The 55188-nt window shown below is 72.8% G+C and carries 50 protein-coding genes and 1 pseudogene (1 of these 51 cut by a window edge); 31 read left to right on the top strand and 20 right to left on the bottom strand.

Going from position 1 to position 55188, the window contains the following annotated elements:
* From AB0G11_RS38650 to AB0G11_RS38630, 5 genes and pseudogenes are all read left to right on the top strand, one after another.
* Window positions 1–384, top strand: a pseudogene (locus AB0G11_RS38650) (hypothetical protein); the annotation flags it as partial.
* 198 nt (window positions 385–582) lie between these two features.
* The gene (locus tag AB0G11_RS38645; protein WP_219517177.1) at window positions 583–1026 is read left to right on the top strand and encodes a helix-turn-helix domain-containing protein; all 444 of its coding nucleotides are present in this window, start codon (window positions 583–585) and stop codon (window positions 1024–1026) included.
* 217 nt (window positions 1027–1243) lie between these two features.
* The gene (locus AB0G11_RS38640) at window positions 1244–1720 is read left to right on the top strand and encodes a hypothetical protein (RefSeq protein ID WP_357591606.1); all 477 of its coding nucleotides are present in this window, start codon (window positions 1244–1246) and stop codon (window positions 1718–1720) included.
* A 2-nt stretch (window positions 1721–1722) separates the two neighbouring features.
* The gene (locus tag AB0G11_RS38635) at window positions 1723–1986 is read left to right on the top strand and encodes a hypothetical protein (protein WP_357591604.1); all 264 of its coding nucleotides are present in this window, start codon (window positions 1723–1725) and stop codon (window positions 1984–1986) included.
* A gap of 1 nt (window position 1987) precedes the next feature.
* Window positions 1988–2650 carry an HD domain-containing protein gene (locus AB0G11_RS38630; protein WP_308126157.1) on the top strand — a complete coding sequence of 221 codons (663 nt, stop codon included), beginning with the start codon at window positions 1988–1990 and terminating at the stop codon, window positions 2648–2650.
* 2 nt (window positions 2651–2652) lie between these two features.
* On the opposite strand, the gene AB0G11_RS38625 is transcribed toward AB0G11_RS38630, so the two are convergent.
* Window positions 2653–3267, bottom strand: a complete 615-nt coding sequence (locus AB0G11_RS38625) for a TetR/AcrR family transcriptional regulator (protein ID WP_357591602.1) — start codon at window positions 3265–3267, stop codon at window positions 2653–2655.
* A 55-nt stretch (window positions 3268–3322) separates the two neighbouring features.
* On the opposite strand from AB0G11_RS38625, the gene AB0G11_RS38620 reads away from it, so the two are divergent.
* Both AB0G11_RS38620 and AB0G11_RS38615 read left to right on the top strand, forming a co-directional pair.
* The gene (locus AB0G11_RS38620; RefSeq protein WP_357591600.1) at window positions 3323–3940 is read left to right on the top strand and encodes a maleylpyruvate isomerase family mycothiol-dependent enzyme; all 618 of its coding nucleotides are present in this window, start codon (window positions 3323–3325) and stop codon (window positions 3938–3940) included.
* 79 nt (window positions 3941–4019) lie between these two features.
* On the top strand, window positions 4020–4682 hold the full coding sequence (locus AB0G11_RS38615) for a hypothetical protein (RefSeq protein ID WP_357591598.1): 663 nt from the start codon (window positions 4020–4022) through the stop codon (window positions 4680–4682).
* A 10-nt stretch (window positions 4683–4692) separates the two neighbouring features.
* Here AB0G11_RS38615 and AB0G11_RS38610 read toward each other — a convergent pair whose 3' ends face one another.
* The 3 genes from AB0G11_RS38610 to AB0G11_RS38600 form a co-directional block, all read right to left on the bottom strand.
* Entirely contained in the window at window positions 4693–6870 is a 2178-nt protein-coding gene (locus AB0G11_RS38610; protein ID WP_357591596.1) for a bifunctional SulP family inorganic anion transporter/carbonic anhydrase, read from the bottom strand.
* A gap of 292 nt (window positions 6871–7162) precedes the next feature.
* Window positions 7163–8674 (bottom strand): hypothetical protein, encoded by a 1512-nt coding sequence (locus AB0G11_RS38605; protein WP_357591594.1) that lies wholly within the window; start codon window positions 8672–8674, stop codon window positions 7163–7165.
* A 198-nt stretch (window positions 8675–8872) separates the two neighbouring features.
* Window positions 8873–9442 carry a YbhB/YbcL family Raf kinase inhibitor-like protein gene (locus AB0G11_RS38600; RefSeq protein ID WP_357591592.1) on the bottom strand — a complete coding sequence of 190 codons (570 nt, stop codon included), beginning with the start codon at window positions 9440–9442 and terminating at the stop codon, window positions 8873–8875.
* Between the two features lie 93 nt (window positions 9443–9535).
* On the opposite strand from AB0G11_RS38600, the gene AB0G11_RS38595 reads away from it, so the two are divergent.
* Window positions 9536–13024: a BTAD domain-containing putative transcriptional regulator gene (locus AB0G11_RS38595; protein WP_357591590.1), complete on the top strand. Its 3489-nt coding sequence runs from the start codon at window positions 9536–9538 to the stop codon at window positions 13022–13024.
* A 35-nt stretch (window positions 13025–13059) separates the two neighbouring features.
* On the opposite strand, the gene AB0G11_RS38590 is transcribed toward AB0G11_RS38595, so the two are convergent.
* Both AB0G11_RS38590 and AB0G11_RS38585 read right to left on the bottom strand, forming a co-directional pair.
* Complete coding sequence (locus AB0G11_RS38590) at window positions 13060–13866, bottom strand: ABC transporter permease (RefSeq protein ID WP_219507727.1); 807 nt, start codon at window positions 13864–13866, stop codon at window positions 13060–13062.
* Complete coding sequence (locus AB0G11_RS38585) at window positions 13863–14828, bottom strand: ATP-binding cassette domain-containing protein (RefSeq protein ID WP_219507728.1); 966 nt, start codon at window positions 14826–14828, stop codon at window positions 13863–13865. The genes AB0G11_RS38590 and AB0G11_RS38585 overlap by 4 nt, the downstream gene beginning before the upstream one ends.
* 96 nt (window positions 14829–14924) lie before the next feature.
* Between AB0G11_RS38585 and AB0G11_RS38580 the strand changes: the two genes are divergently transcribed.
* Together AB0G11_RS38580 and AB0G11_RS38575 are read left to right on the top strand one after the other, a co-directional pair.
* Complete coding sequence (locus AB0G11_RS38580; protein WP_357591588.1) at window positions 14925–15446, top strand: PH domain-containing protein; 522 nt, start codon at window positions 14925–14927, stop codon at window positions 15444–15446.
* 95 nt (window positions 15447–15541) lie between these two features.
* Window positions 15542–17200, top strand: a complete 1659-nt coding sequence (locus AB0G11_RS38575; RefSeq protein WP_357591586.1) for a PH domain-containing protein — start codon at window positions 15542–15544, stop codon at window positions 17198–17200.
* A 7-nt stretch (window positions 17201–17207) separates the two neighbouring features.
* Here AB0G11_RS38575 and AB0G11_RS38570 read toward each other — a convergent pair whose 3' ends face one another.
* Window positions 17208–17900 carry a TetR/AcrR family transcriptional regulator gene (locus AB0G11_RS38570; protein ID WP_357591584.1) on the bottom strand — a complete coding sequence of 231 codons (693 nt, stop codon included), beginning with the start codon at window positions 17898–17900 and terminating at the stop codon, window positions 17208–17210.
* Window positions 17901–17953: 53 nt separating this feature from the next.
* On the opposite strand from AB0G11_RS38570, the gene AB0G11_RS38565 reads away from it, so the two are divergent.
* Window positions 17954–19078 carry an NAD(P)/FAD-dependent oxidoreductase gene (locus tag AB0G11_RS38565; RefSeq protein WP_357591582.1) on the top strand — a complete coding sequence of 375 codons (1125 nt, stop codon included), beginning with the start codon at window positions 17954–17956 and terminating at the stop codon, window positions 19076–19078.
* A gap of 115 nt (window positions 19079–19193) precedes the next feature.
* On the opposite strand, the gene sepH is transcribed toward AB0G11_RS38565, so the two are convergent.
* From sepH to AB0G11_RS38540, 5 genes are all read right to left on the bottom strand, one after another.
* Complete coding sequence (sepH, locus tag AB0G11_RS38560; RefSeq protein ID WP_357591580.1) at window positions 19194–21785, bottom strand: septation protein SepH; 2592 nt, start codon at window positions 21783–21785, stop codon at window positions 19194–19196.
* Between the two features lie 161 nt (window positions 21786–21946).
* Window positions 21947–22888, bottom strand: a complete 942-nt coding sequence (locus tag AB0G11_RS38555) for a protease inhibitor I9 family protein (protein WP_357591578.1) — start codon at window positions 22886–22888, stop codon at window positions 21947–21949.
* An 87-nt stretch (window positions 22889–22975) separates the two neighbouring features.
* The gene (locus AB0G11_RS38550; protein ID WP_357591576.1) at window positions 22976–24253 is read right to left on the bottom strand and encodes a D-arabinono-1,4-lactone oxidase; all 1278 of its coding nucleotides are present in this window, start codon (window positions 24251–24253) and stop codon (window positions 22976–22978) included.
* 38 nt (window positions 24254–24291) lie between these two features.
* A complete protein-coding gene (locus AB0G11_RS38545; protein WP_246645342.1) occupies window positions 24292–24987 on the bottom strand; it encodes a polysaccharide deacetylase family protein in 696 nt (231 codons plus the stop codon).
* Window positions 24988–25065: 78 nt separating this feature from the next.
* Entirely contained in the window at window positions 25066–26271 is a 1206-nt protein-coding gene (locus tag AB0G11_RS38540) for an MFS transporter (protein ID WP_357591574.1), read from the bottom strand.
* A 90-nt stretch (window positions 26272–26361) separates the two neighbouring features.
* On the opposite strand from AB0G11_RS38540, the gene AB0G11_RS38535 reads away from it, so the two are divergent.
* Entirely contained in the window at window positions 26362–27519 is a 1158-nt protein-coding gene (locus AB0G11_RS38535) for a lytic transglycosylase domain-containing protein (RefSeq protein ID WP_357591572.1), read from the top strand.
* Here AB0G11_RS38535 and AB0G11_RS38530 read toward each other — a convergent pair.
* Window positions 27510–28457: a ferrochelatase gene (locus AB0G11_RS38530; protein ID WP_219507737.1), complete on the bottom strand. Its 948-nt coding sequence runs from the start codon at window positions 28455–28457 to the stop codon at window positions 27510–27512. The two genes, AB0G11_RS38535 and AB0G11_RS38530, sit on opposite strands and share 10 nt — an antisense overlap.
* 56 nt (window positions 28458–28513) lie before the next feature.
* On the opposite strand from AB0G11_RS38530, the gene AB0G11_RS38525 reads away from it, so the two are divergent.
* Both AB0G11_RS38525 and AB0G11_RS38520 read left to right on the top strand, forming a co-directional pair.
* Window positions 28514–30517: a prolyl oligopeptidase family serine peptidase gene (locus AB0G11_RS38525; protein ID WP_357591570.1), complete on the top strand. Its 2004-nt coding sequence runs from the start codon at window positions 28514–28516 to the stop codon at window positions 30515–30517.
* Window positions 30517–31314 carry an inositol monophosphatase family protein gene (locus tag AB0G11_RS38520; RefSeq protein WP_219507739.1) on the top strand — a complete coding sequence of 266 codons (798 nt, stop codon included), beginning with the start codon at window positions 30517–30519 and terminating at the stop codon, window positions 31312–31314. Before AB0G11_RS38525 ends, AB0G11_RS38520 begins: the two co-directional genes overlap by 1 nt.
* Before the next feature lie 81 nt (window positions 31315–31395).
* Here AB0G11_RS38520 and AB0G11_RS38515 read toward each other — a convergent pair whose 3' ends face one another.
* Window positions 31396–31560 (bottom strand): hypothetical protein, encoded by a 165-nt coding sequence (locus AB0G11_RS38515; RefSeq protein ID WP_219507740.1) that lies wholly within the window; start codon window positions 31558–31560, stop codon window positions 31396–31398.
* A 199-nt stretch (window positions 31561–31759) separates the two neighbouring features.
* Here AB0G11_RS38515 and AB0G11_RS38510 point away from each other — a divergent pair, with 199 nt between their 5' ends.
* The 4 genes from AB0G11_RS38510 (at window position 31760) to AB0G11_RS38495 (ending at window position 35118) form a co-directional block, all read left to right on the top strand.
* A complete protein-coding gene (locus AB0G11_RS38510; RefSeq protein WP_219507742.1) occupies window positions 31760–32413 on the top strand; it encodes a response regulator transcription factor in 654 nt (217 codons plus the stop codon).
* 155 nt (window positions 32414–32568) lie between these two features.
* Window positions 32569–33720 carry a HAMP domain-containing sensor histidine kinase gene (locus AB0G11_RS38505; protein ID WP_246645344.1) on the top strand — a complete coding sequence of 384 codons (1152 nt, stop codon included), beginning with the start codon at window positions 32569–32571 and terminating at the stop codon, window positions 33718–33720.
* 282 nt (window positions 33721–34002) lie between these two features.
* Entirely contained in the window at window positions 34003–34302 is a 300-nt protein-coding gene (locus tag AB0G11_RS38500; protein ID WP_049570503.1) for a DUF4193 domain-containing protein, read from the top strand.
* Between the two features lie 15 nt (window positions 34303–34317).
* Window positions 34318–35118 (top strand): hypothetical protein, encoded by an 801-nt coding sequence (locus AB0G11_RS38495; protein WP_308125866.1) that lies wholly within the window; start codon window positions 34318–34320, stop codon window positions 35116–35118.
* Here the strand turns inward: AB0G11_RS38495 and AB0G11_RS38490 are convergent.
* Complete coding sequence (locus AB0G11_RS38490) at window positions 35107–35688, bottom strand: TetR/AcrR family transcriptional regulator (protein WP_357591568.1); 582 nt, start codon at window positions 35686–35688, stop codon at window positions 35107–35109. The two genes, AB0G11_RS38495 and AB0G11_RS38490, sit on opposite strands and share 12 nt — an antisense overlap.
* Window positions 35689–35769: 81 nt before the next feature.
* On the opposite strand from AB0G11_RS38490, the gene paaN reads away from it, so the two are divergent.
* From paaN to AB0G11_RS38465, 5 genes are read left to right on the top strand one after another with little or no spacing between them, the layout of a single operon-like run.
* Entirely contained in the window at window positions 35770–37413 is a 1644-nt protein-coding gene (gene paaN, locus AB0G11_RS38485) for a phenylacetic acid degradation protein PaaN (protein WP_219507743.1), read from the top strand.
* A complete protein-coding gene (locus tag AB0G11_RS38480; RefSeq protein ID WP_219507744.1) occupies window positions 37410–38219 on the top strand; it encodes a 3-hydroxyacyl-CoA dehydrogenase family protein in 810 nt (269 codons plus the stop codon). The genes paaN and AB0G11_RS38480 overlap by 4 nt, the downstream gene beginning before the upstream one ends.
* Window positions 38216–39175 (top strand): MBL fold metallo-hydrolase, encoded by a 960-nt coding sequence (locus AB0G11_RS38475; RefSeq protein WP_357591612.1) that lies wholly within the window; start codon window positions 38216–38218, stop codon window positions 39173–39175. The genes AB0G11_RS38480 and AB0G11_RS38475 overlap by 4 nt, the downstream gene beginning before the upstream one ends.
* Before the next feature lie 13 nt (window positions 39176–39188).
* On the top strand, window positions 39189–40721 hold the full coding sequence (locus tag AB0G11_RS38470) for an FAD-dependent monooxygenase (protein WP_357591566.1): 1533 nt from the start codon (window positions 39189–39191) through the stop codon (window positions 40719–40721).
* Between the two features lie 21 nt (window positions 40722–40742).
* Window positions 40743–42176 (top strand): trehalose-6-phosphate synthase, encoded by a 1434-nt coding sequence (locus AB0G11_RS38465; RefSeq protein WP_219507746.1) that lies wholly within the window; start codon window positions 40743–40745, stop codon window positions 42174–42176.
* On the opposite strand, the gene AB0G11_RS38460 is transcribed toward AB0G11_RS38465, so the two are convergent.
* On the bottom strand, window positions 42109–42393 hold the full coding sequence (locus tag AB0G11_RS38460; protein ID WP_219507747.1) for a DUF4235 domain-containing protein: 285 nt from the start codon (window positions 42391–42393) through the stop codon (window positions 42109–42111). The genes AB0G11_RS38465 and AB0G11_RS38460 overlap by 68 nt on opposite strands.
* A gap of 109 nt (window positions 42394–42502) precedes the next feature.
* Between AB0G11_RS38460 and valS the strand changes: the two genes are divergently transcribed.
* Window positions 42503–45004, top strand: a complete 2502-nt coding sequence (gene valS / locus AB0G11_RS38455; protein ID WP_219507748.1) for a valine--tRNA ligase — start codon at window positions 42503–42505, stop codon at window positions 45002–45004.
* Window positions 45005–45011: 7 nt separating this feature from the next.
* On the opposite strand, the gene AB0G11_RS38450 is transcribed toward valS, so the two are convergent.
* Window positions 45012–47225: a DUF6351 family protein gene (locus tag AB0G11_RS38450; RefSeq protein WP_357591564.1), complete on the bottom strand. Its 2214-nt coding sequence runs from the start codon at window positions 47223–47225 to the stop codon at window positions 45012–45014.
* A 90-nt stretch (window positions 47226–47315) separates the two neighbouring features.
* Here AB0G11_RS38450 and AB0G11_RS38445 point away from each other — a divergent pair, with 90 nt between their 5' ends.
* From AB0G11_RS38445 to AB0G11_RS38420, 6 genes are read left to right on the top strand one after another with little or no spacing between them, the layout of a single operon-like run.
* A complete protein-coding gene (locus AB0G11_RS38445) occupies window positions 47316–48518 on the top strand; it encodes an AI-2E family transporter (protein ID WP_357591563.1) in 1203 nt (400 codons plus the stop codon).
* An 11-nt stretch (window positions 48519–48529) separates the two neighbouring features.
* Window positions 48530–49084: a PaaI family thioesterase gene (locus AB0G11_RS38440; RefSeq protein ID WP_357591561.1), complete on the top strand. Its 555-nt coding sequence runs from the start codon at window positions 48530–48532 to the stop codon at window positions 49082–49084.
* Window positions 49081–49521, top strand: a complete 441-nt coding sequence (gene dut, locus AB0G11_RS38435) for a dUTP diphosphatase (protein ID WP_357591559.1) — start codon at window positions 49081–49083, stop codon at window positions 49519–49521. The genes AB0G11_RS38440 and dut overlap by 4 nt, the downstream gene beginning before the upstream one ends.
* Window positions 49522–49555: 34 nt before the next feature.
* The gene (locus AB0G11_RS38430; protein ID WP_308125868.1) at window positions 49556–50194 is read left to right on the top strand and encodes a DUF3710 domain-containing protein; all 639 of its coding nucleotides are present in this window, start codon (window positions 49556–49558) and stop codon (window positions 50192–50194) included.
* A gap of 29 nt (window positions 50195–50223) precedes the next feature.
* Window positions 50224–50610, top strand: a complete 387-nt coding sequence (locus AB0G11_RS38425) for an OB-fold nucleic acid binding domain-containing protein (protein WP_049570465.1) — start codon at window positions 50224–50226, stop codon at window positions 50608–50610.
* 4 nt (window positions 50611–50614) lie between these two features.
* A complete protein-coding gene (locus tag AB0G11_RS38420) occupies window positions 50615–51283 on the top strand; it encodes a DUF3159 domain-containing protein (protein WP_308125869.1) in 669 nt (222 codons plus the stop codon).
* A 287-nt stretch (window positions 51284–51570) separates the two neighbouring features.
* Here AB0G11_RS38420 and AB0G11_RS38415 read toward each other — a convergent pair whose 3' ends face one another.
* Complete coding sequence (locus AB0G11_RS38415; protein ID WP_219507758.1) at window positions 51571–52230, bottom strand: TrkA family potassium uptake protein; 660 nt, start codon at window positions 52228–52230, stop codon at window positions 51571–51573.
* Window positions 52230–52895 (bottom strand): TrkA family potassium uptake protein, encoded by a 666-nt coding sequence (locus AB0G11_RS38410; protein WP_219507760.1) that lies wholly within the window; start codon window positions 52893–52895, stop codon window positions 52230–52232. Before AB0G11_RS38410 ends, AB0G11_RS38415 begins: the two co-directional genes overlap by 1 nt.
* 103 nt (window positions 52896–52998) lie before the next feature.
* Between AB0G11_RS38410 and AB0G11_RS38405 the strand changes: the two genes are divergently transcribed.
* Entirely contained in the window at window positions 52999–55026 is a 2028-nt protein-coding gene (locus AB0G11_RS38405; RefSeq protein ID WP_219507762.1) for an APC family permease, read from the top strand.
* Here AB0G11_RS38405 and AB0G11_RS38400 read toward each other — a convergent pair.
* Window positions 55013–55188, bottom strand: the end of a protein-coding gene (locus tag AB0G11_RS38400) for an alpha/beta-hydrolase family protein (protein WP_357591557.1). The gene runs 1444 nt beyond the window's last position; the window shows 176 of its 1620 coding nt (coding positions 1445–1620); the start codon falls outside the window, past its right edge; it ends in the stop codon at window positions 55013–55015. The genes AB0G11_RS38405 and AB0G11_RS38400 overlap by 14 nt on opposite strands.

The following is a 55188-nucleotide window of genomic DNA, read 5'->3' as shown; positions in this document are numbered from 1 at the left end:
GTGGTGGTGAAGTCGGCAAACTCCACTACGCCCGGAGGTCTTCTATGTGATCAATCACCCGCGACCGCGTGTCACCAAGATCTTGGCCAAGTACACCTAGAGCTTCAGTTCCACCAGGCGATGGTGGAGATCTACCACACGGCGAAGCGAGACATCGGATACAACGCGACCCGCTTCATCCAGATGGTTTCTGACCGCGGCGGCCTCGTAACCGCCAAGCTGCTCCTGTGGAGTGATCAGGTGTCTGACGGGTTCGAGACCCTCCGCAGCCATGGCCGCCTGGATCTATCGGTAGAGGCGCACGTGCTGAAGGAGGAGTTCGCGGGGCTCTTCACCGACGAGGAACGGCAACGAGCGCGGGAACGACTCGATCTTCTGCGCTGACCGGAGAGGGCACAACCGGGGCACACCGCATCGATAGAGCTCGGCAAGTACCGTCAAGCGATGGCAGCATTCCCGCGGCTCTCGTCTTGATTTCTGCTCTTCTGGCAGGTCGCGGGCACGCCGAATTAGAACCCGGCCTACAGGCCGGCTCGTCTCCCGCCGTCCGGTGTCGCGGGCGGGGTGCGGGAGACTGGACGGGTGAGCACCGAGAACGACTCCCGCCCCGCGACTCCCGTGACCAGCACCTCCATCGTGGTGCTCACCCTGGCGCGGCGGATCGAGACCGAGCTCAACGCCGCCCTCGCGCCGCTCGACCTCACCGTCAGCAGGCTCGGGCTGCTCGGCCACATCTCCGCCATGCCCGGGGTGTCGTTCAGCGACCTGGCCCGGATGTCCGGCATCACCGTCCAGAGCGTCCACGGGGCGGTCAAGGCGCTGGCCGGGGCCGGGCTGGTGCGCGACACGACGGCCCGCGCCGGGTCCGCCTCCGCCATCGAGCTCACCGCCGACGGCGCCCGCCTGCTGCGGGCGGCGCGGGCGGCGGTGCAGGAGGTCGACGAGCGGATGTTCGGGCCCGCGGCCGACCCGATCCAGCGGCAGGTGGGCGACGCCGTACGCGCCGCGTTCTCCGGCCTGGCCTGACCTCCGGCGCCTCCGCCGGCAGCACGGTCCCTTCCGCCACTCCGGCCCCTCCTTCAGGGCCTCCCCTCCATCACTCCGGGCCCTCCTTCAGGACCTCTCCTCCATCACTCCGGGCCCTCCTTCAGGACCTCTCCTCCATCACTCCGGGCCCTCCTTCAGGGACCCTGAAGGTTGTCTGCTAAGTTTCAGGCAACCTGAAGGTCCCTGAGGAGAACTCATGGAAGATTTCCTGCTGTCCGTGCACGTGCTGGCCGCCATCGTGTTCATCGGCGGCTCGGCGGTCGCCACCAGCCTGTTCCCCCGCTACGTGCCGGTCGCCGTGCCCGTGGCGGTGGGCGCGGGCTCGCCGGCGCCGCCGCCGGAGGATCGCAGCCGTGCCGTGGCCGTCGCGCTGCACCGCATCACCCGCGGCTACAGCCTCCTGGGCCTCGTGGTGCCCGCCGCCGGGCTGGTGCTCGCCTTCGCCCAGGGGCGCAGCGGCGAGATCTGGATCACGCTCTCGATGATCCTCACCGCCGCCGCGGGCATCCTGCTGGCCCTGCAGATCTACCCTCGCCAGCGCGACGCCCTCGCCACTCCCGGTGACCGCGACCGGCTGCGCCCGCTGTCCATGCTCGCCGGCGTCTACAACCTCCTGTGGGCCGCCGTCGTCGTCATGATGATCGTGCGCCCCGGCGCAGGCGGAGGTGCGTGACCGTGCTGCTCGCGCTCCGGATCGCCGCCGCCGTCGAGGCCGCCAGCCTGGTGGTCCTCCTCACCAACGTCTTCACCGTGCACCACGACGCGATCACGTCGCTCGGCGGCCCGCTGCACGGCTCGGCCTACCTCACCGTCCTGGTGACCACCATCCTGTCGCCCGCCGTGGCCTCGACCGCCACCCGCTGGCGCGCCGCGGTCCCCGGCATCGGCGGCCTGCTCGTGCTCCGGCACATCCGGCGCACCGACCCCCAAGGAGGCTGACGTGCTCGACACGTACGGGAACCTGACCTTCCCCTGGACCGGGCTGACGCTGAACGCCGTCCGCTTCGCCCGCGACCTGGTGGCGCGCCCGATCTTCAACCACTGCATGCGCGCCTACCTCTACGGGCGCTTCCTCGGCGAGCAGCAGGGGCTGCGGCCCGGCCAGGACTACGACGACGAGCTGCTGCTGCTCGGCTGCGTGCTGCACGACGCCGGGCTGAGCGAGCGCGGCGACGGCGACCAGCGCTTCGACCTCGACGGCGCCGACCTGGCCGCCGGGTTCCTCGCCGAGCAGGGCGTCGCGCCGGAGCGGGTCGAGGTCGTCTGGGACGCGATCGCCCTGCACCTGCACCCGCAGCTCGCCGCGCGCAAGCGGCCGGAGATCGCGCTGGTCTCTGCCGGGTCCGGGTACGATCTCGGGCCCGACGGGCCGGCCCTGCCGCCGGGCTACGCCGACCGGATCCACGCCGTGCTGCCCCGGCTGCACGCCGCCGCCGTGCTCCACGACGCGATCGTGGGCCAGGCGGCCGCCAAGCCGCAGAAGGCGCCGCCGTACACCATGCCCGGCGAGCTCGTCCGCCAGGCGACCGGGCAGCGCTGGCCCACCTGGCGGGAGCTGATGGAGGCCGGCGGCTGGGGCGACTACGACGGCTACGAGGGCTGAGCTCACGGCGGGCCCAGGACCTCCGGGGTGAGCAGGGCGCGGGCGGCGGCGGCGAAGTACGGCTCCGGGGCCGTGTCGGCCAGGCCGAGCACGACGCCCTGGCTCAGACCCGTCAGCAGCCCCCTCAGCGCCGTCTTCAGACGCCGCGCCTGCCGCTCGGTGATCCGGGCGCCGTCGTGCGTCCTGCCGGCCAGCAGCGCCACCAGGCGCTCCTCCTGGAGGCGTACGGCCTCGGCGAGCTTGGGGCGCAGGGTGGGCTCGCGCAGCCCGAGATCCTGGAGGCTGAGCTCGAACGAGAGCCGCTGCCGCGCCTCGGGGTCGTCGCACAGGCGGCGGTGGTGGCGGGCGAAGGCGTCGACCGTCCCGGCGAGATCCAGGTCGGGCGGGAAGGCGCGGGCCAGGTCCTCGTACTCGGGGTCGAGGTAGTCGGTGGCCAGCGCGACCAGCAGGCCGTTCTTGCTGCCGAACAGCGAGTAGACGGCCCCGGTGGTGAGCCCGGCCTGCTCGGCGATCTCCTCCAGCTTGGCGCGGTGGCCGTCCCTGGCGACGATCCGGCGCGCGGCGTCGAGCAGGGCGCGCCGGTTGCGCTCCTTCGTCTCCGCCCTTGTCATTCTCATAATCCAATTATTACAGTAATCTCGTTAGGAGTCGACAATCAGGGGGAACGGACCTATGGACATCAGGGCGGCCATCGCGGCCGAACGCCGGGAGCTGGCGGACATGCTGGACGGCCTCTCGCCCGGACAGTGGGACGAGCCCACGCTGTGCGCCGGATGGCGGGTGCGCGAGGTCGCGGCCCACATGTCGCTCGGCTTCCGCTACCCGCTGTCCAGGATGGCGCTGGAGCTCGTCAAGGCCGGAGGCAACCTGAACCGGATGACCGACCGGTGCGCCCGCAAGGACGCCGCCGCCCTGTCCACCGCACAGCTCGCGGCGGCGCTCAGGGACAACGCGCACCACCCGTGGAAGCCGCCCGTCGGCGGCGTGGCCGCGGCGCTCGGGCACGACGTGGTCCACGGCCTCGACATCACCGTCGCCCTCGGCCTGGAACGCGCCGTCCCCGAGGAGCGCCTGCGCGTGCTCCTCGGCCAGGTCACCCCCAGGACCACCAGGTTCTTCGGCGCTGACCTGGCCGGCGTCGAGCTGCGCGCCACCGACCTCGACTGGTCCTTCGGCGCCGGCACCCCGCTCAGCGGCGCCGCCCAGGACCTCCTGCTGCTCGCCTACGGCCGCAGGCTCCCGCCGGGCCACCTCCAGGGCCAGGCCCGCGACCGCTACACCGCCGTGTGAACGCTCCGCCGCCCGGGTGAGGGGCGATCCGCCCGCAGGCTGACGACCGTCCGTGCCCGCGCTGCCTATCGTTCGCGGCATGCTCAACGACCAAGTGACCTTCAGGCGCGTCTCGGCGGGCCTGCTGCTGATCGTCGCGCCGCTGCTCCAGGCCGTGGCCGTCGTCGTCGACCCCGGCACGTGGGGCGACGACCGCGAGGCGGTCAGCTTCGGCGACAACCCGGCCCTCGCCCAGACCCAGTCCGTGCTCTACCACTGGAGCTGGATGCTCATGGCCGTGGCCGCGTTCGGGCTGGTCCACCTCACCCGGCGCAAGGCCGTCACGCTCGGCCACGTCGCGGGCGCGAGCACGGTGATCGGCTACCTGTCGCTGTCCGGGCTGCTGCTCAGCGACCCGGTGGAATGGTGGCTGGGCCAGCGCCACCCGCCGGAGGAGGCGCAGCGCATCCTCGACGAGATGCTCGGCCTGCCGGGCGTCACGTTCGGCTTCCAGCTGCCGTGGATGTTCCTCGGCTTCCTCGGGCTGCCCGTGCTCGTCGCCGCGGTCTGGCGGGCGGGGTTCGTCGGCTGGTGGGCGCCGGCGCTGGTCGCCGCCGGCTACGTGGGCTCCTTCACGGTCTCGTACGGGGCCCTCACCGTGATCTTCTGGACCGTGCCGGTCGTCGCACTCGGCTGGATCGGCGTGCGCATGCTGCGCATGGGCGACGAGGCGTGGGCCGCCTACTACCCGGCCCGCGCGTGAATGACGTGATTCAGCTCTTGACCGTGAGCGATGACGGCGCCGGCGGCAGGATGTGCACCCGCGCCGAGCCGATGTCGAAGTAGAGGCCCACCAGCTTCAGCCGCCCCGCCCTGACCTGCTCGTCCACCTTGCGGTAGGTGCGCAGGTTCTCCAGCTGCTGCTGGACGTTCACCCGGCACAGCACGTCCAGCGCGCCGCCGTCGAGCCGGTCGCCCTCCGTCTCGATGAACCTGGCCAGACTGTGGTTGCCGTGCCGCAGCCAGCGCCGCATCCCCGGCAGGCTGCCCGCCTTCACCCCGCCGCTCAGCAGCCCGGCCATCGCCCCGCAGCCCGAATGCCCGCACACGGTGATGGTGTGCACGCCCAGCACCTGCGTCGCGTACTCGATCGCCGCGCTCACCGAGTCGTCGTTCGGCTCGGCGCCCCGGCGCGGCACCAGGTTGCCGATGTTGCGCACGGTGAACAGGTCGCCGGGGCCGCTCGACGTGATCAGGCTCGGCATGATCCGCGAGTCGGCGCACGTGATGAACAGGTGCGTCGGCTGCTGCTGCTTGCCGGCCAGCTCGGTGAGGATCGGCCGCACCAGCGGCGCCGTACGCCGGTGATACTCCCGCGCCCCCACCGTGAGCTGGCAGTCGGCCGGGTGCAGCGGCAGCATCCGGTGCGGCTTGCGGCGGCCCCGGTGCGACCACGGCAGCCACGACCGGTCCGGCGGGCGCGCCGGCGTCTTGGCCGGGTACATGCGGGCGCCGCTGGCCGCCAGGGTGTACCACTCGTCGTGCAGCTCGTCGATGTCGACGGTGCCGCCCGACCTCTCGTGGTCCAGCCGCCAGGAGTGGATCGCCTCGAACGCCGCGTTGTCCATGAAGTCGATGTTGAGGTCGAGGTCCACCGACGCCCCCGCGGGGATGGCGCGCAGCTCCTGGGTGAGCCTCGGCACCCCGAGGAACGTCAGCGAGCCCGAGATCGTCGCGTGGTGCCGCCCGCCGGCCTCCTGCCGCGTTCTGACCGTCACCCACGTCAGCCGCCGCAGCGCCAGCAGCGCCGCCAGCGCCAGCCCGAACAGCACCCCCTCGGCCAGCCCCAGCACCACCACACCGGCCATCGTCACCATGTAGACCGGGACCTCGCCGTGGCCGTGCACCTTGCGCACGTGCCCCAGGTTGACCATCTGCACGCCGATGAACACCAGCAGCGCCGCCAGCGCCTCCATCGGGATCAGCTGGATCGCCCAGCCGAAGCCCAGCGCGAACAGCAGCACCCACACGCCGTGCAGGATCGTCGACATCCGGCTGCGCGCGCCCGCCTTCACGTTCGTGGTGCTGCGCACGATCACGCCCGCGAGCGGCAGGCCGCCCAGCGCGCCCGCCACCATGTTGGCCACGCCCTGACCGGTCAGCTCCTGGTCCAGGTCGCCGCGCGGGCCCTTGTGCATGCTGTCGACCGCCACCGAGCACAGCAGCGACTCCACCCCGGCCAGCAGCGCCAGAAGCAGCACGGCCGCCACGATCACGTGCCAGTCGCCCTGCGGCAGCACCGGGAACGACCACTCGGTGAACGTGCCGGACAGGTCGATGCGCGTGACGTCCCAGCCGAACGCCCACGCGCTCAGCGAGGCGATCACCAGCGCGGCCAGCGGCGCCGGCACCGCCTTGACCGGCTTCGGCAGCCTGCTCCACACCGCCAGCACGGTGATCATGAGCAGGCCGACCGCGATCTTGTGGCCGTGCAGCTCCGCGAGCTGGCCGGGCAGCTCCACCAGGTTCGCCATCGCCGAATACTGGGGGCTGCCGCCCAGCACGACGTGGAGCTGCGCGAGCGCGATGACCACGCCGACGCCCGCGAGCATGCCGTGGATCACCGCGGGCGACACCGCCAGCGCCGCCCGCGCCGCCCGGAACACCCCCAGCACGAGCTGCACCGCCCCCGCCAGCAAGGTGATCATGCAGGTGGCCCGCCAGCCGTAGGTGTGGACCAGGTCCGCCACCACCAGCGACAGGCCCGCCGCCGGGCCGCTCACCTGCACGGCCGAGCCGCCGAGCGCCCCGGCCACGATCCCCCCGACCACGGCCGCGATCAGCCCGGCGGCGAACGGGGCGCCCGAGGCCATCGCGATCCCCAGCGAAAGGGGCACGGCGACCAGGAACACCACGAGCGAGGCAGGCACGTCGTATCGGAGCGTGGCCATGACGCTACTCTTCGTGACGCGGAACATGCGAAAACCCTAATGCCGCTGGGGCCGCGCGTGAGACGTGCACCCCGGGTTTTACCGAAGGGCCACGAACCCTCGGCCTTCGAGCCCGGGAGGAACCGCTCCCTGACGGGACAGTCCGCCGCTCCCCGACGGACGGTCCTGCCGTTCCTGGCGGACGGTTCGGCCGTCCCCGACGTACGGTCCGGCCGTCCCTGGCGGGACAGTCCGGCCGGACGCGCGAGATCCCCGCCCTGGGAACCAGGACGGGGATCTCGGCCGCCGGACGTCAGCGGTAGTAGTCGGGGAACTCCTGCTCGGGAGTCGGCCGCGGGCGCGGGGCGGGCCTGCCGCCCGGCTCGGGCGCGCCGTAGCCCGGCCACCCGGCGGCCGGCGCCGGCGGCTCCGGCCACGCGGCCTGACCCGGCTGGGTCATCGCGGGGCTGGTGAAGTCGCCCGTCTCGTACGCGTAGGACTGCCCGGGGACCTGCGCCGGGGGCGGCGCAGACAGCACGTCGTCGTAGGCCGACACCGCGCGGGCGGGCGCCGTCGGGGTGCCGGTGACGGGCGACGGGCCGGTCAGCGCGTCGGAGTCGTCGGCCACCGCCCACCCGGCGCGCACCTCGTAGGAGGCGGGGTAGGCCGGCTGCTGCGGCTCGAAGGCCGGCCAGGAGCCGCTCGGGGTGGAGGCGGGACCCGGGTCGTCGAGGATGTCGGGAGAGGCCGCCCAAGAGCCGGACGTGGTGCCCGGGGAGGAGATGCCGGAGGAGGCGCCGGGAGGGGCGGGCCACGGGGAGTCGAGCGGGCCGGTGGAGCCCTGGGCGGAGCCGCCGTTGTAGGCCGGGAACGGGTCGCTGGTCGGGGCGCCGTGGATGGGGGAGGCGGGCACGGCGGTGAAGGCGCCCGTGGAGGCGGCGCTCGTGGCGGGGAACGAACCGCTTGACGGCGAGGCCGCGGCCGGGAAGGAACCGCTCGACGGGGAGCCCGCCGCGGGGAAGGAGCCGCTGCCCGGGTAGGAGCCGGTCGGCTCGGGGCGGGCGGGCGGCACCGGCTGGGCGCCGGCGCCGAGGATGGACAGCACGTCGGCCGTCGGCGCCGCGAACGTCATCGTGCGCTGGTCGGCCAGGTCGGCGCTGGAGCGGGCGGGCCGCTGCACCGGCTCGACCAGGTCGGCCAGGCCCGAAGCGGCGGCGGCCGGAGCCGGGGCCTTGGCGGGCCGCTGCGGCAGCGGCGCCTGCACGGTGGCGGCGTTGGGGTCGGCGGCGACGGGCTCGCGCTTGGCCCGGCGCGAGGGACGCTCCGGGCGCCCGGCGGGCCGCTCGGCGGCGGGCCGGTCAGCGGGCCGGTCAGTAGGACGGTCGGCGGCAGCGGGACGCTCGGCAGGACGGTCGGCGGCGGGACGCTCGCGCTCGACCGGCCGGGAGGCGCCCTTGCGCGCCGCGACCGTGCCGCCCGCGCCGAAGCCGCCCTCCTCCGCGTCGCTGCGGATGTTGGCCCAGAACTCCTCGTCCTCGTCGTCGGAGTGCGGGTTGCCCCACTCGTCGACGCCACGCTTGCCACGCTGACCCGTACGCACCGGTTTGGGCTTCGGCTCGTCGATCGGGCTGAAATCCGGGCTGAACTTGCTCATCCGCGGCTCGTGCGCGGCGAACTCGTCCGTCGACCGCGCGTGCGTCTTCTCCTCCTTCTCGGCCATCTCCTTCAGCCGTTCGGGAGGGAGAGAGCTCTCCCGCCGGTTCATGGAACGCATGCCCAGTGCCACGACGACGAGCACGAGGAGCACGACAGCGACCAAGCTCACGATAACCGCGGTCATTGCACCACCCTCAAAGCCATGGCCTCCCTGTGGCACCGGTGAGATCGCGCGGCCATCGACGCGATCTGCCCCCTTTGATCACCAGCGCCTAACAATTGGATCTGATTCTGGCGGACTACGACGAGCGTTGTCACACCCTAAGTGAAGAATTGGTAACCAGTACTACCGACTGCTTCCGGGCTGTCACTCAATGTCGACCGCCGTGAGCCGTCCGCGGGCAATGGTCTTGTCCGCGATCTCCTTCAAGATCGTGGAAAGCGGAGCGTCCTTCTCGGACTCCACCTTCCCGCTCAGTGTGTAGACACTGAAACGGTAGCTGCCCTTGTCGTCGCACGGGGGCTGATAGCCCGTCTTCCCTCCGGTGACCACCGCCTGACCCGAGCCCTCCGGCGGGCTCTCCGAGGCCCCCGGCCCCAGCTCGGTCGTGGTCGCCGGGATGTTGTAGATCACCCAGTGCACGGCAGGCTCGGCCTGGGTGTGGGAGTCCACCACGATCGCGATCGACTTCGCGTCGGGCAGCGGACGGCTCGACCAGCGCAACGCCGGGCTCCCCGCGGTGCCCTTGCAGGAGTGCTGGCGAGGCAGCGGCTTGCCCTCGCGAAGATCCGGCCCGGAGACGTTGATCCGCGCGATGTCGCTGGCTTCGGACCTTCCGAAGACGGTGGCGCACCCGGACAAAGCGAACGCGCTCGCCACCGCTGTCACCATGACGGCGATGCGTCGCACGCGTCCAGCCCTGTTACGCAGCCCCATGCCGGATGATGCTACGCGCGTCTCGGCGGTGCGCCGACCGTTTCGCCAGGGTCGGTGGCCGGTGGAGGGCCCGAAATCCGCCACAATCGAGGGATGGAGCGGGACACCAGCATCACCTTCGCCGTCCTCGGCCCGCTCGAGGTCCGGCGAGACGGCGAGCTCGTCGACATCGCGGGACGGCGCCTGCGCACCCTCCTTGGCCTGCTCGTTCTCGACGCCGGCCGGACCGTTCCAGTCGAACGCCTCGTCGCCGGGATCTGGGACGACCGCGAACCCGCCGCCGTCGCCAACGCCCTCCAGGCGCTCGTCTCCAGGCTCCGCACGGCGCTCGGAAAAAACTGGGCACGCCAGCTCGTGGTGGCCGATCCGTCCGGGTATCGGCTGATCGCGGATCCCGATCAGGTGGACGCGCGACGCTTCACCGTCCTCGCCGGGCAAGGGCACGCCGCCCTCGCCGCCGGCGACCCCCGCACCGCCGCCGCCCTCCTGCGCGAAGCCCTCGCCCTGTGGCGCGGCCCCGTCCTCGCCGGCCTCCCCGGCTGCGCCGCCGGCCCCGCCGCCCACCTGGAGAGCCGCCGCCTGTCGGCCGTCGAGGACCGCATCGAGGCCGACCTGCTCCTCGGCCGGCCCGCCGGCCTGCTCGACGAACTCGCCGGCCTCCTCGCCGGCCACCCCCTCCGCGAGCGCCTGCACGCCCAGCGCATGCGCGCCCTCCACGCCGCGGGCCGCCGCGTCGAGGCCCTGGCCGCGTACGAGGAAGCCCGCCGCACCTTCCGCGACGAACTCGGCGCCGACCCCTCGCCCGCCCTCACCTCCCTCCACCTCACCCTCCTCCGCGACGCCCACCCCACCCCGGAAACCACGCACACCCGGGGGAGCATCCCGGACCTCCCGAAAGAGCCCCCCGCCCCGGAAGCCCCCCACCCCGAGAGCCTCCAAACGGAAGCCGCCCGTCCCCCCGGCACCGAGCCACCCCCTCCAGCCCTGAGCCCCTTCAGCTCCACCCTCCGCCCACACCCCTCCGGGGAGGGCGCGCACCCTGCGGAGGGGGCGGCTGCTCACAGTGGTGCGCCCCGCCCAGGAGGCGCGGCCCGTGCCGAGGGGGTGTGGGCGGGGGAGGGGGGATCGGCCCGGGTCGGCGGGGTGGGGGCGTTCGAGTACGAGGGGGGCAAGCGGGGGAACGTGCGGGCGCGGTTGACGAGCTTCGTGGGCCGGGAGCAGGATCTCGCCTACACCGCAGGGCTGGTGGGCGGGCATCGGCTGGTGACGCTGATCGGTCCAGGCGGGGCGGGGAAGACGCGGCTGGCCACGGAGGTGGCCGGGAGCGTGGGGCTGCCCGACGGGGTGTGGCTGGCCGAGCTCGCGCCCGTACAGGACGAGGCGGGCGTGGTGCAGAGCGTCACGAGCGCGCTGGACGTGCGTGACGCGTTGCCGCAGGCGGCCGGGCTGGGCGTGACGGAGCCGCTGGACCGGCTGGTGGCGGCGCTGCGCGGCAAGCGGCTGCTGATCGTGCTGGACAACTGCGAGCACGTGGTGGAGCAGGCGGCCCGGGTGGCGGACCGGGTGCTGGCCGACTGCCCGGGGGTGCGGATCCTGGCGACGAGCCGGGAGCCGCTGGGCATCACCGGCGAGGTCACCTGGACGCTGCCGCCGCTGGGCCTGCCGCCGGCGGGGACGGGCGCGGACGAGGCCGGCGCGTACCCCGCCGTGCGGCTGTTCGCCGAGCGGGCCGCCGCCGTGCGGCCCGGGTACGAGGTGGGCGCGGACACCGAGGCGGTCGTGGCGATCTGCCGGGCGCTGGACGGGATGCCGCTCGCGATCGAGCTGGCCGCCGCCCGGCTGCGGTCGATGTCCGCCTCGGAGATCGCCTCCCGGCTGGGCGGCGTGGGCCAGTTCCGGCTGCTCAGCAGCGGCAGCCGGACGGCCCAGCCGCGCCACCAGACGCTGCGGGCGGTGGTGGAGTGGAGCTGGAACCTGCTGGACGAGCAGGAGCGGGCGCTGGGGCGGAGGCTGTCGGTGTTCGCCGGGGGCGCCGGGCTGGCGACGATCGAGCGGCTGTACGGGGACGTGCTGGAGCCGCTCACCCGGCTGGTGGACAAGTCGCTCGTGGTGTTCGACGGCGGACGCTATCGGATGCTGGAGACGATCCGCGCGTACGCCCACGAACGCCTCGCCGAGTCGGGCGAGCTGGAGGACGTGCGCCGCAGGCACGCCCATCACTTCACGGAGCTGGCCGAGGCCGCCGAGCCGGGCCTGCGGACCGGCGCGCAGCTCGACCGGCTGGCCGAGCTGACGGCGGAGCACGAGAACCTGACCGCCGCCCTGCGCTGGGCGACCGCCACCGCCACCGACAGCGCCGGCGCCGCCGCGTCCGGCGGGGGAGCGGCGGCGGTGGCGTTGCGGCTGGTCGGGGCGCTGGGCTGGTACTGGTGGCTGCGCGGCCACCGGCTGGAGGGCGCGCTCAGGGCGCGCGAGGTGCTGGAGGCCACGCCCGGCGCGCCGGGACCGGCGCGGGCCCTGGGCCTGGCCGTGTACGTGCTGAACGGGCTCGGCACGATGCTGTCGTGGGAGGAGGCGGGCGAGGCCCAGGCGGAGATCGGCAGGCTCAAGGGCCCGCCGCCGCACCACCCGCTGGTGGCGATGGTGGGGCCGATGTTCGTGATGTTCGGCGCCACCCAGCCGGAGGCCGAGCAGCTCATGGCGGAGATGGCCCGCCACCCGGACCCGTGGGTGGTGGCCGCGGGGCAGCTGTGCGGCGGGCTGGCCCACTACGCGGCCGGGCGCATCGAGGAGGGCGAGCGCGACTACCTGGCGGCGCTCGACGGCTTCCGCGCGGCCGGTGACCGCTGGGGCGCCGGCACCGCCCTGGCCGGCATGTCGGACGTCCTCCTGCTGCGCGGCGAGAGCACCCGGGGCATCGCCGTCATGCGGGAGGCGCTGCGGGTGATGGACGAGCTGGGCGCCCAGGACGACACCGCGTACATGCGGGCCAGGCTGGCGCTTGGGCTCAACCAGCTGGGCCACCGGGCGGAGGCGGAGGAGATGCTGCGCGAGGTCGTCCGGCTGGTCACGGAGAACGGCGACCAGGTGGGCGAGGCGGGCGTGGTGGGCGCGTGGGGCGAGTTCGCCCGCCAGGACGGCGACCTGGCCACCGCCCGCGAGCTCTTCGCGCGGTCCGCGGAGATCATGGAGCGGGCGCGCGGGGTGCCGCTCCAGATGGTCTCGGCGGTCAACGCCTCCCGCGGCCTGCTGTCCGTACAGGAAGGCGATCTTCCCGAGGCGCGGCGGCTGGTGGCGCTCGGGCTGGAGCAGGCGGCGCAGTCGGGCGACGCGCAGCTTATCGGCATCGCGGTCATCGCCTGCGCCGCCGTCGCGCTCGCGGCCGGGCGGGCCGAGGACGCCGCCGCGCTGCTGGGCGGGGCCGAGGCGGTCAAGGGCATCGCCGCCGTCGTGGACTTCGACCATGTACGGATCACCGGCGACACCGAAGCCGCGCTCGGGGCGGCGGAGTTCGGCCGCCACCTCGCGCGCGGCCGCCGGATGGACCGGGACGCCGTCATCGCCCTCGCCCTGCGGGTCTGATCCGCGAGACCCGGAACCGGGCTCGCGGGAGCCGGTCAGAGGCGGGTGCGGAAGACCCTGATGGCCAGCGGCGCGAACACCACCACGAAACCCGCCGACCAGAGCAGCGACACCAGCGCCGGGGAGGCCACCTCGCCGCCGATCATCAGCCCGCGGATCGCGTCGGACAGGTGGCTCACCGGGTTGACGTCGGACCACGCCTTCAGCCAGCCCGGGAACGTGTCGGGCGACACCAGCGCGCTGCTGGTGAACGTCAGCGGCATCATCACCGAGAAGGCCACCATCTGCACCTTCTCCGGGCTCGACGCCTTGAGCCCGATCAGCACCGACATCCACGACATCGCCAGCGCCACGATCACCAGCAGCGCCAGCGCGCCCAGCAGCCCGGCCACGCCGGTCGTCACCCGGAACCCGAGCGCCATCCCGAACCCGACCAGCAGCGCGAACGCCCACACCTGCTTGAACGTGTCGGCGATGACCCGCCCGGCCAGCGGCGCGGTGCGCGCGATCGGCAGGCTCCGCAGCCGGTCGAAGACGCCCTTGGTGATGTCGGTGTTGAGCCCGATCGCCGTGGACAGCGTGTAGAACAGCGCGTTCTGCACGAGCAGGCCGGGCAGCGCGAACTGCAGGTAGTCGCCCGTCGAGCCGGAGATCGCGCCGCCGAACACGTACGTGAACAGCAGCAGGAACATGATCGGCTGGATGCTGAGATCGAGCAGCTCCCACGGGTTGTGCTTGATCTGCACCAGGCTGCGCCACGCCAGCGTCATCGTCTGGCTGACCGTGGCGCCGGGGCTCACCCGCCTCGGCGGCGCGGGCAGGGAGGCGGTGGTCGCGGTCATGCGTAGGTCTCCTCGTCGGTCTTCTCCGGCTCCTCGGCGCGGTGCCCGGTCAGCGCCAGGAACACCTCGTCGAGGCTGGACTTGCGCAGCGCCAGCTCGGTGGCCACGATGCCGAGGTCGTCGAGGCGGCGCACGACGGCGGGCACCACGGCCGGGTCGCGCACGGCGGCGGTGACCTTGCCGCCCGCGATCGCCGGGGTCTCCTCCACGACGTCGGTGACGACCTTGGCCACCAGCTCCAGCTGGTGCTCCTCCATCGGCCGCACCTCCAGCACCTGGGCGCCGGTGGTGGCCTTGAGCTGGTCGGAGGTGCCGGTCGCGATCACCTTGCCGTGGTCGAAGACCACGATGTCGTCGGCGAGCTGGTCGGCCTCCTCCAGATACTGGGTGGTGAGCAGGACGGTCACCCCGTCGGCCATCAGGCCGCGCACCACGCCCCACAACTCGGTGCGGCTGCGCGGGTCGAGACCGGTGGTGGGCTCGTCGAGGAACAGCACCTTCGGCCGGCCCACCAGGCTCGCGGCCAGGTCGAGCCGCCTGCGCATGCCGCCCGAGAACGTCTTGGCGGCCCGCCCCCCGGCCTCGGTCAGGTCGAACCGCTCCAGCAGCGCCGTCGCCTCCCGCCGCGCCTCGCTCCGGGACAGGCCGAGCAGCCGGCCGATCATGATCAGGTTTTCCACCCCGGTGAGCATCTCGTCGACGGCGGCGTACTGCCCGGTGAGGCCGATCAGCGACCTGACCTGGTGCGCCTGGCGGCCGATGTCGTAACCGAGCACCGAAGCGCGCCCGGCGTCGGGCACCAGCAGGGTCGCCAGGATGCGCACGGCCGTGGTCTTGCCCGCGCCGTTGGGCCCGAGCACGCCGAGCAGCCGCCCGGCCGGCACGGCGAGGTCGACGCCGTCGAGCGCCTTGGTCTCGCCGTAGTGCTTCACCAGGCCTTCGGCTTCAATCGCGTATCCCATGGGCATCACCCTGCCCGACGCCACTGACACTTTGCCCACACGCTCCACCGGCCGCTGACAGATCGCTGACATGGGCGCGAGCCCTAAGCTGGAGTCGTGAACTCAACTGGCCCGCTCCGCGACCCGGCGAACCGCGTCTCGCCCAGAGCCCGCGGGCTCTGGCTGCTGGAGGCGCTGATCGGGTTCGTGCTGCTCGTGGGCGGGTCCATCCTCGTGGGCGGCTGGGTGGGCGGCAGCGGCTGGTCGTGGGTGCCCGGCTGGTTCGCCAGCGCGCCGTGGCTGCTGCCGGTCGTCGTGGGCGTGCTGACGACGCCGTTCCTGGTGGCGGAGCCGTTCGTACGCTACGCGGTGCACCGGTGGGAGTTGTCGGGAGATGTCGTCTACGCCCGGCAGGGGTTCCTGACCCGGGAGTGGGTGTTCGTGCCGGTCAGCCGCATCCAGACGGTCGACAAGGGACAGGGGTGGATGGAACGGATGCTCGGGCTGGCGACCCTGGAGATCCGCACCGCCTCGCACGCCGGGTCCTCCACGATCAAGGGGCTCGACTACCAGGTGGCGGCCGGGCTCGCCGAAGAGCTCGCCCGCCGCGCCGAGCAGCTCAGGGACGACGCCACGTGACCGGCGCCCCGCCTCCGCCCCCTCCGCCGCCGTCCCTTCCGGAGGGTCCCGCGGGCCCGCCGCCGGAGGGGCCCGGTACGTTCCCGCCGCCCCGGGTGCCGCTCAGGCTGAGCCCCAAGGTGCTGCTCATCGACCCGGTCCGGATGCTGCCGTCGCTGCTCGTGCCGCTCGTCGGCGTGCTCGTCGTGGGCGGCTTCTCCGGCCGGTCCTACCTGTGGGCTGCGCTGGGCCTGGTCGGCACCGTGGTGTTCGCGGTCGTCCGCTGGGCCACGTTCACGTACGAGATCATCGGCGACCGGCTGGAGATCAAGCGCTCGCTGATCAGCCGGTCGGTGCGGACGATCCCGCTCGAACGGGTGCGCGGCGTCGACGTGTCCACCCCGCCCATGCACCGGCTCCTCGGTCTGTCCGTGCTGAAGATCGACACGGGGGCGAGCGGCGGCGACGGCGAGGCCACGCTCGACGGCGTCACCCGCCACGAGGCCGAACGCCTCAAGCCCGTCCTCCTGCGCCGCGCCGCCGCCGCCCGCCACGCGCACCCCGGCCCGGACGCCGCCGGTTCCGGGACGGCTACCGCTGTGCCCGAGGGCGCCCTCGACCCCGCCGGGCCGGGCGCCGTGCCGGAGCGGCCGCACGAGCCGGAGGAGCGCGTCATCACCGCCGTGCCGCGCCGGTGGCTGCTGTACGGGCCGCTGTCGGGGGCCTACCTGCTCACCCCGTTCGCGCTGGCGGGCGGCGCGGTGGGGCTGGCGTTCCAGTGGGGGGACGAGCTCGGGTTCGGCAGGGACGCCGCCTGGACGGCCGGCACCTGGCTCTGGGAGCACCCGTGGCTGCTCGTGGCGATCGCGGTGCTGCTCGTGGTGGCCATGCCGTTCGTGGGCGGCGTGATGTACGCGGTGTTCAACTGGGACTTCAAGCTCAAACGGCGCGACGGCTACCTGGTCGCCGAACGCGGGCTCGTCAACCGGCGCAGCGTGTCGCTCGAATCGCGGCGCGTACGCGGCTACGAGATCGCCGAGGGCCTCGCCGAACGCTGGGCCGGCGTCGCCAGGGCGTGGGCCATCGTGACCGGCCTGGGCGACTCCGAGACGCGCGGCCAGCTCCTGCCGGTGGTGCCCCGGGCCGTCGCCCGCCAGGTCACCAGCGACGCCGTCGGCCCCTACCGGGCGGAGCTGCGCCCCCATCCGCCGGTGGCGCGCAACCGGCGGCTGTTCCGCGCCGTCTTCCCGTGGCTGGCCGTCGCCGCGCTCGCCACCGCGGCCGCCGTGCTGACCGCCTCGCTGATCTGGTGGATCGTCCTGGTGCTGGCCCTCCTGCTGGCCGCCGTCGGGGTGCCGCTCGGGCTCGACCGCTACCGCTCGCTCGGCCACGGCTACGACGGCGAGCGGGTGACCGTCCGCGGCGGGTCGTTGCGGCGTACGCAGGCCGTGGTGGAGCGGCGCGCCGTCGTGGGGTGGCGGCTGCGGCAGACCTGGTTCCAACGGCGCGCCGGCGTCGTGACGCTGACGGCAGGCGTGGGCGCGGGCCGGGGCGGCTACTCGGCCGTCGACGTCTCCGAGGCCCAGGCCAGGGACTTCCCGGCCGAGGTGACGCCCGACTGGCTGGCCCCCTTCCTGGCACCCGTATCCGAAAGGGGCGGGCACGTCCCCGAGCGGCACGGGGAGCTCTCTGAGCGGCAGGGGGACCTCCCCGAGCGGCACGGGGACGGCCCCGAGCAGGGCGGCGAGAGCTCTGACGGCCCGGCAGGGTCCTGAGAGCCGGTCAAGCGGAGCGGGTGGCCAGCCTGGCGGCCACGGCGTCGAGGACCCACTCCAGCCCCGTCCCGAACGACTCCTCCGCGTCCACCTCCGCGCCGTCGTGCACGGCCCTGGCCAGCGCCGGGAAGCGGCCCGTGGCGAGCATCCTGCTCACGTGCGGGCCGTGGGCGCGCTGCCAGTCACGCTTGGACAGGCCCGTGGCGCGCTCGGCCCGCAGGTCCGCGACCTCGCGCCTGACCGCGCCGGTGATGTACGCGCTGACGGTCTCCACGGCGCGCATGGCGGTGTCGAGATCGGCGAGGCCGTCGAGGGCGGCCAGCGTGGACTCGGCCACGGCGAGGGCGTTCGGGCCCAGGGCCGGACGGCCGCCCAGCAGGTCGGCCAGCCATTCGTGACGGAGAGCGGCCTGCCTGGTGCGGTGGGCGTGCGCCCGTAGCGCCTCGCGCCAGTCGCCGGGCGGCTCGTCCGGGAGGATCTCGGCCTGGACCTCGTCCACCATGAGGTCGAACAGCTCCTCCTTGGTGGAGATGTACCCGTACAGCCGCATCGGTCCGACATCCAGCCGGGCGGCGACCTTGCGCAACGACACCGCGTCCAGTCCGCCCTCGTCGGCCAGGGCGACGGCGGCGGCGACGATGCGCTCCCGGTCGAGCGGGGCGGGGCGAGTCGGCGGCTCAGGCCGGTCCCACACGGTCATGGATGCATCGTACTGTTGCGATACGCCGTATCGCAGAAATACAGTGTATCGACATGAGACATCGTATCGCCGTCGTGGGAAGCGGCCCCGCCGGCCTCACCTTCGCCCGCGTCCTGCACCGGCACGGTCACTCCGTCACGGTCCTCGAACGCGATCCAGCCCCCGATGCCCGTCCCCCTGGTGGCACGCTGGACCTGCACGACACGCTGGGCCAGGTCGCGCTCGACAAGGCGGGGCTGCTGGCGGAGTTCCGGGCGCTGTCCCGGCCCGAGGGGCAGGCGATGCGCATCCTGGACCCGGACGGGACCGTGCTGCGCGACTGGCGGCCCCGCCCGGACGACCGGGCCAACCCCGAGATCGACCGCGGGCAACTCCGCGACCTGCTGCTCGGCCCCCTCGACGTGCGGTGGGGGCGGGCCGTGACCGAGGTGGCGCCGGGCGCCCCGGACGGCGTGCGGGTCCGTTTCGCGGACGGGCGGCAGGAGACGTACGACCTCGTCGTCGGCGCCGACGGCGCCTGGTCCCGCGTCCGCGCGGCGCTCTCGCCCGCGACCCCGCACTACACCGGCGTCACACTGGTCGAGACCGCGCTGGACGACGTCGACACCCGCCACCCCGACCTCGCCCGGCTGATCGGCGACGGGGCCGTGGCCGTGTACGGCGTCAACCGCTCCCTCGTCGCTCAGCGCAACAGCGGCGGCCACGTCAAGGTGTACGCCCAGTTCCGCGCCCCGCTGGACTGGCACGCCGGGCTGGACCTGGCCGACGCGGAAGCCGTGCGATCGAGCATGCTGGCGCTGTTCGACGGCTGGGCCGCTCCCGTCCTCGACCTCCTCAGGCGCGGCGCCGCCTTCGCCCACCGCCCCCTCCACGTCCTGCCCGTGCCCCACACCTGGACGCACGTCCCCGGTGTGACGCTCCTCGGCGACGCCGCCCACCTCATGCCGCCCCTGGGCGTGGGCGCGAACCTCGCGATGCTGGAAGGCGCCGAACTCGCCGAATCCGTCGCCGCCGCCCCCGGCCCCGGCGAACTGGACGACGCCGTACGCGCCTTCGAGGAACGGATGTGGGAACGGGCCGGTCGATGCGCGGCGATGACGGCCGCCGGCCTGGAACGCCTCGTGAGCCCGGACCCCGCCGACGCGCTCGCCTTCTTCGACGAGCTGCAACCGTCCTGACCGCGCCCGTTCTTGGGGGATCCGGGGGCGATGGAGGTCGCTTACGGCGGGTCTGCGACCGGGTGGGGCTGTCGTCCAGCTCCACCCGGTCGTCGTTCTGCGCGGATGTGGCGGGTCAGTCCTGGCGGCGGGCGCCGAACATGATCTCGTCCCACGTCGGCACCGAGGCGCGACGGCCCCGCGAACCCTTGCGGGCCTGCCGGGCAGCCGGGGCGGGCGGGGGAGACGGGACCGGCACCGGCGGCTCCTCCTTGGCCGCCGGCTTGTCCTTCGCGTCCTCCTCGCTCGGCCGTGCCGCGGGCACCGGCTTGGGCCCGGGCTTCGGCCCCGGCTTGGGCGCCGCCCCCTTGGCGTCGGCCTCAGCCTGTACGTCAGGCTCGGCGGGCGTGGTGGAGGCGGCGGCCTCCTCGGGCTCGCTCTGGACCTCGGGCTCGGCGGGCTCTTCTGCCTTGGCGGCGACCGCCTCCGCGGCCTCCTCCGCGGGCTCCTCCGCCTTGGCGGTGTCGGCCTGTGCGGGGTCGTCGGTCTTGGCCGCGACCGGCTGGGCGGGTTCCTCGGCCTGTGCGGGCTCGTCGGTCTCGGTGACGACGGGCTCTTCTGTCTTGGCGGCGGCTGGCTCCGCAGGCTCCTCGGTCTTGGTGGGGTCGGGCTGCGTGGGCTCGTCGGTCTTGGTGACGACGGGCTCTTCGGCCTTCGCGGGCTCCTCCGCCTTGGCGGCGTCGGGCTGCGTGGGCTTTTCGGCCTCGGTGGGCGCGTCGGCCTTGGCGACGGGCTCCTCGGCCTTGGCCGCCTCGGACTGTGCGGGGTCGTCGGCTGTGGTGGTGACCGGCTGGGCGGGCTTGTCCGGCTCGGTGGCCTGTGCGGCCTCGGGCTGGGTGGGCTCCGGGTAGTCCTCGGTCTTCGCGGGCGCGGTGGGCTGCGCGGTGGCGGGCTCCGGGAGCTGGGTGGCCGGCTTCCCGGCGGCCTCCGGCGCTGGTTCCGGGGTGGCGGCGGCCTCGGGCGCTGCGGGTTCCGGGGTGGCGGCGGCCGTGGGGGCCTCGTCCTGGGTTGCCTCGGCCGGGGTGGCGGACGGGGCCGGGGCCTCCTGGGCAGGGGGCTTCGGCTGGTCCGCTGTGGTGGGCGGGGTCGCGTCGGCGCGGGCGCTCTCTTCCTGTACGGGGAGAGCCGGGGCAGCGGGGGCCGATGCCTCCGGGGAGGCGGTGGCCGCCTCGACGGGGGCCGAGGCAGCGGCGGGCGTTGCCGGAGCGACATCCGGCGTTGCCGGGGCGGCATCCGGTGTTGCCGGTGCGGTGTCCGGGGTGGCGGGAGCGGCTGCCTCGGCGGCCGGCGTGGGCGTGGGCTGGGACGGCGTTGCGGCAGGCTCGGAAGTGGTTGCCTGAGGCGCGGTGGTGTCGCCGGTCGCCGGTGAAGGCTCCGGGGTGGCGGGCTCGGTGGGCGTGGCAGCCAGCGGGGCCGGGGCCGGCTCCTGGTGGGCGGCCGGTGCCGTCGCGGGCTGCGCCTGCGCGGGAGCCTCGGTGTCCGGGGCTGGGATGTCGGAGGCCGGGGGAGCCGCAGCGGCGGCGGCGGGCAGGGACGGGACGGGAGTGTCCTCGGGCTGCGCGGAGGACGGTGAGGCCGATGGCGGCAGGAAGGAGGGCGCCGACGACCTGTAGGGCGACGGCGTCTCGGCAGGCGGCCGGGTTTCGGCGGGCGGCCGCGACTCGGCGGGCGCGTACGGCTCGGCCGAGGGCGAGGACGCGGCAGGCGACGGCGCGGCAGGCGACGGCGCGGCAGGCGACGGCGGGGCCGGTGGCGGGGTGAAGGAAGGCTGGGGGTCGGGGTCGCGGGTGGGGCGGGGGGCGTAGAAGGACTCGGAGTCCGTCGCCCGTGACTGGCCGAAGTCGGGCAGCCAGGGTGAGGAGCCGGCCCGGCGGTGCGGGTCGGCGGGGCGGGTCTGGCCGGTCTCCCGGGCGGGGTCGCGCGGCGGCTGCCGGTCGAACGGCGCCTCCAGGGCGGGCTCCGGATCGGGCTCGTTGCGGATGACCGAGGGGAACGGCAGCGGGTCGGAGGCCAGCGGCGGCACCGGCTGGAGCTTGGCGACGCGGGGTGTGAAGGGCGTGACCGTGGTGTCCTCGGTCACGGGGTCGGGGTCGAAGTCGGCGGACGACAGGCGCAGCGCCTCGTCGTCGTGCGGGGTGACGTGGCGGCGGCGCGGGTCGAAGAGCCATTCGGCGTGTCTCGTGTGACCGTTCCACACGTAGCCGAGCTTGACCCGCCACAGGCCGTCGTCGCGCTTGGCGGAGTCCCAGTCGATCTCGTCGGTGGGCACGCCGCGGCGGTTGAGGCGCTCGGCGACGAGCTCGCCGAGGGTGGGGCCGGGCGAGGACTCGCCGGGCATGCGGACGGTGACGCGCTGGGCCTGCTGGGCGACGTACTCGCGCTCCTGGAGGACCGGGCCCTCGAACCAGCGGACGCGCTCGACCGGGATGCCGGCGGTCGCGGCGATCTCTTCCGCGGTCTCACCTGCTCGGATGCGGGCCTGGATCTCCTTGGGACGCAACGGGCTCTCCACTTCGATCTCGTACTGGCCGAGACGGGAGAAGTTGCCGCGGACGGCAGCACGGAGCCGGTCGTCCACGGGGAGCGTGAAGCGTGTACCCCGTCCGGCAGTCGCCAGCACGAGGTAGGTGCCGTCCTCACTCACCGCGACGAGTCGGAGCTCCTGCATGCGAGTCCCTTCGTCAGCGTCGCCATTCTTCCCCCGGACCCTTGAGTCTCTCGCGTGTGCCGGTTGCCTGCCAGCACCGTACCCGGCATGTCCGAACATCGCCTTCCTGGGATAGCCCGGAGGCGATGTGACGCCGGTCACATTTGACGAATCCATCCCCTTCAGAGCCCACCGGTGCGCAGGAGGAGGTTAGAGCTCCTCGACGGATTCTGGCGAATCGCGCCGCGCACCGCCGGGCACTTGAGCCAAGTCGCCAGATCCGCCGGATTTACGCCCGGATGGGACTCCAGGTATCCGGCTGCGGCGCCGGCGAGATGGGGTGCGGCGGCGGTGTAGGCGGGTTCGCCGGGCGCGGTCCGGCAGGCGCCGGGGCCGGTGGCGGTGACGAAGACGCCGGATCTGACGAGGGCGCGCAGGGCGGTGGTGAGGGCGGGGGAGCCGGCGGTGTCGAGCGGGACGCTGGTGACGGCGGGGCCGCGCGCGTGCCGGCGCACCCAGTCGAGCCCGGCGAGCACGTCCGAGAGCCTGCCGGCGCCGTGGCAGCCGAGCGTCCGCACGGAGGCGATCCTGGCCTGGGGCGCGGCGGCGGCGACGGCGCGGGCGGCTCGGGTGCCGTGCCCGGTGCAGTCGTGGCCGGTGCCGCCCGTGGCGTCGAAGGCCCGCCAGGCGCGGTCGCCGAACCGGTCCACGTCCATGCCGCTGCCGACCACGTACACGGTGACGCCGCGCCCGCCGGGGGTGCGGGCGGGGGCGGCCGCGCGCCCGGGGGCGGGGCGGATGGCGCGGTCGGGTTCGAGGGCGAGCACGCGCGGGTCGGCGCGCAGCTCGGCCTCCTCGGCGGCGTTGAGCACGGTGGCGAAGCCGGGCAGGGCGGCGGTGTAGTAGCGGCGCACCCGCCAGCGCACCTCGCCGACGAGGTCGCGGGCGGCCGCCCGGTCGCGCGCGGTGACGATGTACGGGTGCGCGGGCTCGGCGTGGCGGGGCCGGGCGGCCAGGCCGGAGGCGGGCGTCATGAGGGGGACAGCGGTGGTGACGGCCGTCGCGGCGGCGGTGACCACGGCCGCCGCGAGGTACAGGGAGGGCAGGCCGAATCGTCGGGGCACGAGCGAAGAGGGTGCCGCCCGCGGGCGGCTCACGGGGTACGGGACACGCGATCCCGTCGATTCGCCAGCCGGTTCTTTACCAAAGGCTTAGCCGAGGACGGTGTCCAGGTAGGCGTTGGCGAACAGGCGCCCGGGGTCGAGCCGGTCGCGCAGCGCGGTGAAGTCGGCGAAGCGCGGGTAGACGGTGGCCAGGTAGGCGGCGTCGCGGGTGTGCAGCTTGCCCCAGTGGGGCCGTCCGCCGAGCCGGGTCATGATCTCTTCGACGCCGGCGAAGTAGGCGGGGTTGGGCGTGGGCCGGTAGACGTGGCAGGCGAGGTAGGCAGTCGGCCGCCCGTACGCGGTGGACAGCCACGCGTCGCTCGGCGGCGTGACGCGGACCTCGACGGGGAAGGTGATCTTCCAGTCCGTCCGCTCGATCAGGTCGCGGGTCTCGCGCAGCGCCTGGCCGAGCCGTTCGCGTGGGATCGCGTACTCCATCTCCAGGAAGCGCACGTCCCGCCGGGCGGTGAAGATCTTGTACGAGGTGTCGACGGAGGCGGAGTCGCCGAGGGCGGCGGCGCTGACGGCGTTGATGCGCGGGATCAGCGCCGGGACGCGGGCGCCGGCGGCGCACGCGGCGCCGAACAGCGTGTTCTCCAGGAAGACGGCGTCGAGCCAGTGCCGGAACGCGCCGGGCGGGCTGGCCGGTCCGGGGTGGCGGTTGTTGGTCTTGACCAGGCACGCGTCGGTGTGCGGCAGCCAGAAGAAGTCCAGGTGCTCGTTGCCCGAGGTGAGCTCGTCGAGCGAGTCGAGGATGCGGGTCAGCGGCATCCGCCGGCGCTCGTTGCGCAGCAGGAACGCGGGCTCGACGCGGAAGGTGACGGAGGTGAGCACGCCGAGCGCGCCCAGGCCGACCCGGGCGGCGTCGAACAGGTCCTCGCCGGGCCCGGCGGTGGTCACGGTGCCGTCGGCGAGCACCAGCTCCAGGGCGGTGACCTGGTCGGCCAGGCCGCCGGTGTCGCGGCCGGTGCCGTGGGTGCCGGTCTGGATGGCGCCCGCGACGGTCTGCTCGGTGATGTCGCCCATGTTGGCCAGGGCCAGGCCGCGCTCGCCGAGCAGCTCGTTGAGCGTGCGGAGCGGGGTGCCTGCCAGGACGGTGACGCTGTCGCCGTGCCAGGAGACGACGCCGGTCAGCCCGTCGGGGCGGAGCATGAGTCCGTCGGTGAGGGCCACTCCGGTGAAGGAGTGGCCCGTTCCCACCATGCGCAGCCGCCGCCCGCTCGCCGCCGCGTCACGCACGGCCCGGACGACGTCGCCGGTGGAGGTGGGGACGCGTACCTCGGCGGGTTCGATGGCCTGGTTCCCCGCCCAGTTGATGAAGGCCACGCGCACACCCCTGTCGTCCGACTAAACGCGAACGATACTCACTTATCCCAGCCCTCGGGGAGGGGGAACGTGTCACCGGCTTTCAGATTCTCGTGCTTGACGATGTCGCTCACCTTGACGAGGTGGTAGCCGTTCTTCTGCAGCGTCCGGATGATCGACGGCATCGCGTCGACGGTCTGCTTCACCCAGTCGTGCATGAGGACGATGCTGTTCTGCTTGGCGACCTTGAGCGTCTGCTTCTTGATCGCCTCCTCGTTCTTGGAGCTCCAGTCGGCCGAGCCGCCGGTCCACAGGATGATCGGCATGCCGAACTCGGCGGCGACCTCCGACGTCGTCAGGTCCGACATGCCGTACGGCGGACGCAGCAGCTTGGGCTCGACGCCCGCCGCCTTCTTGATCTCGTCGTTGGTCCGCTGGATCTCCGAGCGGATCGCGGGCGCGGTCAGCTTGGTGAAGTCGGGGTGCTTGTAGCTGTGGTTGCCCAGCTCGTGCCCCTCCGCGACCATCCGCTTGACGTAGGAGGGGCGGCTCTTCACGTACTGGCCTTCGAGGAAGAACGTCGCCTTGGCGTCGTACTTCTTCAACGTGTCGAGCAGCGTGCCCGCGTACTTGCCGGGGCCGTCGTCGAAGGTCAGCGCCACGCACTTGACCTTCGTGCAGTCGACCTCCTCCTCGGCGGGGGCCGCGAGCGCGGGGGCGGGAGCGAGGGCGACCGTGACAGCCGCGATGGCCAAGAGTGAACTGAGATGTCGGGACATAAGCAATGTTTCCAATGTGATGGATGTTGCGAGGGATGTCTCGACCGTAGCGGATCAGCTCTTGGCCGGTGAAGGCGCTTCGGGAAGTCTCAGGAAACCCGAACCTGCGAGCCCGACGACGACGGCGAAGACCGCGGCCCCCAGGGAGAAGGCGTAGGCGTCGGACGGCCCGTACAGCTCGGTGAGCTGACCGCCGGCCCAGGCGCCCAGCGCGACGCCGAGCCCGATCGCCGTCGAGATCCACGCCATGCCCTCGGTGAGCAGCGACGACGGCACCAGGCGCTCGGTGAGCGAGAAGCCGGTGATGAGCGTCGGCGAGATGGCCAGCCCGGCCAGGAACAGCCCGGCCGCCATGACCGGCACGCTCCCGATGAACATGATCGGCAGCAGCCCGACGACGAACACGCCCAGCGAGCGGACGAACCGGCCGCGCAGCGAGATCTGCCAGTGCCGCGAGCCGAACCACAGGCCCGACACCATCGAGCCGCCCGCGAAGGCGGCCAGCAGGAACCCCGACATGCCCTTCGCGCCGTGCTCGGTGGCGAAGGCCACCGTGATGAGGTCCACCGACCCGAAGACCGCGCCGAGCCCCAGGTAGACGCACGACAGCAGGGCGATGCCGGGAATGAGGATCGGGCTGCCGCCCCCGCCGGTCCTGACCGGCTGGATCGGCGGCTGGGTGCGCCGCTGGAGCGCGAGCGCGAGCGACCCGGTGAACATGCACACCAGCGCCACGACCAGCCCGGCGAACGGGTTGACGGCCGTGGCCAGCACGGTGACCAGGGCCGGACCGGTGACGAAGATCACCTCGTCGATGACCGACTCGAACGCGAAGGCCGTGTGCAGCTTGGCCGACCCGCTGTGCGCGTGGGACCAGCGGGCCCGCACCATCGAGCCGAGCGACAGCGACGTGGCCCCGACCAGCAGCGCCGACACGTACAGCGTCCAGTCGGGCAGGCCGAGCCCGGCGCTGAGCATGAGGGCGGCGAGCGCGAGCGCGTTCAGGGTGGCGAAGGGGACGATCACCCGGCTCTGGCCGAACCGGTCCGTCAGCCGCGCCGACATGGGGGCGGCCACGGCGAAGGCGACGTTGCAGGCCCCGGCCACCGCGCCGGCGACCGCGAAGGAGTCCGTGACGCCCTCGATGAGCAGCACGATCCCGATGCCGAGCATGGACATCGGCATCCGGCCGACGAAGCCGGCCAGGACGAAACCCTTGACGCCGGGCCCTTTGAACAACCCCCGGTAAGGCCCGACCATCCGCGTTTCTCCTTACTGTGCCGACACACCCTCGCGCATCATCTGTCCGGATCGCAACCTGTTTCCGGCACGTGGGTTAACGTGTGCCGCGTGTCCGGTCTTCCCTCTTTGCGCGGCGCACTGCTCATGGTCGCCGCCGTGCTCACCGTCACGCTCGCGGCCGCGGGCGTCGTGCTGCTCCTGGGCGAGGACCCGTTCGAGACGACGACGGCGCCGCCGCCCCGGACCGTGCGGCGGGAGACCCCCGCGCTCGACAAGCTCGTTCCCACGACGGCCCCTGTCAAGGACTTCGGCCAGGGCGGCGCCGGTGTCACGCCCACCCCGCCCCGGGTGCTCGCCATCGCCCCCGGCACCGTGCCCCAGCAGGCCCGCCACCGGCTCGCCGCCCTCAAGCACGTGCAGAAGGCCCTCGTGGTCGACGCCGGCTCGGTCAAGGTGTCGGGCACCGGGCTGAACCTGCTCGCGGTCGACCCCGCCGACTTCCGCTCCTGGACCCCCAAGGTCGTCGCCGACCAGCCCGGCGTGTGGAGCGCGCTGGCCCGGGGCGAGGTCGTCGCCGACTCGGCGGCCATGCGCAAGTACGGCCTGACGCTGGGCGCGTACTACCAGGTGGACGGCGGGCCGAGGCTGCGCGTGGGCGCGTCGGCCCCGCTCGGGCTGACCGGCGTCGACGGCCTGGTCGGCGCCGACCTGGGCCGCACCCTCGGCATGGCGCAGGGCGTGGCGGTGCTGCTGCACGGCAAGGAGGGCGGCATCAGCGAGAAGGGCGTGCGCAAGGTGCTCGGCAAGGGCAGCCAGGTCGTCATGCTGGGCACCGCGCGGCGTACCGAGGCCAAGCGCGAGCAGCCCGCCACGGCCACGGCCGCCCGGCCCGGCAGCTACCTGGAGCTGTACAAGCAGTCGGCGACCCGCTGCCCCGGCCTGTCGTGGACCGTGCTGGCCGCGATCGGGCAGGTGGAGAGCGGGCACGGGCGCAACAACGGCCCGTCCAGCGCGGGCGCGCTCGGGCCGATGCAGTTCATGCCCGCCACCTGGAAGGCGTACGGGGTCGACGGCGACGGGGACGGCGAGCGCGACATCTGGAGCCCGTACGACGCGGTGCCGGGCGCGGCCAACTACCTGTGCAAGACGGGCGCCGGCCAGGGCGGCGAGAAGCTGCGCAAGGCCGTGTGGCACTACAACCACTCGTGGGACTACGTGAACAAGGTCCTGAGCATCGCCGAGGCCTACGCCCGCGCCTACGCCTGACGGCGGCGCGGGGCCGGGCAGCAGGTCAGCGCGCAGGCGACCGGCTCGGGCTCGTCCATCAGCTCGCGCACCATCCGCACGAACGCCGGATGGGTGCCCGCGGTCGCCGCACGCTCCATCGGCAGCCCGATCTCGGCGGCCACCTGACGGGCCTCGGTGTCGAGGTCGTAGACGACCTCCATGTGGTCGGAGACGAACCCGATCGGCACCAGCACCACCGAGCCCGCGTCGACCTGACGCAGGTGGTCGCAGACGTCCGGCTCCAGCCACGGCACCTGCGGCGGGCCGCTGCGCGACTGCCACACCAGGTCCCAGGGCTCGTCGCGGCCGAGCGCCTCGCTGACGAGCCGGGCCGTGCGGCGCAGCTGCGTCTCGTACAGGCCGCCCGCCGGGCCCGCGGTCTCGGCCATCGTGACCGGGATGCTGTGGGCGGTGAACACCAGCCGGGCGTCGTCGCGGCCCAGCCGCTCCAGCGCCTGCCGGGTGTGGTCGGCCATCGCCTCGACGAACGACGGATGGTCGCCGAAGTGGCGCATCTTGACCAGCTCGGGGCCGCCCTCGAAGGAGATGCGGGCGATGTCCTCGTAGTACTGGCGGCAGCTCGAATAGCCGGCGTAGGCGGAGGTGGCGAAGACCGCCGCCCTGCGCACCCCGTCGCCGGCCATCCGCTTGACGGTCTCCTCGCCGAACGGGTGCCAGTTGCGGTTGCCCCAGTAAACCGGCACGCCGGCGATCGGGCGCAGGGCCTCGACCAGGTCGCGGCACTGCTGATTGATCGGGCTGACGCCGCCGAAGCTCTGGTAGTGCTCGGCGACCTCCATCAGCCGCTCCCGGGGCACCCCGCGGCCCCGCACCACGTTCTCCAGGAAGGGCAGCACGTCGTCGGGGCCCTCGGGACCGCCGAACGACAGCACCAGCAGCGCGTCGTAATCTCCCACGTGAGCAACCTTATGCGCGCGTGCCCGTGGTCCTCTCACGAGGTAGGTTCGGATGGGTGACCGCATTTCACGACATTCGCGATTATGTCGCGATCCCCCGAGTTCTCTCCCTGAAGCTCTCACCCGACGGCTCCCGTCTCGTGTCGGCCGTGCAGTCGCTCAACCCCGACGGCAAGTCGTACGGGACCGCCCTGTGGGCCGTCACGCCGGACGGCGAGCCCGACAGTGGGCCCGGCAGCGAGCCGTACCGGCTGACCAGGTCGGCCAAGGGCGAGACCCAGGCGGTCTTCACCGCCTCCGGGGACCTCCTGTTCACCTCGGCCCGCCCCGACCCCACCGCCAAGGACGACGGGGACGAGACGCCCGCCCTGTGGCTGCTGCCGCGCCAGGGCGGCGAGGCCCGCCAGGTGGCGAGCCGCCCCGGCGGCATCGGCGCCGTCCGCACCGCCGGCGACGTGGTGGTGTTCGCCTCCGACGTGCTCGACGGCGACGAGGCGGACGAGGAGGAGCGGCGCAAGGCGCGCAAGGACGCCGGGATCAGCGCCATCCTGCACGAGGGCTACCCGGTGCGCTACTGGGACCACGACCTCGGCCCCGGCCGCACCCGGCTGTTCACCGGCAGGCTCGGCGCCGACCGCCTGGAGGACGTGCGCGAGCTGACCCCCGAGCCCGGCGAGGCGCTGCGCGACGCCGCCTTCGAGCTCACCCCCGACGGCCGCACGGTGATCACCACCTGGCGCGTCCCGCTGTCGGCCGGGCAGAGCCGGATCGACCTGGTGGCCGTCGACGTGGCCACCGGCGAGCGGCGCACGCTCCTCAGCGAGGAGGGTCACGACTTCGGCGGCCCGCTGGCCGTCTCGCCCGACGGGACCAGGCTGGCGTGCTCGCGCGAGCGCCACACCGACCTGGACGTCTCGGCCCGGGTCGAGCTGTGGATCGCCGACGTGGCCACCGGCGAGGGCGGCCCGCACGCCGGCGACCTGTTCCCGATGGACGTGGCCTGGGCGCCCGACTCCTCGGCCGTCTACCTGGTCGCCGACTTCCGCGGCCGCCGCCCGGTCTTCCGCGTCACCCCCGGCGGCGGCGAGGCCGTCCGCGTCACCCAGGACGACGCCTCCTACCTCGGGCTCAACGTCTCGCCCGACGGCGGGACCGTGTACGCGCTGCGCAGCGGCATCGCCCTCGCGCCCGCCCCGGCCCGCGTCGACGCCGGCACCGGCGAGGTCACCGACCTGCTCTCGCCCGTCCCGCGCCCGGAGGTACGCGGCACGCTCACCGAGATCACCGCCACCGCCGACGACGGTGCCGAGATCCGCGGCTGGCTCGTCCTGCCGGAAGGCGCCTCGGCCGAGTCGCCCGCGCCGTTCCTGCTGTGGATCCACGGCGGCCCCGTCGCCTCCTGGAACGACTGGCAGTGGCGCTGGCAGTCGTGGATCATGGCCGAGCACGGATACGCCGTGTTGATGCCGGACCCGTGCCTGTCCACCGGATACGGTCAGGACATGATCGACCGAGGCTGGGGCGACTGGGGCCCGCGCACCCAGGCCGACCTCGACGCGATCGTGGACGTGGCCCTGGCCAGGGACGACATCGACGCCGAGCGCATCGGCGCGATGGGCGGCTCGTTCGGCGGCTACATGGCCAACTGGATCGCCGGCCACAGCGACCGCTACCGCGCCATCGTCACGCACGCCTCCCTGTGGAACCTCGACCAGTTCGCCGGCACCACCGACGCCTCCGCCTACTGGCAGCGCGAGTTCGGCGCGCCCGGCTCCGACCGCTACGCCCGGCTCTCCCCGCACCGCGCGCTCGACAAGATCAGCACCCCGATGCTCGTCATCCACGGCGACAAGGACTACCGGGTGCCGATCGGCGAGGCGCTGCGCCTGTGGTGGGACCTGCGCCGCTCGGAGGTCGAGTCGAAGTTCCTCTACTTCCCCGACGAGAACCACTGGATCCTCAAGCCCGGCAACGCCGTCGCCTGGTACGAGACGGTCCTGGCCTTCCTCGCCCAGCACGTGCTCGGCCAGGAGTGGAAGCGCCCGGACTCGGTGGCGTGATGACGGACTTCCTGCGCCTGGCCGAGGACATCGCCCGCGAGGCCGGCGACATGCTGCTGGCCAAACGGCCCACGATGTCCGTCGAGCCGGGCGCGGTCCAGACCAAGTCCAGCCCCACCGACGTGGTCACCGCGCTCGACCGGGCCTCGGAGGAGCTCATCCGCGAGCGCATCCGGGCCGCCCGGCCGGACGACCGCGTCCTGGGGGAGGAGGGCGGCGAGGAGGGCGGCGACGGCTCCGGCGTGCGCTGGGTCGTCGACCCCATCGACGGCACCGTCAACTTCCTGTACGGCCTGCCGGACTGGGCCGTGTCCATCGCGGTCGAGGCCGGCGGCCGGATCGTCGCGGGCGTGGTGAACGTCGCGCCGCGCGGCGAGGTGTTCACCGCGGCGCTCGGCGAGGGCGCGTGGCTGGGCGGCGAGCGGCTGCGCGTCAACCCGGCGGCGCCGCTCGGGCAGGCCCTGGTGGCCACCGGGTTCGGCTACGACGCGGCGCGCCGGGCGGAGCAGGCCGCGGCGCTGACGGCCGTGCTGCCCCAGGTGCGCGACATCCGGCGCGGCGGCTCGTGCGCGGTCGACCTCTGCTCGGTCGCGAGCGGCCGGGTGGACGCCTACTTCGAGCGCGGCGTCAACTACTGGGACCACGCCGCGGCGGGCCTGGTGGCGGCCGAGGCCGGGGCCAGGGTCGGCGGGCTGCGCGGCCGGCCGGCCAACATCGACCTCACGCTCAGCGCCGCACCGGGGCTCTTCGAGGAGCTGCACGACCTGCTCGCGCCGCTGCACCCCGAGCGCGACTGACCCTGCGGCTGACCCGCGACCGACCGGTGCCGAGCATGCGACGGCCGGAGCCCCTTGCCCGGGGCTCCGGCCGTCGGTGGTTCAGCGGGGCAGCGGGACGCCGTGATCGTCGGCCAGGCGGCGCAGGTCTTCGATCTCGGCGGTGAGCGTGTCGGCGAGGTAGTCGTCGCCGGAGCTCCTGGCTTCGCGCAGGCCCTGGTAAGCCTGGTTCAGGCGGCTTTCGATCGTGGTCGTGAACTCGCCCATCTCACCTGCTCTCTCGGGGTCCGTTCTCGTGGGGGCGAAAGGTGTTTGGCTGGTGTACCCAGGCATCCGCGGTCCCGAAACATGAAATTGACTGTCGCTTGTGTCACCGCTGTCCTGGCGGGCCCGCACATGCCTTACCGTGCGCTTATCGAGGCTGTGGGCAGAATGAGGCACCACGATCGGGAAGAGGTGTACCAGGGTGCGAGTGCTGGTGGTCGAGGACGAGCGGGTGCTCGCCGACGCGATCGCGACAGGGCTGCGACGCGAGGCCATGGCCGTCGACGTCGCCTACGACGGCGGCGGCGCGCTGGAGCGCACCTCCTACATCGACTACGACGTGATCGTCCTGGACCGTGACCTGCCGGTCGTGCACGGGGACGAGGTGTGCCGCCGCCTGGTCGAGCAGCGCACCGCCTCGCGCATCCTCATGCTGACCGCCTCGGGCGACGTGGACGACAAGGTCGAGGGCCTCGGCCTGGGCGCCGACGACTACCTGGCCAAGCCGTTCGTGTTCATCGAGCTGGTCGCCCGGGTACGTGCCCTGGGCCGCCGCTCGGCCCCGGCGCTGCCGCCGGTGCTGGAGCGCGCCGGGATCCGGCTCGACCCGGGCAAGCGGCTGGTGGAGCGCGAGGGCAAGGAGATCGTGCTCACCAAGAAGGAGTTCGCCGTCCTGGAGGAGCTCATGCGCGCCGAGGGCGCCGTGGTCAGCCAGGAGGACCTGCTCGACAAGGCCTGGGACGAGAACATCGACCCGTTCACCAACGTGGTGCGGGTGACCATGATGACGTTGCGCAAGAAGCTGGGCGAGCCTCAGGTGATCGAGACTGTGCCTGGAGTTGGGTACAAGTTGTGACGGAACGGCCGGACCGTGCGTCGGCGCCGACGCATCCGATGATCAGCCCGCACTCGGAGCGGAAGGGGGTGCGCCCGCAGGCGCCGCCTCCTCAGGGGCCGCCCGCCTGGGACGGTCCGCCCCCGCCGTCGTCGCCGCCGTCCTCGCGCTCCACCATGGAGCGTGTGAAGGAGCTTCCCGGCAGGGTCAGCATCCGCTGGCGACTGACGATCACCTACAGCGCGCTCGTCTTCGCCGCCGCCGCCGTGCTGCTGTTCTCGGTGTACGCCATCGTGGGCAACGCGATAGACGACGCCTGGCCGACCCTCGACACCGGCGGCTGGCTGAGCCAGGCCCAGGAGCAGCAGACGCAGGCGATCTGGGACGCGGCGAGGCTTGACGCGGTGGCCAGGGCGCGGGACGCGCTGGTGCAGAGCTCGTTCATGGCGCTGGCCGGAGTCGGCATCCTGGCGCTCATCATCGGCTACTTCGTCGCCGACCGGGCGATGCGGCCCGTGGCGCAGATGACCGCCTCGGCGCGCAAGCTGTCGGAGAGCACGCTGGCCCACCAGCGCATCGACCTCAAGGGGCCGGACGACGAGCTCAAGGAGCTGGCCGACACCTTCGACGACATGCTCACCCGGCTCAACGTCGCCTTCGACGCCCAGCGCCGGTTCGTCGCCAACGCCTCCCACGAGCTGCGCACGCCGCTGACCATCAACCGGACGGTCCTGGAGATCGCCCTGTCGGACCCCGAGGCGTCGGAGGACCTCAAGGCGCTGGGCCGTACCCTCCTGGAGGTCAACGCCCGCAACGAGAAGCTGATCGAGGGCCTGCTGCTGCTGGCCAGGAGCGAGCGCGAGCTGGCGGTGCGCAAGCCCCTGGACGTCCGGGAGGTCGCCCAGACGGCGGTCGACCAGGTGCTGCCGTTCGCCGAGCAGCACGGGGTGACATTCACCACCGAACTGGTCAGCGCGCCTACCGTGGGCGACCCGGTTCTGCTGGAACGCTCGATCAGCAACCTCCTTGAGAACGCGGTCAAGTACAACATTCCCGAAAACGGAAAAGTCTGGATCCGGACGGGAATGGTGGACGGTGCCTTGGTTGTTCAGGTGGCCAACACTGGGCAGCACGTCCCGGCGTACGAGGTGAACAGCCTGTTCGAACCGTTCAGGAGGCTCAATGCCGATCGGGTGGATTCGGCCAAGGGAGCGGGCCTTGGGCTGTCCATCGTCCGCGCCGTGGTGCAGGCGCACGGCGGCAACGTCAACGCCGTCCCACGGGAGGGCGGAGGTCTTGTGGTCACCATGAGGCTTCCAAGACGTTGATCGGCGTGTTGCCCTGCACGGGGCGTCTCGTTCGCGTCGCACATGTGGTTGGATGTGCCGTCGAACACGGTGGGGCATGACGCCAAGGCTGTGGGTTCGGCCATATTTGGCTAACCATTGCCGGACGCGTCACGCCCTGGCGTGTTGGGAGGTTCGCCGTCCGTTCCCGCGGGGTACCGATGGGAAATCTCCCCGGCGGAACGGGCACAAGACGGGCCTCCCGGACGTTAGAAGACGCGCGACGAGCGCGACGACATATTTGATGAGGGGGATGGAGTAATCATGGCTACCGACTACGACAGCCCGCGCAAGACAGACGACGATCTTGGGGAGGACAGTCTCCAGGAGCTTCAGGCGCGGCGCACCGACAAGTCGTCCGGCAGCATCGACATCGACGAGACCGATCTGGCCGAGTCGCTCGAACTGCCCGGCGCCGACCTGTCGAACGAGGAGCTCAGCCTGCGCGTGATCCCGCGCCAGGCCGACGAGTTCACCTGCGCGCGCTGCTTCCTCGTGCACCACCGCAGCCAGCTGGCCTCCGAGAAGAACGGTCAGCAGGTCTGCCGGGAGTGCGCCGCCTGATAAGGAGGCAACCGCGTGGCCGCACCTGAAAAGGATCAACAACCAGGCGACGAGGTCGCCGCCTCCGAGTCGGAGGTCGGCGAGCTCGTGGGCAGGCTCACCGCACCCGGTGAGCTCGAGCCGGCCGAGCGGCGCAGGCTGCTCGGCCGACTAGCCCGTGCCCTGTCCACGGGCGCGAGCAAGGCCAGGAAGAGCGGCGCGGGCCGCGGTCGCTGGCTGGCCGACGTCTTCCTCAACATCGCCCCCCGCATCCCCATCAGGGACCTGCACACGCTGTCCGAGCACCACCAGGGGCTGACCGGCGAGGAGCTCGCCGACGACCTCGTCCGCACCGCGCAGAAGGCCACGATGACCGTCGGGGCCATCGGCGGGGCGCTCGCCGCGGCGGAGTTCGCCGCCCCACCCCTCCTCCTCTCCGCTCCCGCCCAGCTCGTCGCCGAGACCATCGTCGTGGCCGCCATCGAGGTCAAGCTCCTGGCCGAGCTGCACGAGGTCTACGGCGTGCGCGTGCAGGGCACCGGCGCCCAGCGCGCGGTGGCGTTCACCGCCGCCTGGGCCAAGCAGCGCGGCGTCGACCCGCTGGCGCCCGCCTCGGTGACGCTCGCGCTCGGCGCGGCGACCAAGACCGCGCTGCGCAACCGGCTGATGCGCACGCTGGGCCGCCACCTGACCACGCTGGGCCCGTTCCTGACCGGCGCCGTGGCCGGGGGAGCGCTCAACCGGATGGCCACCAAGAAGCTCGGCGAGGCCATCCGCAACGACCTGCGGATCAAGAGCCCGCTGCCGCCGGGGGAGCGTCCCGAGCTAAACCCGTAGCCCGCCGAACGTCATCGCGACCAGCGCGTCGGCCAGCTCGCCTGGCGAGCCGCCGCGCCCCGGCCGGTACCACTCGGTGATCGAGTTGACCGCGCCGAACAGCAGCCGCGTCACCAGCGCCGGATCGAGGTCCGGCCGAATGCTCCCCTCGGCCGCCGCCTCCTTGACCAGGTGGCTCACGAACGCGTCGAACTCCCGCCGCCGCTCCAGCGCCCGCTGCTCGGTCGCGCTGTTGCCGCGCACCCGCAGCAGCAGCGTCACGTACGGCAGCCGCTCCACCAGGATGCGCACGCTCTGCCGCACCACCCGCTCCAGCCGCTCGATCGCCGGGCCCGAGGCGGCGCGCTCGTCGGCGACCAGCGCGGTAAGCCCGTCGAGCGCCCGGTCGAGCGCCCGCGCGAGAAGCTGCTCCTTGCCCGGCACGTGGTAGTAGATGGCGGACTTGGTGACGCCCAGCGCCCTGGCCAGGTCCTCCATGCTGGTCCCGTCGTAGCCGCGCTCGTTGAAGACGCGCACGGCCACGGCGAGCACGGACTCGGGGTCATGTCCGCGTTTGCGTTCGCGTTCCACGCAAGTCTTCCTTGTCAACTGACCGAATGTTCGGTAAACACTCAACCGTCCGGTCGTTCCCTGTCAAGAGGGTGAACAACGATGTTCGAACGCAACCGCGAAACCCTGGACCAGGCCCTGACCGCCGTCGCCCGGCGCGCCTACTGGAGCGCCTACCCCGAGTCGCCGAGCCCCCGCGTCTACGGCGAGGGCGCGGCCGAGCGGGGCAAGGAGGCGTTCGACAGCCTGCTCGGCAAGCCGTTCCCGCTGGAGCAGCCAGGCGAGCGGATCGGCGCCGAGCGCTCGCCGTACGGGATCGACCTGGGTGTCACCTACCCGCGCACGCCCGCCGGCGAACTGCTCGACGCCGCGCGGGCGGCCATGCCCGCCTGGCGCGACGCCGGCCCCGAGGCCCGCGCGCTGGCCTGCGTGGAGATCGTCCGCCGGATCAACGAGCGCAGCTTCGAGCTGGCCCACGCGGTGCAGCACACGACCGGGCAGGCGTTCGTGATGGCCTTCCAGGCGGGCGGCCCGCACGCGCAGGACCGCGCGCTGGAGGCGATCGCGTACGGCTACGCCGCCATGACGGCGTCGGCCGCCACGGCCCGCTGGGAGAAGCCGGGCAAGGGCGAGCCGGTCGTGATGGACAAGCGGTTCACCGTGGTGCCGCGCGGGGTCGCGCTGGTCATCGGCTGCAACACGTTCCCGACCTGGAACGCCTACCCGGGGCTGTTCGCCTCGCTGGTCACCGGCAACCCCGTCGTCGTCAAGCCGCACCCCCGGGCGATCCTGCCGCTGGCCATCAGCGTGGGCGTGGCCCGCGAGGTGCTGGCCGAGGCGGGCTTCGACCCGGCCCTGGTGCAGCTCGCCGTCGAGGAGGGCAGGGGCCTGGCCGTCGAGCTGGCCACCGATCCCCGGGTGCGGGTGGTCGACTTCACCGGCTCCACCGAGTTCGGCGACTGGCTGGAGCGCAACGCCGGGCAGGCGCTCGTCCACACGGAGAAGGCCGGGGTCAACACCGTCGTCGTCGACTCGACCGGCTCCTGGCGCGGCATGCTCGCCAACCTCGCGTTCTCGCTGTCGCTCTACAGCGGGCAGATGTGCACCGCGCCGCAGAACATCCTGGTCCCCGCCGGCGGCATCGACACCGACGAGGGGCACAAGAGCTTCGACGAGGTCGCCCGGGGCCTGGCCGCGGCGGTCGACCGGCTGCTCGGCGACGACGCCAAGGCCGTCGAGCTGACCGGCGCGATCGTCAACCCGGACGTGCTGGCCAGGGTCGAGCAGGCGCCGGAGCTGGGCGAGCCGGTCCTCGCGTCGCGGGCGATCAAGCATCCTGCGTTCCCCGACGCGGTGGTGCGCACCCCGGCGATCGTCCGCGTCGGGCCCGAGCGGGCCGACGTCTTCGGGCGCGAGCACTTCGGGCCGATCTCGTTCGTCGTCCCGACCGACTCCACCGCCGCGAGCCTCGACCTGCTGCGCCGCACGATCGCCGAGCGCGGCGCGCTCACCGCGTCGGTCTACTCCACCTCGGAGGACGTGCTGGAGCAGGCCGAGCGGGCCGCGCTCGACGCGGGCGTCAACCTGTCGTGCAACCTCACCGGCGGCGTGTTCGTCAACCAGTCGGCCGCCTTCTCCGACTACCACGGCAGCGGCGCCAACCCGGCCGCCACCGCCTCGCTCACCGACCCCGGCTACGTCGCCGGCCGCTTCCACGTCGTCCAGTCGCGCCGCCCCGCCTCATGAGGATCGGCGTCATCGGCGGCGGCCGCATGGGGGCCGGGATCGCGCAGGTGTTCCTGGCCGCCGGCGACACCGTCACCGTGCAGGAGCCGCAGGCCGACGCCGCCCGCGAGCGGATCGTCCACGGGCTCGGCGTGGCCGAGTCGCGCGGCGGCGGCAGCCGGGCGCGGGCGCTGGAGCGGCTGGCCTTCGGGCCGGTCCCGGCCGACGCCGACCTCGTCGTCGAGGCCGTGCCGGAGGACCCGGCGCTCAAGGCCGTAGTGCTGGGCGAGGCCGAGTCACGGCTGGGGCCCGGCGCGGTGCTGGCCACCAACACCAGCTCGCTCTCGGTCACCGAGCTGTCGGCCGGGCTGGAGCGGCCCGGCCGCTTCCTCGGCCTGCACTTCTTCAACCCGGTGCCGGTGCAGCGGCTGGTGGAGATCGTCGTCACCGCCGCCACCGAGCCCGCCGCCCTCGACCTGGCCCGCGCCTGCGCCGAGCGGCTGGGCAAGACGAGCGTCGTCGTCAACGACTCGCCCGGCTTCGCCACCAGCCGGCTGGGCGTGCTGCTCGGCCTGGAGGCCATCCGCATGGTCGAGGAGGGCGTCGCCTCGGCCGAGGACATCGACACCGCCATGACGCTCGGCTACAACCACCCGATGGGGCCGCTCAAGCTCGGCGACCTGGTGGGCCTGGACGTGCGGCTGGCCATCGCCGACTACCTGCACGCCCGGCTGGGCCCGCGCTTCGAACCGCCCCGGCTGCTGCGCGAGATGGTCGCCGAGGGCAGGCTCGGGCGCAAGAGCGGGAAGGGGTTCTACACGTGGTGAGCAGGCCGTTCGCCTCCTCGGCGGACCTGGAGGACAAGCAGCGCAGCTTCGAGGACCTGGGCGGCGGCGTCTATGCGCTCACCGCCGAGGGCGACCCCAACGTCGGCGCCGTCGAGGGCGAGGACTTCCTGGTCTGCTTCGAGGCCATGGCGACCCCCGTGGCGGCCCGCGAATGGCTCGCCCTGCTGCGCGAGCGCACCGACAAGCCGGTGCGCTACCTGGTCCTGTCGCACTACCACGCGGTCCGGGTGCTGGGCGCCTCGGCGTTCGGCGCCGACGCGATCGTGGCCCACGAGAAGACCGCCGAGCTGATCGAGGAGCGCGGCGAGCAGGACTGGGCCAGCGAGTACGGGCGGATGCCCCGGCTGTTCAAGGACCCGGCGTCGATCCCCGGCCTGACCAGGCCCACGGTGACGTTCGGCGACCGGATGACGATCGAGCTCGGCGGCGACCGGGGCCGGGTGGAGCTGCACTACTGCGGGCGCGGCCACACCGAGGGTGACCTGGTGGCGTGGCTGCCCCGGCAGGGCGTGCTGTTCGCCGGCGACCTGGTCGAGTCGCAGGCCGCCCTCTACACCGGCGACGCCTTCCACCGCGACTGGGCCGGGCCGACGCTGGACCGGGTCGCCTCGTTCGGCGCGACGACGCTGGTCGGCGGCAGGGGAGCGGTGGCGCGCGGCAAGGCCGAGGTGGACGCGGCGATCGGGCAGACCCGCGACTTCCTGGCCGTCATGCTCGCCGAGACCGGGCGGGTCCGCGAGCGCGGCGGCACGCTCAAGGACGCCTTCGAGGCCGTGCACCGGGCGCTCGCTCCCCGCTACGGCTCCTGGCCGATCTTCGAGCACTGCCTGCCGTTCAACGTCTCCCGACTGTGGGACGAGCTGGACGGCGTGACGCGCCCGCGCGTGTGGACCGCCGAGCGCGACCGGCAGGTCTGGGCCCAGTTGCAGTCCTGAAGGGAGCCTCTCGTTGGCCGAGCCGCAGGTCATCGTCGTCGGCGCGGGCCCGGTCGGGCAGAGCGCGGCGCTGCTGCTGGCCCGCTGGGGCGTGCCGGTGGTCGTGCTCGACCAGCGCGAGCGGCGCGACGCCACCGGGTCGAGGTCCATCTGCCAGCAGCGTGACGTGCTCGACATCTGGGCCGCCGCGGGCGCCGGGCGCATCGCCGAGGAGGGACTGGCGTGGACCACCGCCCGCACCTACTACCGGGGCGAGGAGCTGTTCTCCTGGACGTTCGGCGGCCAGGGCCCGCTGCCGCCGTGCGTGAACATCTCCCAGGCCCGCACAGAGGAGATCCTCGACGAGGCCATCGCCGCGCAGCCGCTGATCGAGGTGCGCTGGGGCCACCGGGTGACCGGGATCGAGCAGGACAGTGGCGGCGTCACCGTGCGGTGCGGCGAGCGCGTCCTGCGCGCCCCGTACGCGGTCGTGTGCGCGGGGGCGCGGGCGCAGGAGCTGCGGCGGGCGCTCGGCGCCACGTTCGAGGGGGAGACGTTCGACGACCAGTTCCTCATCTGCGACATCCGGGCCGACCTGCCGGGCTGGGAGCACGAGCGCCGCTTCCACTTCGACCCCGAGTGGAACCCGGGTCGGCAGGTGCTCGTCCATCCGTGCCCGGGGTCGTCGTACCGGATCGACTGGCAGATCCCGCCGGACCACGTTCCGTCCGCGGAGGAGGTGGACAGGCGGATCCGGCAGGTGATCGGCGGGCGCGACTACGAGCTGCTGTGGCAGTCGACCTACCGCTTCCACGCGCGGGTGGCCTCCCGGATGCGGGCCGGGCGGGTGCTGCTCGCGGGCGACTGCGCGCACCTGGTGGCGCCGTTCGGGGCGCGCGGCCTCAACTCGGGCGTGCCCGACGCCGAGAACGCGGCCTGGAAGCTGGCCTTCGTCCTCCACGGGTGGGCGCCGGAGGAACTGCTGGAGAGCTACCATGCCGAGCGGCACGCGGCGGCGCTGGAGAACCTGGAGGTGACCGGCGCCACCATGCGCTTCCTGGCGCCCCGCACCGAGGAGGAGCGGGCCCGGCGGCGCGCGGCGCTCGCCAGCGGGCGGCCCGAGCAGGTCGACTCCGGCCGGTTCGCCGAGCCGTTCTGGTACGTGGACTCGCCGCTCACCACGCCCGAGCCCACCCGTCCGTTCCGGGGCCGGCCACCCAGGGGATCGCCGTGCGAGCCCGCGCCGGGAGTGATCGTGCCGGACGTGCCGCTGCCCGGGGGACGCCTGCGCGAGCACTGCCGCGATGGATTCCTGGTACTCCTGGGTGAAATGTGCGATTCGGGTTTGTTTGCCCAGGTCTTGGGCAAGGTCACCTTGGCGCCGCTCGCCGTACGCGAGCTCGCGGAGATGGACGGGACCGGCACGCTCGCTGAGAGGCTCGGCGCTGGACCTGGCGAAGCATGGCTGATCAGGCCGGATGCCCACATCGCCGCGATCATCCCCCACGCGGGGCCCGAGACGGTGGCGGACGCCGTGAGACGCGCGTCGCGTCTCGCGTACCAATGAGCCTTTGGGAGGAGATCTCGGGTGGTTGGCCGTAGTTCGTTTCTGATCGTCGCGAACCGGTTGCCGGTGGACCGGACCGTCGACCCGGACGGAACGGCCTCGTGGCGCAGAAGCCCCGGCGGGCTGGTCACCGCCATCGCGCCGGTCATGCAGCGCCGCCACGGCGCCTGGCTCGGCTGGCACGGCGCGGCCGACGAGGAGCTGGAACCCTTCGAGCAGGACGGCATGAGCCTGATCCCGGTGCCGCTGTCGGCCGAGGAGGTCGAGCTCTACTACGAGGGCTTCTCCAACGCCACGCTCTGGCCGCTCTACCACGACGTGGTCGCGCCGCCGATCTTCGAGCGGCCTATGTGGGAGACCTACCGCGCCGTCAACGAGCGCTTCGCCGCCGCCGCGGCCGAGGCAGCCGAGGAGGGCGCCGTCGTCTGGGTGCAGGACTACCAGCTCCAGCTCGTGCCCGCCATGCTGCGCAAGCTCCGGCCCGACCTGCGCATCGGGTTCTTCCTGCACATCCCGTTCCCGCCGGTCGAGCTGTTCTGGCGGCTGCCGTGGCGCAGGGAGCTCGTCGAAGGGCTGCTCGGCGCCGACCTGGTCGGCTTCCAGCTGCCCGGCGGCGCCTCCAACTTCCGCCGCCTGTGCCGCCGGCTGCTCGGCGTCCCGTACAAGGGGAACGAGATCTTCCTGGAGGACCGGGTCGTCACCACGCAGGCGTTCCCGATCTCCGTCGACTTCGGCGAGCTTGACTCCCTCGTCCGCGAGCCGAACATCATCTCCCGGGCCAAGGAGATCAGGGCCGAGCTGGGCGACCCCGAGCACGTGCTGCTGGGCGTGGACCGGCTCGACTACACCAAGGGCATCGGCCAGCGCCTGGAGGCGTTCGGCGAGCTGCTCAAGGACGGCCGCATCGCCCCCGGCGAGGCGACGTTCGTACAGATCGCCACCCCGAGCCGCGAACGGGTCGAGGAGTACAGGCGGCTGCGCGACGACATCGAGCTGCAGGTGGGCCGGATCAACGGGGAGAACGCGGTCTTCGGCGGCCAGCCGATCCAGTACTTCCACCAGTCCTACGGCAAGCAGGAGCTGGCCGCGCTCTACCTGGCCGCCGACGTCATGGTGGTCACGCCGCTGCGCGACGGGATGAACCTGGTGGCCAAGGAGTACGTCGCCTGCCACCACGACCTGAGCGGCGCGCTGGTGCTCAGCGAGTTCGCCGGGGCGGCCGACGAGCTGCGCCAGTCCTACCTGGTCAACCCGTACGACGTCGAGGACGTCAAGCGCCAGATGCTGGCCGCTATGCGGGCCACGCCGCACGAGCTGGCCCGGCGCATGCGCACGATGCGCCGCCGGGTCGCCACCTACGACGTGGACCGCTGGGCCAGCGAGTTTCTCACAGCTTTGGAGACGCCTGCTTCAGAGCCCGCCACGAGTCATAGCGCTTCTTGGCGGTCCGGTTGACCACGATCTGCGCCACCGACATGCCCACGCCCATCACGACCGCGTAGCCGATCGCCTCACCCATGTTGACCTCGGGCGAGTCGGGATCGACAGGAGGCTCCTTGCCCGTCGCCTTGACCCAGGCGTAGCCGAGGAGCTTCCTGGCCGCCCACGCGGTCACCAGCCCCACCAGACCGCCGACCACCCGCCAGGCGACATCGGGCTTGTCATCAGCCATCCGACCTTCTCCCTTCCCCTTTGTAACGAACACTAGTCTCTACCGCTTCTGCGCCCGCCAAGCCGTACCATAAGGAGGCATGACTCAGCAGCGACTACGCCATGCCCTCATGCCCGAGAAACCGACTCTCGACGGCTTGGAGCAGGTATGGGTAGCCCGCTGGGACGAGCAGGGCACCTACCGCTTCGACCGCACGAGCCCGCGTGAGCGGGTCTACGCGATCGACACGCCGCCGCCCACCGTCTCCGGCTCGCTGCACGTCGGTCACGTCTTCTCCTACACCCACGCCGACATCATGGCCCGTCACCAGCGCATGCTGGGCAAGTCGGTGTTCTACCCCATCGGCTGGGACGACAACGGCCTGCCGACCGAACGGCGGGTGCAGAACGTCTACGGCGTGCGCTGCGACCCGTCCCTGCCCTACGACCCCGGCTTCACTCCGCCGGACAAGCCGGGCAAGCGGGAGATCTCCATCTCGCGGCGCAACTTCGTGGAGCTGTGCCACAAGCTGACCGAGATCGACGAGCAGGCGTTCGAGGAGGTGTGGCGGCGCGTCGGCCTGTCGGTCGACTGGTCGCTGCTCTACACCACGATCGGCGACGACTCGCGGCGCGTGTCGCAGCGGGCGTTCCTGCGCAACCTGGCGCGCGGCGAGGCCTACCTGGCCGAGGCGCCCACCCTGTGGGACGTCAGCTACCGCACCGCCGTCGCCCAGGCCGAGCTGGAGGACCGGGAGTGGCCCGGCGCCTTCCACCGGATCTCCTTCTACGGCGAGAAGGGCCCGGTCTGGATCGAGACGACCCGGCCCGAGCTGATCCCCGCCTGCGTGGCGCTGGTCGCCCATCCCGACGACGAGCGCTACCAGCCGCTGTTCGGCACGTCGGCGCTGTCGCCGCTGTTCGGCGTCGAGGTGCCGATCCTGGCCCACCACCTGGCCGAGCCGGACAAGGGCTCCGGCATCGCGATGATCTGCACGTTCGGCGACATCACCGACGTGACCTGGTGGCGCGAGCTCAACCTGGAGACCCGCCCGGTCATCGGCTGGGACGGCCGGCTGCTGCCCGAGCCCCCGGAGGGCGTCGAGCCCGGCCCGTACAAGGAGCTGGCCGGCAAGACCGTCCACAGCGCCCGCGAGCGGATCGTGGAGCTGCTGCGCGAGTCCGGCGACCTCGACGGCGACCCGCGCCCGGTGCAGCGCACGGTGAAGTTCTACGAGCGCGGCGACAAGCCGCTGGAGATCGTCACCACCCGGCAGTGGTACATCCGCAACGGCGGGCGCGACGAGGCGCTGCGCGAGCGGCTGCTGGAGCGCGGGCGCGAGCTGGAGTGGCACCCGCCGCACATGCGGGTCCGCTACGACAACTGGGTGCAGGGCCTGTCCGGCGACTGGCTGATCTCCCGGCAGCGCTTCTTCGGCGTGCCGTTCCCGGTGTGGTACCGGCTCGACGAGGCCGGGCAGCCCGTCTACGACGAGCCGATCACGCCGCCCGAGGAGTCGCTGCCGATCGACCCGTCGTCCGACACCCCGCCGGGCTACACCGAGGACCAGCGCGGCGTGCCCGGCGGGTTCATGGCCGACCCCGACGTGATGGACACCTGGGCCACCTCGTCGCTCACGCCGCAGATCGCGGGCCGCTGGGAGACCGACGACGACCTGTTCCGGCGGGTCTTCCCGGCCGACCTGCGCCCGCAGTCGCACGAGATCATCCGCACCTGGCTGTTCGCCACCGTGGTCCGCTCCCACCTGGAGTTCGGCAGCACGCCGTGGAGCGACGTGGCGATCTCCGGCTGGATCCTCGACCCCGACCGTAAGAAGATGTCCAAGTCCAAGGGCAACGTGGTCACCCCGATGGACCTGCTGGAGCAGCACGGCTCCGACGCGGTCCGCTACTGGGCGGCGGGCGGCCGCTACGGCGTCGACACCGCGTTCGACGCCGGGCAGCTCAAGATCGGCCGGCGGCTGGCCATCAAGATCCTCAACGCGTCCAAGTTCGTGCTCGGGCTCGGCGAGGGCGGCGGCGAGATCACCGAGCCGCTCGACCTGTCGATGCTCGCCGCCCTGTCCGCCACCGTCCGCGAGGCCACCGAGGCGTTCACCGCCTACGAGCACACGCGGGCGCTGGAGGCCGTCGAGCGGTTCTTCTGGACGTTCTGCGACGACTACCTGGAGCTGGTCAAGGCCAGGGCGTACGAGGAAGGCGCGGCGGCGGCGTCGGCGCACGAGGCGCTGCGGCAGGCGCTCGACGTGCTGCTGCGGCTGTTCGCGCCGTTCCTGCCGTTCGTCACCGAGGAGGTGTGGTCGTGGTGGCGTGACGGCTCGGTCCACCGGGCCGCCTGGCCCGAGGCGGGGCAGCCGGGCGGCGACCCCGCCGTGCTGGAGGCCGCCTCCCAGGTGCTGCGCCAGGTCCGCAAGGCCAAGTCCGAGGCCAAGGCGTCGATGCGGGCCGAGGTGTCCCGGCTCACCGTCACCTCGCCGCAGGCCGCCCTCATCCGGCTCGCCCAGGACGACCTGTGCGGGGCGGGCGCGGTCGAGGAGTTCGTCCTGGAGCAGGGTGAGAGCCACACCGTCGAGGTCCTGCTCGGCTCCCCGGCCGTAGCCGCCGTCCCGTAGTCGCTGTTCAGTAGTCGCACACGCCCGTCGGGAAGATCTGCTCCAGGCGGGCGCGTTCGGCCGCCGAGGGCGTCCACGCGCCGTAGAGGCCGCGGGCGATCGCCCTCGACACCGGCTGGAGCCGGCACGCGTAGACGCCGCCCTCGATCGGCCCGCCCGCCACCACGCGGGAGGTCGAGTAGAGCGGGAACGCCTTCGTGCACGCCCCCGGCTCCCGCCGGTCCAGGACGCCGTCCCACACGTGCGGCCCGGCCGCGATCTGCGTGCCGTCCACGGCGAAGCAGCGGTCCACCGCCCCGGCGGGCCTGTTGCCCGTCACGCCGCGCCACGGCCGCTCCCGGATCGCGGTCAGCCACTCCTCCATCACGGCCAGCGCCTCGGGCGTCGCGTCGGAGCGCGGCTCGGGCCGGGCGTCGGTGAACCAGATGACCTGGTTGCCCGCCCGGCCGTCGTGGTCCAGCATGCGCTTGCGCGTGGCGAACGACTGGTGGGCGTTGTGCATGTTCAGCCGCTCCTCCAGGTACGGCCGCCAGTCGATCACCGGGATGTCGATGTCGCCGCCGAACACCAGGCCGCTGCGCAGCACGTTCCTGACCGCCACCGGGTCGGGCGCGCGGCGCGGCGCCGGGTCGCCCAGGTTCATGTTGCGCGCGCTCCACGGGTCGACGTCGCCGGGGCAGGCCGGCGGGGTGAACGGGCACCCCTCCTGCACCATGTCGGCCTGCTCCTTCCACGAGCCCGCCTTCGCGTTCACGTCCAGGAACTCCGCGGGCGTGATCACGCCGTCCGTGAGCGCCTTCAGCCCGTACTGGACGCCCACGTTGCCCCACGCCGAGCGGGCGTACCCGGCGGCGTCCACCCCGTACACCTTGCGCAGGTCGTCCCAGTGCGTCCACTGGACGCTCTCCTTGACGCCCGGCGGGTCCGTCCGCTCCCATTCCGGAGCGTCGTCGTCGGTCCACCGCGGGTTCATGGCCAGCGGGGTCAGGCCGCGCCAGCCGGTCACGCACTCGTCCGAGCCGGGCTTGCCGGTGAACGGGTTCACCACCGTGTCGCTCGCGTTCATGCCGATGAGCGCGGTGCGGTCCTCCCAGCGGGCCCAGCGCGGGTTGCCGTCCATGTACCGTTCGAGCAGCTCGCAGTCGCCCACGTGGATGGTCTGGGTGACCATGTCCGGATAGGAATACTGCGCGATGGCCGCGTCGATGATCCGGTTGCCGTGGTTCTGCCCGTAGATGTACTGCTGGATGCCGCCGCCCGAGCCGCCCACGCCCACCGTGTACAGCGGCACCCCGTACGTCTCGACGAAGCGCTCCTTGACCATGAGCGCCGTCTCGCCGCCCAGGATCAGGTTGTAGTGGGTCGAGGTGCGGGTGCCCGACGAGTGCAGGATCGCGTACCCCTTGCCCAGCCCGTACGGGTCCAGCGCCCCGGAGCCGAGCGTGCCCTGGTCGTGGCCGATCGCCACGCCGCCGTCGAACTGGTAGACCGCCCGGCCGGTGTAGCCGTCCTCCAGCGCCGCGATCGAGTAGACGAACCGGTTGATCACGCCGCGCTCGCGCCGCACCACGAAGTCGACCGTCCGGCCGTCCAGCGTCGTGGTCGTCGCCAGGTCCGCTGGGCGGCCCTGCGGCGGCATCGGCTTGAACGCGCCGCCAGTCGAGCGGTAGAGGCGGTCGGTGACCGGGGGCGCGAAGCAGTCGCGGCTCCAGCCGCCCGCCACCCGCATGCCCTGACCGTCCCGGTTGTCGGCCACGGGCGGGCCGAGCCCGCTCCGCTCCGTCTTGCACACGAACGGGTACTGGTGCTCGCCGGAGAAGATCGGGCCGGAGATCGGGTGGTTGCGCACCCGCAGCGAGTCACGGTGCCGGCCCGCGTACGCGGTGATCGTGCCCGTCCCGGCCGCCAGCCCCGTCACCAGGCCCGTGTACGTGCGCCCGCCCGGGTCGGCCCGGAAGGCCGCGCTGACGTCGGCGCCGTCACGCAGCACCCGCGGCCGCTCGCCGCGCGGCACCCGTACCCGGACCAGGGCGTCACCGCCGCTGACCTGGTCGGCCCGGCTGGAGAGCACCTCGACCGAGACCCCGCCCCCGCCCGCCTGCGCCGGGGAGGCCGGGACCGCCGTGAGCCCCAGGACGACCGCGAGCGTGATCGCGCCCGCCTTCACGACCCCGCCCGCCCTCATGACCCGGACCGGCCGCACGACCCCGACTGGATTCATGACCATGACGGTGACACGGCGGCCCCGCCTTGCCCAGGCCCGAACTTTTAACCGCGCGCATCCTCGGCTCCGGCGTGCCAGTCTTGAAACGTGCTGACCGACCGACCCACCAAACTCGTGCCCCCCGTGCTCGCCCGCATGGCCGCGTGGTGCCTGTGCCTGGTCCTCGTCGGCGTGGTCGTCTACTTCTTCGTCCAGGTGATCGCCCGGCTCAGCTTCGTGGCGCTGCCCGTCGCGATCGCGCTGCTGCTGACCGCGCTGCTCTTCCCGCTGACCCGCAGCCTGCGCGAGGCCGGGCTGCGGCCCATCTGGGCCACCTGGCTCACCATGCTCGCCGCGCTGGCCGTGCTGGTGGGCACCGGCTGGCTGGTCGGCGTGCGCGCCACCGAGGAATTCCCCAACCTGGTCAAGCAGGTCGAGGCCACCGTCGCCGACGTGCAGCAGTGGCTCACCACCGGGCCGCTGCACCTGGAGCAGGCGCAGATCAGCGCGTACGTCGCCGAAGTCGTCAAGATGATCAACGCCCAGCGCGACGCCATCACCGGCACCGTGCTGTCCGCCGGGGCGGTGGCCGTCGAGGTGCTCGCCTCCATCGTGCTGCTGCTGTTCGTGACGTTCTTCCTGCTCAAGGACGGCGAGCGGATCTGGTCGTGGTTCCTCAAGGGGTTCGGCGGGATGTCGCCGCGCGTCGACCGGGCCGGGCGGGCCGCGTGGACCACGCTGTCGCACTACGTGCAGGGCAGCGTCCTGGTGGCCGCCGTGCACGGCGTCGTCATGGGCATCGTGCTGGCCGGCATGGGGGTGCCGCTGTGGGCGCCGCTGGCCGTGCTCATCTTCTTCGCCAGCTTCATCCCGATCGTCGGCATCTTCTTCGCCGGCACCGTCGCCACCCTGGTCACGCTGGGCGCCAAGGGCATCGTCTACGCGCTCATCTTCGTCGGCATCCTGGTCATCGAGCAGCAGCTGGAGAACCACGTGCTGCAGCCGCTGATCGTCGGCCGGGCGCTGCGGTTCCACCCGCTGGCGATCATTCTCGTGCTGTCCGTGGGCGGCATCCTGGCGGGCATCGCGGGCGCGGTCGTCGCGGTGCCGATCGCGGCGGTCATCTACCGCGCACTGCCCGAGCTGCGCTCCGACCCGCCCTCGCTGCCGCCCCCGCCCCGCCCGGCGGGCGACGCCGGGACAGGCGCGCCGGACGGACCGCAGGACGGGCCCACGGACGGGACCACGGATGATCCCCCGGAACAGGGACGTTCCCCCGCCGCGACCCGGGCCGGTGCCGACACGGAGTAGCCTCGTCACCCGTGACTCGTTCCACCGTTACCACCCCGCCGCCCGGCGCCGAGCCGCCCAAGGCGCACCCCGGCGCGCCCGGCCCCGGCGCCGCCCTCGGCTCCCACTACAGCCGCTGCTTCGGCTGCGGCGCCGACCACCCCACCGGCCTGCACATCAACGCCGTCACCCCGGACGGCAACACCGTCGAGGCCGAGTTCACCGTGGGGGAGGCGCACCAGGGCGCGCCCCGGCTCGCGCACGGCGGCGTGCTCGCCGCCGCCATGGACGAGGTCATCGGAATGTCCGTCTGGCTGTTCCACAAGCCCTATGTCACGGGACGGCTGGAGACCGACTACCTCCTCCCCGTTCCCGTGGGCACGACACTCCACCTGCGTGCCTGGTGCAACGGGATCTCGGGCCGCAAGGCGTACCTTGAGGCGGAGGGGCGCATCGGCGCCCCCGACGGCCCGGTCGCCGTCCGCGCGGCGGCGCTGTTCATCGAGGTGGACATGGCGCACTTCGCCGAGCACGGCGACCTCGCGGCCATCGCCGCCGAGCACCAGGACTACGAGGTGAACCCGTGACCGAGGTGGAGGTCCTCATCCAGCGCCTCGACCCCGGGCTGCCGGTGCCCCGCTACGCCCACCCCGGCGACGCGGGCGCCGACCTCTACTCCGCCGAGGACGCCGAGCTGCTGCCGGGGGAGCGGGCCGTCATCCGCACCGGCGTGGCGATCGCGCTGCCCGACGGCTACGCGGCCTTCGTCCACCCCCGCTCCGGCCTGGCCGCCAGGCACGGCATCACGATGGTGAACGCGCCCGGCACGGTCGACGCCGGCTACCGGGGCGAGGTCAAGGTCACGCTGATCAACACCGACGCGAAGGAGCCGTTCCGCCTGCGCCGCGGCGACCGGCTGGCCCAGCTCGTCTTCCAGCGGGTGGAGCGGGCGGCCTTCCGCGAGGTGGACAGCCTGCCGGAGTCCGCTCGGGGCGCCGGCGGGCACGGTTCGACCGGACGCTGAAAGACACTGACAAGATCAGGGAGAGTGAGACAACGTGTTGCGACGTCGCCGTCGTGAGCAGCCGGAGCAGGTGGCGGAGGAGACCGCCGCCGTCCCTGCGCGCGAATCCGGCCCGTGGGACGCCGACGAGCCCCACCCCGACCATGACCGCACCGACCTGGGCGGGCTGCGCCTGCCCCACAACCCGGCCTTCGACGTCCGGCTGGCCTCCGTGGGGGACCAGCACGTCGGCGTGGTCGCGCTGTGGGAGGAGAGCTCGCTGCAGCTCCAGGCGCTGGCCGCGCCGAAGAGCTCGGGCCTGTGGGACGAGATCAGGACCAAGATCAAGGCGAGCGCCCCGGCGCTGGAGGAGCGCGAGGGCCCGTTCGGCCCCGAGCTGGCCGGGCAGATCCCCGTCGAGGGCGGCAGCCGCCCGGCCCGCTACCTGGGCATCGACGGCCCCCGCTGGTTCCTGCTCGCCGTGATCAACGGCCGCGCCGCGGTCGACGACACGGTGGCGGAGGCGTTCGTCGAGTTCGTCAAGGACGTCGTGGTCGTCCGCGGCGACGAGCCGATGGCCCGCGAGGAATCGATCCCGCTGCGCCGCCCCAACGAGCAGCCGGTCGCCGAGCAGCCCGAGGCCCAGCAGCAGAACCCGTTCAAACGCGGCCCCGAAATCAGCGAGATACGCTGACGCGTCCTTATCACATAGGCTGAACCATCATGAGTACGGCAGAGCCTCCGAAACGCGGAGGATTGCGGGCCTTCTTCAGCAGGCTGGCCACGAGCCGGTCCGAGCTGGAGGCACAGGAGCTTCGTGAGGGCGCCGACGAGGCAGGCGCCACGCCCATCGCCTCGTGTGGCGGCCGACGCCGGTTCTGCGTAGCCGGTACGCTACGGACGGTCACCCTGCGTCCGCGAGGCGGCGCCCCCGCCCTGGAGGCCGAGCTGTACGACGGCTCCGACGTGATCGACCTGGTGTGGCTCGGCCGCCGCAAGATCGCGGGGATCGAGCCGGGCCGGCCGGTCAAGGCCGAAGGGCTGGTCAGCATGCAGGACGGCCGCAAGGTGATGTTCAATCCGCGATACGAGCTGCGCCCAGGGAGTTGATCAGGTGAGTGCTGAGGCCGGAGAGGCCGCCCACGACACCGTCGAGGCGGCGGTGCGAGCCCAGCTCGCCAAGGCGTTCGGCGGCGTGCGCGGCATCATCGAGGCGGCGGTGCCGACGATCGCCTTCACGCTGACCTGGATCACGACCGAGCAGCTCCGGCTGTCGCTGATCGTCAGCATCACGCTGGCGGTGGCGCTGCTGCTGGTGCGGCTCGTGCAGCGGTCCACGCCGCAGTTCGTGATCAACAGCCTCATCGGCATCGCGATCGGCGCGTTCTTCGCCAGCCGCACCGGTGACGCGAAGGACTACTTCCTGCCCGGCATCCTGTGGAACGCCGCCTACTCGGTCGGGATGCTGGTCTCGATCGTCGCCCGGTGGCCGGTCGTCGGCTTCCTCATCGGGTCGGTCACCAACGACCCGGTGGGGTGGCATAAGGACCCCGGCATCGTGAAGCTCTGCACCCGGCTCACCTGGCTGCTCATGATCCCGTGCGTGGTGCGGGTGGCCGTGCAGCTTCCGGTCTACCTGTTCGGCGGCGGCGACCCGGCGGTGGCGGCGCTCGGCTTCGCGAAGATCGTCATGGGCTGGCCGTTGCAGGTGGCGGCGCTGGCCGCGATGGTGTGGGTGCTCGGCCGCGGCCGCACCCCGCTCAACCCGCCCGCCCCGGCCTGACCCCTTCCGCCCGGCGAACCCGTCTCTCGAACGAGAGGCGGGTTCCGCCATTCCCGGGCTTCTCCGGGCCCGGGCCGGAGAAACCGGGGCCGGAGTGGTGGGGGCCGGAGGCGGGCGGGGGGCCGAAGGGGGCCGCCCTCGTCGATCGCCAGGTGGACGAGCCCCACCTGGTTGGCGGCCACGCCCGCGAGGTGGCCGATCCGGCGGCGCAGCCCGGTGGACTCCGTCAGCCGCTGCCGTCCGGCCCGGTCGATCCCGTCGCCGCCCTCCGTGGGCGCCGTCATGGGTCAGTGCTGGGAGAGCAGGTGGGCGAGCTCCTGCTCGACCTCCTGGTTGGCCACGAACAGCAGCTCGTCGCCCGCCTCCAGGGGGTCGTCGGCGGTCGGCACCAGGACGCGGCCCTCGCGCAGGATCGCCACCAGCGCCGAGTCCGTGGGCCACGGCACCGTGCCGGCCCGCTGGCCCACCACCGGCGCGTCGTCGGCCAGCGTGAGCTCGACCAGGTTGGCCTGCCCCTGGCGGAACGTCATCAGCCGCACCAGGTCGCCGACGCTGACCGCCTCCTCGACGAGCGCGCTCAGCAGGCGCGGCGTGGAGACCGCGACGTCGACGCCCCACGACTCGTTAAACAGCCACTCGTTGTTGGGGTGGTTGATGCGCGCGACCACGCGCGGCACCCCGTACTCGGTCTTGGCCAGCAGCGACACGACGAGGTTGACCTTGTCGTCGCCGGAGGAGGCGACGACGACGTGGCAGTTGCTGAGCCCGGCCTCGTCGAGGGAGGCGATCTCGCAGGCGTCGGCGAGCAGCCACTCGGCGCGCGGCACGCTGTCGATCTTGATGGCCTTGGGGTTGACGTCGATGAGCAGGACCTCGTGGCCGTTCTCGAGGAGCTCGGCGGCGATGGAGCGGCCGACGGCGCCGGCCCCGGCGATGGCGACGCGCATCACTCGTCCTCTTCCGGTGCCTCGGCCAGCACCTGGTTGATCCGGTCCATGTCGTCCTCGGCGGCGATGACGTGCAGCACGTCGCCGTCCTGCACCATCGTGGTGCCGGTGATGACCACGGCCTCGCCCATCCGGTTGAGGAAGGCGATGCGGGCCCCGGCGTGCGCCTCCAGGTCGACGACGCGGGTGCCGATCCAGGCCGGGTTGACCGTCACCTCGGCCAGCACGACGGTGCCGGTCGGGTCGCGCCACAGCGGCTCGGCCCCCTCGGGCAGGACGCGGCGCAGGATCTGGTCGGCGGTCCAGCGCACGGTCGCCACGGTCGGGATGCCGAGCCGCTGGTAGACCTCGGCGCGCCGGGGGTCGTAGATGCGCGCCACCACGTCGTCGACGCCGAACGTCTCGCGGGCCACGCGGGCGGAGATGATGTTGGAGTTGTCGCCGCTGGAGACCGCCACGAACGCGGCGGCGGACTCGACGCCCGCCTCGGTGAGCACGTCGCGGTCGAAGCCGATGCCGGTGACCCGGCGGCCGCGGAACCCGGCCCGCAGCCTGCGGAACGCCTGCGGGTCCCGGTCGATGATCGCGACCGAATGCCCGTTGTCCTCAAGGATGTGCGCGAGGGTCGATCCGACCCGGCCACACCCCATGATCACTATATGCATACTCCCCCGCACTCCGCGGTCGGCCCGTTGCTCGACACCAGTATGGCGTCCACCGGGAGCGCCCCGTCGGCGGCACAGGCACATAGGACTAGCATTCCGTAACGTGGCGAAAGCATCGGATCTTGTCAAACGCCTGCTCGTGGGGCGGGCCCTGAGAAGCGGCCAGCTTCACGAGCAACTCCTGCCGAAACGCATCGCCCTGCCCGTGTTCGCCAGCGACGCGCTCTCCTCCGTCGCCTACGCGCCGCAGGAGATCCTGGTCATCCTGTCGCTGGCGGGTGTCTCGTTCTACGCCTACAGCCCGTGGATCGCGATCGCCGTCGTGGTCGTGATGCTGACGGTCGTGGCCTCCTACCGGCAGAACGTGCACGCCTACCCGAGCGGCGGCGGGGACTACGAGGTGGCCACCACCAACCTGGGCGCCAACGCGGGGCTCACCGTGGCCAGCGCCCTCATGGTCGACTACGTGCTCACGGTCGCGGTGTCGGTGGCCAACGGCGTCGACTACGTGGGCGCGACGATCCCGTTCGTGGCCCAGCACAAGCCCGCCGTGGCCATCGGGATCGTCATCCTGCTCACCGTCGTCAACCTGCGCGGCCTGCGCGAGTCGGGGGCCGCGTTCGCGATCCCCACGTACGCGTTCATGATCGCGGTGCTCGGGATGATCGCCGTGGGCGGGTTCGAGGTCGTCTTCCTGAAGGAGGAGCTGCGCGCGCCGAGCGCCGACTTCGGCATCGTGCCGGAGCAGACCGACCTGACCATGTTCGCGGCGGCGTTCCTGGTGCTGCGCGCCTTCTCCACCGGCTGCGCGGCCCTGACCGGCGTCGAGGCCATCAGCAACGGCGTGCCCGCCTTCCGCAAGCCCAAGAGCCGCAACGCCGCCACCACGCTGCTCATGATGGGCCTGATCGCGATCAGCATGTTCGGCGGCATCATCGCGCTGGGCCTGGCCTCCGGGGTCAAGGTGGCCGAGCCGTCGGTGGCCGCCACCGACCTGCTGCGGCCCGACGGCACGCCGGTCGGCCCCGGCTACCACCAGCAGCCGATCATCTCGCAGGTGGCCGACGCGGTCTTCGGCGGCGGGTCGCTGCCGTTCGTCGTCATCTCCGGGGTCACCGCGCTCATCCTGTTCCTGGCCGCCAACACCGCCTTCAACGGCTTCCCGGTGCTCGGCTCGATCCTCGCCCAGGACCGCTACCTGCCGCGCCAGCTCCACACCCGGGGCGACCGGCTCGCCTTCTCCAACGGCATCATCATCCTGGCCCTGATGGCCTGCCTGCTGCTGTGGGGCTTCGACGCCGACGTCAGCCGCCTGCTGAACCTCTACATCGTCGGCGTCTTCGTCTCGTTCACGCTCAGCCAGACCGGCATGGTCATCCACTGGACCCGCCGGCTCAAGACCGAGGAGGACCTGAAGGCCCGCCACCAGATGCACCGCTCGCGCACGATCAACTTCTTCGGCGCGGTCATGACCGGGCTGGTGCTCGTGGTGGTGCTGCTCACCAAGTTCGTGGTCGGCGCGTGGATCGTGTGCATCGCGATGCCGATCCTGTTCCTCATGATGAAGGCCATCAGGCGCCACTACGACAACGTCGCCGCCGAGCTGGAGATCACCGAGGAGTACGACGAGTCGACGCTGCCCGCCCGCAACCACGCCATCGTGCTCGTCTCGAAGATCCACAAGCCGACGCTGCGGGCCCTGGCCTACGCCCGCGCCACCCGGCCGTCCACGCTGGAGGCCATTACGGTCGGCGTCGAGGGCAAGGAGGCGCGGGCGCTGCAGGAGGAGTGGGAGCGGCGCGGCATCCCGGTGCCGCTCAAGATGCTCAACTCCCCCTACCGGGAGATCACCCAGCCGATCCTCGACTACGTCAAGACCGTGCGCCGCCGCTCGCCGCGCGACGTGGTGACGGTCTTCATCCCCGAGTACGTGGTCGGCCACTGGTGGGAGCACCTGCTGCACAACCAGAGCGCGTTCCGGCTGAAGGCGCGGCTGCTGTTCAAGCCGGGCGTCATGGTGACGAGCGTGCCGTGGCAGCTCCACTCCTCCGACCGGCTGCGCGGGCGCCCCGAGCAGTACGCGCCGGGCGTGGCGCGGCGGTCGGGCGGCGAGCGGGTCAAGAACCGCTGAGCAGCAGCCCGCGCAGCCTGGCGGTGTCGGCCTCGCTCCACCCGGGCGGCGCGGCCACGGCGGCCCACCCGTCGGCGATGTTGGGGCCGTAGCGGTGGCCGTGGCCGGGCGGCACCGACAGCCCCGCCGTCATGTCGACCAGCACCTGCCAGAACGTGACCA

The organism is Nonomuraea sp. NPDC023979 (assembly GCF_040639085.1).
GTDB lineage: Bacteria > Actinomycetota > Actinomycetes > Streptosporangiales > Streptosporangiaceae > Nonomuraea > Nonomuraea ceibae.
The sequence above is the reverse complement of the archived record's forward strand: the minus strand, read 5'-3'. Positions and strand labels throughout refer to the sequence as shown.

Bases quoted from the DNA above. Each gene is read 5' to 3' on its own strand.
- AB0G11_RS38640 (WP_357591606.1), top strand. From the start codon at position 1,244: ATGGAAGATTTCCTGCTGTCCGTGCACGTGCTGGCCGCCATCGTGTTC.
- AB0G11_RS38625 (WP_357591602.1), bottom strand. From the start codon at position 3,267: ATGAGAATGACAAGGGCGGAGACGAAGGAGCGCAACCGGCGCGCCCTG.
- AB0G11_RS38620 (WP_357591600.1), top strand. From the start codon at position 3,323: ATGGACATCAGGGCGGCCATCGCGGCCGAACGCCGGGAGCTGGCGGAC.
- AB0G11_RS38615 (WP_357591598.1), top strand. From the start codon at position 4,020: ATGCTCAACGACCAAGTGACCTTCAGGCGCGTCTCGGCGGGCCTGCTG.
- AB0G11_RS38610 (WP_357591596.1), bottom strand. From the start codon at position 6,870: ATGGCCACGCTCCGATACGACGTGCCTGCCTCGCTCGTGGTGTTCCTG.
- AB0G11_RS38600 (WP_357591592.1), bottom strand. From the start codon at position 9,442: ATGGGGCTGCGTAACAGGGCTGGACGCGTGCGACGCATCGCCGTCATG.
- AB0G11_RS38595 (WP_357591590.1), top strand. From the start codon at position 9,536: ATGGAGCGGGACACCAGCATCACCTTCGCCGTCCTCGGCCCGCTCGAG.
- AB0G11_RS38590 (WP_219507727.1), bottom strand. From the start codon at position 13,866: ATGACCGCGACCACCGCCTCCCTGCCCGCGCCGCCGAGGCGGGTGAGC.
- AB0G11_RS38585 (WP_219507728.1), bottom strand. From the start codon at position 14,828: ATGGGATACGCGATTGAAGCCGAAGGCCTGGTGAAGCACTACGGCGAG.
- AB0G11_RS38570 (WP_357591584.1), bottom strand. From the start codon at position 17,900: ATGACCGTGTGGGACCGGCCTGAGCCGCCGACTCGCCCCGCCCCGCTC.
- AB0G11_RS38565 (WP_357591582.1), top strand. From the start codon at position 17,954: ATGAGACATCGTATCGCCGTCGTGGGAAGCGGCCCCGCCGGCCTCACC.
- sepH (WP_357591580.1), bottom strand. From the start codon at position 21,785: ATGCAGGAGCTCCGACTCGTCGCGGTGAGTGAGGACGGCACCTACCTC.
- AB0G11_RS38540 (WP_357591574.1), bottom strand. From the start codon at position 26,271: ATGGTCGGGCCTTACCGGGGGTTGTTCAAAGGGCCCGGCGTCAAGGGT.
- AB0G11_RS38520 (WP_219507739.1), top strand. From the start codon at position 30,517: ATGACGGACTTCCTGCGCCTGGCCGAGGACATCGCCCGCGAGGCCGGC.
- AB0G11_RS38515 (WP_219507740.1), bottom strand. From the start codon at position 31,560: ATGGGCGAGTTCACGACCACGATCGAAAGCCGCCTGAACCAGGCTTAC.
- AB0G11_RS38505 (WP_246645344.1), top strand. From the start codon at position 32,569: ATGGAGCGTGTGAAGGAGCTTCCCGGCAGGGTCAGCATCCGCTGGCGA.
- AB0G11_RS38500 (WP_049570503.1), top strand. From the start codon at position 34,003: ATGGCTACCGACTACGACAGCCCGCGCAAGACAGACGACGATCTTGGG.
- paaN (WP_219507743.1), top strand. From the start codon at position 35,770: ATGTTCGAACGCAACCGCGAAACCCTGGACCAGGCCCTGACCGCCGTC.
- AB0G11_RS38480 (WP_219507744.1), top strand. From the start codon at position 37,410: ATGAGGATCGGCGTCATCGGCGGCGGCCGCATGGGGGCCGGGATCGCG.
- AB0G11_RS38460 (WP_219507747.1), bottom strand. From the start codon at position 42,393: ATGGCTGATGACAAGCCCGATGTCGCCTGGCGGGTGGTCGGCGGTCTG.
- valS (WP_219507748.1), top strand. From the start codon at position 42,503: ATGCCCGAGAAACCGACTCTCGACGGCTTGGAGCAGGTATGGGTAGCC.
- AB0G11_RS38450 (WP_357591564.1), bottom strand. From the start codon at position 47,225: ATGAATCCAGTCGGGGTCGTGCGGCCGGTCCGGGTCATGAGGGCGGGC.
- AB0G11_RS38425 (WP_049570465.1), top strand. From the start codon at position 50,224: ATGAGTACGGCAGAGCCTCCGAAACGCGGAGGATTGCGGGCCTTCTTC.
- AB0G11_RS38415 (WP_219507758.1), bottom strand. From the start codon at position 52,230: ATGCGCGTCGCCATCGCCGGGGCCGGCGCCGTCGGCCGCTCCATCGCC.
- AB0G11_RS38410 (WP_219507760.1), bottom strand. From the start codon at position 52,895: ATGCATATAGTGATCATGGGGTGTGGCCGGGTCGGATCGACCCTCGCG.